At 42.8% G+C, this 57,671-nt stretch carries 51 protein-coding genes and 1 pseudogene (2 of these 52 cut by a window edge); 44 read left to right on the top strand and 8 right to left on the bottom strand.

Annotated features, from left to right (window positions below; all coding sequences use genetic code 11):
• From NST12_RS15625 to NST12_RS15470, 32 genes are all read left to right on the top strand, one after another.
• Window positions 1-860 carry the 3' portion of an L-threonylcarbamoyladenylate synthase gene (locus NST12_RS15625; protein ID WP_341101965.1) on the top strand. 181 nt of this gene lie to the left of the window's left edge, so only the last 860 of its 1,041 coding nucleotides appear in the window; the start codon falls outside the window, past its left edge; its stop codon occupies window positions 858-860.
• A gap of 225 nt (window positions 861-1,085) precedes the next feature.
• A complete protein-coding gene (locus NST12_RS15620; protein WP_048624242.1) occupies window positions 1,086-1,637 on the top strand; it encodes a manganese efflux pump MntP in 552 nt (183 codons plus the stop codon).
• A gap of 193 nt (window positions 1,638-1,830) precedes the next feature.
• Window positions 1,831-2,256: a low molecular weight protein arginine phosphatase gene (locus tag NST12_RS15615; protein WP_341101962.1), complete on the top strand. Its 426-nt coding sequence runs from the start codon at window positions 1,831-1,833 to the stop codon at window positions 2,254-2,256.
• Between the two features lie 18 nt (window positions 2,257-2,274).
• Entirely contained in the window at window positions 2,275-3,573 is a 1,299-nt protein-coding gene (locus tag NST12_RS15610) for a methyl-accepting chemotaxis protein (RefSeq protein ID WP_327796700.1), read from the top strand.
• 282 nt (window positions 3,574-3,855) lie between these two features.
• Window positions 3,856-4,329, top strand: coding sequence for a ribose 5-phosphate isomerase B (gene rpiB / locus NST12_RS15605; RefSeq protein ID WP_003353348.1), 474 nt, complete (start codon window positions 3,856-3,858; stop codon window positions 4,327-4,329).
• Window positions 4,330-4,358: 29 nt separating this feature from the next.
• On the top strand, window positions 4,359-4,961 hold the full coding sequence (locus tag NST12_RS15600; protein WP_429739068.1) for a TIGR01440 family protein: 603 nt from the start codon (window positions 4,359-4,361) through the stop codon (window positions 4,959-4,961).
• A 546-nt stretch (window positions 4,962-5,507) separates the two neighbouring features.
• On the top strand, window positions 5,508-6,758 hold the full coding sequence (gene glyA / locus NST12_RS15595; protein ID WP_341030355.1) for a serine hydroxymethyltransferase: 1,251 nt from the start codon (window positions 5,508-5,510) through the stop codon (window positions 6,756-6,758).
• Between the two features lie 200 nt (window positions 6,759-6,958).
• The gene (locus NST12_RS15590) at window positions 6,959-8,320 is read left to right on the top strand and encodes an FAD-binding oxidoreductase (protein ID WP_048624239.1); all 1,362 of its coding nucleotides are present in this window, start codon (window positions 6,959-6,961) and stop codon (window positions 8,318-8,320) included.
• A 259-nt stretch (window positions 8,321-8,579) separates the two neighbouring features.
• Window positions 8,580-9,209, top strand: coding sequence for a uracil phosphoribosyltransferase (upp, locus tag NST12_RS15585; protein WP_048624238.1), 630 nt, complete (start codon window positions 8,580-8,582; stop codon window positions 9,207-9,209).
• An 18-nt stretch (window positions 9,210-9,227) separates the two neighbouring features.
• Window positions 9,228-10,370: a non-hydrolyzing UDP-N-acetylglucosamine 2-epimerase gene (wecB, locus tag NST12_RS15580; protein ID WP_341030348.1), complete on the top strand. Its 1,143-nt coding sequence runs from the start codon at window positions 9,228-9,230 to the stop codon at window positions 10,368-10,370.
• A 365-nt stretch (window positions 10,371-10,735) separates the two neighbouring features.
• The gene (locus NST12_RS15575) at window positions 10,736-10,957 is read left to right on the top strand and encodes an AtpZ/AtpI family protein (RefSeq protein ID WP_270583863.1); all 222 of its coding nucleotides are present in this window, start codon (window positions 10,736-10,738) and stop codon (window positions 10,955-10,957) included.
• A 347-nt stretch (window positions 10,958-11,304) separates the two neighbouring features.
• Window positions 11,305-12,015 carry a F0F1 ATP synthase subunit A gene (gene atpB / locus NST12_RS15570; RefSeq protein WP_327796697.1) on the top strand — a complete coding sequence of 237 codons (711 nt, stop codon included), beginning with the start codon at window positions 11,305-11,307 and terminating at the stop codon, window positions 12,013-12,015.
• A gap of 67 nt (window positions 12,016-12,082) precedes the next feature.
• Window positions 12,083-12,301 (top strand): F0F1 ATP synthase subunit C, encoded by a 219-nt coding sequence (gene atpE / locus NST12_RS15565; protein ID WP_003353338.1) that lies wholly within the window; start codon window positions 12,083-12,085, stop codon window positions 12,299-12,301.
• 125 nt (window positions 12,302-12,426) lie between these two features.
• Window positions 12,427-12,942, top strand: coding sequence for a F0F1 ATP synthase subunit B (locus tag NST12_RS15560; protein WP_048624235.1), 516 nt, complete (start codon window positions 12,427-12,429; stop codon window positions 12,940-12,942).
• A complete protein-coding gene (locus NST12_RS15555; RefSeq protein ID WP_003353336.1) occupies window positions 12,939-13,472 on the top strand; it encodes a F0F1 ATP synthase subunit delta in 534 nt (177 codons plus the stop codon). The genes NST12_RS15560 and NST12_RS15555 overlap by 4 nt, the downstream gene beginning before the upstream one ends.
• A gap of 156 nt (window positions 13,473-13,628) precedes the next feature.
• Window positions 13,629-15,137 carry a F0F1 ATP synthase subunit alpha gene (gene atpA / locus NST12_RS15550; protein WP_003353335.1) on the top strand — a complete coding sequence of 503 codons (1,509 nt, stop codon included), beginning with the start codon at window positions 13,629-13,631 and terminating at the stop codon, window positions 15,135-15,137.
• A 39-nt stretch (window positions 15,138-15,176) separates the two neighbouring features.
• The gene (gene atpG, locus NST12_RS15545; protein WP_341030344.1) at window positions 15,177-16,034 is read left to right on the top strand and encodes an ATP synthase F1 subunit gamma; all 858 of its coding nucleotides are present in this window, start codon (window positions 15,177-15,179) and stop codon (window positions 16,032-16,034) included.
• An 84-nt stretch (window positions 16,035-16,118) separates the two neighbouring features.
• Complete coding sequence (gene atpD, locus NST12_RS15540) at window positions 16,119-17,540, top strand: F0F1 ATP synthase subunit beta (protein ID WP_003353333.1); 1,422 nt, start codon at window positions 16,119-16,121, stop codon at window positions 17,538-17,540.
• A 24-nt stretch (window positions 17,541-17,564) separates the two neighbouring features.
• Complete coding sequence (locus NST12_RS15535) at window positions 17,565-17,960, top strand: F0F1 ATP synthase subunit epsilon (RefSeq protein ID WP_270583867.1); 396 nt, start codon at window positions 17,565-17,567, stop codon at window positions 17,958-17,960.
• A 506-nt stretch (window positions 17,961-18,466) separates the two neighbouring features.
• The gene (locus tag NST12_RS15530) at window positions 18,467-18,703 is read left to right on the top strand and encodes a DUF1146 family protein (protein WP_003353330.1); all 237 of its coding nucleotides are present in this window, start codon (window positions 18,467-18,469) and stop codon (window positions 18,701-18,703) included.
• A 296-nt stretch (window positions 18,704-18,999) separates the two neighbouring features.
• Entirely contained in the window at window positions 19,000-19,725 is a 726-nt protein-coding gene (locus NST12_RS15525; RefSeq protein ID WP_340396436.1) for a YwmB family TATA-box binding protein, read from the top strand.
• Between the two features lie 32 nt (window positions 19,726-19,757).
• Complete coding sequence (gene murA, locus NST12_RS15520) at window positions 19,758-21,068, top strand: UDP-N-acetylglucosamine 1-carboxyvinyltransferase (protein WP_327796695.1); 1,311 nt, start codon at window positions 19,758-19,760, stop codon at window positions 21,066-21,068.
• Window positions 21,069-21,292: 224 nt separating this feature from the next.
• Window positions 21,293-22,348 carry a stage II sporulation protein D gene (spoIID, locus tag NST12_RS15515; protein WP_327796694.1) on the top strand — a complete coding sequence of 352 codons (1,056 nt, stop codon included), beginning with the start codon at window positions 21,293-21,295 and terminating at the stop codon, window positions 22,346-22,348.
• A 258-nt stretch (window positions 22,349-22,606) separates the two neighbouring features.
• Entirely contained in the window at window positions 22,607-23,278 is a 672-nt protein-coding gene (locus tag NST12_RS15510) for a M23 family metallopeptidase (RefSeq protein ID WP_048624227.1), read from the top strand.
• Between the two features lie 441 nt (window positions 23,279-23,719).
• Window positions 23,720-23,989, top strand: a complete 270-nt coding sequence (spoIIID, locus tag NST12_RS15505) for a sporulation transcriptional regulator SpoIIID (RefSeq protein WP_003353321.1) — start codon at window positions 23,720-23,722, stop codon at window positions 23,987-23,989.
• 812 nt (window positions 23,990-24,801) lie between these two features.
• Window positions 24,802-25,803: a rod shape-determining protein gene (locus tag NST12_RS15500; RefSeq protein ID WP_048624226.1), complete on the top strand. Its 1,002-nt coding sequence runs from the start codon at window positions 24,802-24,804 to the stop codon at window positions 25,801-25,803.
• Window positions 25,804-25,937: 134 nt separating this feature from the next.
• Window positions 25,938-26,759, top strand: a complete 822-nt coding sequence (locus NST12_RS15495; RefSeq protein ID WP_048624225.1) for a flagellar hook-basal body protein — start codon at window positions 25,938-25,940, stop codon at window positions 26,757-26,759.
• 23 nt (window positions 26,760-26,782) lie between these two features.
• Window positions 26,783-27,607, top strand: a complete 825-nt coding sequence (locus tag NST12_RS15490) for a flagellar hook-basal body protein (RefSeq protein ID WP_341101952.1) — start codon at window positions 26,783-26,785, stop codon at window positions 27,605-27,607.
• Between the two features lie 10 nt (window positions 27,608-27,617).
• Window positions 27,618-27,836 (top strand): DNA-directed RNA polymerase subunit beta, encoded by a 219-nt coding sequence (locus NST12_RS15485; RefSeq protein ID WP_003353317.1) that lies wholly within the window; start codon window positions 27,618-27,620, stop codon window positions 27,834-27,836.
• A gap of 5 nt (window positions 27,837-27,841) precedes the next feature.
• Window positions 27,842-28,282: a 3-hydroxyacyl-ACP dehydratase FabZ gene (gene fabZ, locus NST12_RS15480; RefSeq protein ID WP_003353316.1), complete on the top strand. Its 441-nt coding sequence runs from the start codon at window positions 27,842-27,844 to the stop codon at window positions 28,280-28,282.
• A 354-nt stretch (window positions 28,283-28,636) separates the two neighbouring features.
• Window positions 28,637-29,020, top strand: coding sequence for a hypothetical protein (locus NST12_RS15475; RefSeq protein ID WP_048624222.1), 384 nt, complete (start codon window positions 28,637-28,639; stop codon window positions 29,018-29,020).
• Between the two features lie 295 nt (window positions 29,021-29,315).
• A complete protein-coding gene (locus NST12_RS15470; RefSeq protein ID WP_048624221.1) occupies window positions 29,316-29,717 on the top strand; it encodes a hypothetical protein in 402 nt (133 codons plus the stop codon).
• Window positions 29,718-30,544: 827 nt separating this feature from the next.
• On the opposite strand, the gene NST12_RS15465 is transcribed toward NST12_RS15470, so the two are convergent.
• Window positions 30,545-30,979, bottom strand: coding sequence for a YwpF family protein (locus NST12_RS15465; protein WP_048624220.1), 435 nt, complete (start codon window positions 30,977-30,979; stop codon window positions 30,545-30,547).
• A gap of 272 nt (window positions 30,980-31,251) precedes the next feature.
• Here NST12_RS15465 and NST12_RS15460 point away from each other — a divergent pair, with 272 nt between their 5' ends.
• Window positions 31,252-31,608: a single-stranded DNA-binding protein gene (locus NST12_RS15460; protein WP_048624218.1), complete on the top strand. Its 357-nt coding sequence runs from the start codon at window positions 31,252-31,254 to the stop codon at window positions 31,606-31,608.
• The gene (locus tag NST12_RS15455) at window positions 31,605-31,829 is read left to right on the top strand and encodes a hypothetical protein (protein ID WP_048624217.1); all 225 of its coding nucleotides are present in this window, start codon (window positions 31,605-31,607) and stop codon (window positions 31,827-31,829) included. The genes NST12_RS15460 and NST12_RS15455 overlap by 4 nt, the downstream gene beginning before the upstream one ends.
• 206 nt (window positions 31,830-32,035) lie before the next feature.
• Here the strand turns inward: NST12_RS15455 and NST12_RS15450 are convergent, their stop codons facing one another.
• The 3 genes from NST12_RS15450 to NST12_RS15440 all read right to left on the bottom strand — a co-directional run bounded on the left by NST12_RS15450 (window position 32,036) and on the right by NST12_RS15440 (window position 38,129).
• On the bottom strand, window positions 32,036-34,846 hold the full coding sequence (locus NST12_RS15450) for a DEAD/DEAH box helicase (protein WP_341101949.1): 2,811 nt from the start codon (window positions 34,844-34,846) through the stop codon (window positions 32,036-32,038).
• Window positions 34,839-36,455, bottom strand: coding sequence for a hypothetical protein (locus NST12_RS15445; protein WP_341101946.1), 1,617 nt, complete (start codon window positions 36,453-36,455; stop codon window positions 34,839-34,841). Before NST12_RS15445 ends, NST12_RS15450 begins: the two co-directional genes overlap by 8 nt.
• 93 nt (window positions 36,456-36,548) lie before the next feature.
• On the bottom strand, window positions 36,549-38,129 hold the full coding sequence (locus NST12_RS15440; RefSeq protein ID WP_341101944.1) for an alkaline phosphatase: 1,581 nt from the start codon (window positions 38,127-38,129) through the stop codon (window positions 36,549-36,551).
• Between the two features lie 180 nt (window positions 38,130-38,309).
• Here NST12_RS15440 and NST12_RS15435 point away from each other — a divergent pair, with 180 nt between their 5' ends.
• The gene (locus NST12_RS15435; protein ID WP_341030333.1) at window positions 38,310-39,749 is read left to right on the top strand and encodes an N-acetylmuramoyl-L-alanine amidase; all 1,440 of its coding nucleotides are present in this window, start codon (window positions 38,310-38,312) and stop codon (window positions 39,747-39,749) included.
• 95 nt (window positions 39,750-39,844) lie between these two features.
• Here NST12_RS15435 and NST12_RS15430 read toward each other — a convergent pair whose 3' ends face one another.
• Window positions 39,845-41,539: a DUF4855 domain-containing protein gene (locus tag NST12_RS15430; RefSeq protein WP_341101941.1), complete on the bottom strand. Its 1,695-nt coding sequence runs from the start codon at window positions 41,537-41,539 to the stop codon at window positions 39,845-39,847.
• Window positions 41,540-41,867: 328 nt separating this feature from the next.
• Here NST12_RS15430 and NST12_RS15425 point away from each other — a divergent pair, with 328 nt between their 5' ends.
• The 4 genes from NST12_RS15425 to NST12_RS15410 all read left to right on the top strand — a co-directional run bounded on the left by NST12_RS15425 (window position 41,868) and on the right by NST12_RS15410 (window position 47,664).
• Entirely contained in the window at window positions 41,868-43,790 is a 1,923-nt protein-coding gene (locus NST12_RS15425) for a S8 family peptidase (RefSeq protein ID WP_048624212.1), read from the top strand.
• A gap of 235 nt (window positions 43,791-44,025) precedes the next feature.
• The gene (locus tag NST12_RS15420; protein WP_048624211.1) at window positions 44,026-45,018 is read left to right on the top strand and encodes a C40 family peptidase; all 993 of its coding nucleotides are present in this window, start codon (window positions 44,026-44,028) and stop codon (window positions 45,016-45,018) included.
• Between the two features lie 275 nt (window positions 45,019-45,293).
• On the top strand, window positions 45,294-47,324 hold the full coding sequence (locus tag NST12_RS15415; RefSeq protein WP_048624210.1) for an S-layer homology domain-containing protein: 2,031 nt from the start codon (window positions 45,294-45,296) through the stop codon (window positions 47,322-47,324).
• Between the two features lie 211 nt (window positions 47,325-47,535).
• Window positions 47,536-47,664, top strand: a complete 129-nt coding sequence (locus tag NST12_RS15410) for a hypothetical protein (protein WP_255287973.1) — start codon at window positions 47,536-47,538, stop codon at window positions 47,662-47,664.
• 59 nt (window positions 47,665-47,723) lie between these two features.
• On the opposite strand, the gene NST12_RS15405 is transcribed toward NST12_RS15410, so the two are convergent.
• Window positions 47,724-47,864 (bottom strand): ribbon-helix-helix protein, CopG family, encoded by a 141-nt coding sequence (locus tag NST12_RS15405; protein WP_003352379.1) that lies wholly within the window; start codon window positions 47,862-47,864, stop codon window positions 47,724-47,726.
• 87 nt (window positions 47,865-47,951) lie between these two features.
• On the opposite strand from NST12_RS15405, the gene NST12_RS15400 reads away from it, so the two are divergent.
• Complete coding sequence (locus NST12_RS15400) at window positions 47,952-49,064, top strand: RNA-guided endonuclease InsQ/TnpB family protein (protein ID WP_341030168.1); 1,113 nt, start codon at window positions 47,952-47,954, stop codon at window positions 49,062-49,064.
• 119 nt (window positions 49,065-49,183) lie between these two features.
• Window positions 49,184-49,408: pseudogene (locus tag NST12_RS15395) on the top strand (carboxymuconolactone decarboxylase family protein); the annotation flags it as partial.
• Window positions 49,409-49,522: 114 nt separating this feature from the next.
• Here the strand turns inward: NST12_RS15395 and murJ are convergent.
• Together murJ and csaB are read right to left on the bottom strand one after the other, a co-directional pair.
• Complete coding sequence (murJ, locus tag NST12_RS15390) at window positions 49,523-51,037, bottom strand: murein biosynthesis integral membrane protein MurJ (RefSeq protein ID WP_341101932.1); 1,515 nt, start codon at window positions 51,035-51,037, stop codon at window positions 49,523-49,525.
• Between the two features lie 195 nt (window positions 51,038-51,232).
• The gene (csaB, locus tag NST12_RS15385; protein ID WP_341101930.1) at window positions 51,233-52,342 is read right to left on the bottom strand and encodes a polysaccharide pyruvyl transferase CsaB; all 1,110 of its coding nucleotides are present in this window, start codon (window positions 52,340-52,342) and stop codon (window positions 51,233-51,235) included.
• Window positions 52,343-53,029: 687 nt separating this feature from the next.
• Here csaB and NST12_RS15380 point away from each other — a divergent pair.
• The 3 genes from NST12_RS15380 to NST12_RS15370 form a co-directional block, all read left to right on the top strand.
• The gene (locus NST12_RS15380; protein WP_341101927.1) at window positions 53,030-56,602 is read left to right on the top strand and encodes an S-layer homology domain-containing protein; all 3,573 of its coding nucleotides are present in this window, start codon (window positions 53,030-53,032) and stop codon (window positions 56,600-56,602) included.
• Window positions 56,603-57,090: 488 nt separating this feature from the next.
• On the top strand, window positions 57,091-57,276 hold the full coding sequence (locus NST12_RS15375) for a hypothetical protein (RefSeq protein WP_341101925.1): 186 nt from the start codon (window positions 57,091-57,093) through the stop codon (window positions 57,274-57,276).
• Window positions 57,277-57,631: 355 nt separating this feature from the next.
• Window positions 57,632-57,671: the beginning of a hypothetical protein gene (locus tag NST12_RS15370; protein WP_341101922.1), read on the top strand. Its footprint extends 197 nt past the window's final position; the window shows 40 of its 237 coding nt (coding positions 1-40); it begins with the start codon at window positions 57,632-57,634; its stop codon lies off the right edge, out of view.

Here is a 57,671-nt window from a genome sequence, read left to right as displayed (position 1 = left end):
AAGGGCGGCCAAGCGATAATCCGCTTATTGTTCATATCGCCGATACATCCCAATTGGAACCACTTATTGTGGACATTCCTAAAAAAGCGAAACGGCTGATGGAAGCTTTTTGGCCTGGTCCGTTAACCATTATTTTTAAGAAAATGCCAGGGCGCCTATCCGAGAAGGCTACAGCCGGTATGGATACGGTGGGCATTCGCATGCCTGACCATCCGGTTGCGCTTAAATTGATTTCGGCGTGCGGCCTCCCCATTGCTGCGCCAAGCGCCAATCGGTCCGGAAAGCCGAGTCCGACTTCTGCTAAACATGTTTGGGACGATTTAGCAGGGAAAATTGCCGGTGTCGTGGACGGTGGAGAAACGGGGGTTGGGGTAGAATCCACTGTGCTTGATTGCACTGTAGAGCCGCCCGTCATTTTACGTCCCGGCGGCCTTTCAAAGGAAGAAATCGAAGATGTCATTGGACATGTAGAATTTGACCCGGCTCTAAAAAATAAAGACAGCAAGCCGAAAGCTCCGGGCATGAAATATACTCATTATGCTCCGAACGCACCTTTGTATTTAGTGGAAGGACCGATCGAAAAAATTCAGCAGCTGACGGATGCTCAAAGAAGTGCGGGAAAAAAGGTCGGAATCTTAACGACAGAGGAGAACTCTTCCAGCTATGATGCCGATATTGTTCTCTCCTGTGGAAAAAGATCCGAATTGTCCACGGTCGCTCATGAACTTTATGGCGTGTTGCGCCAATTTAACGAGACGGAAGTGGACATTATCTATTCAGAAGTTTTTCCAAACACGGGTATTGGTGCAGCGGTGATGAACCGTCTGGAAAAAGCGGCGGGTCATAAATGGATTCGATGACGGATGAATGTTGTCAACGTTTTGACGATCCTCCTTTGGTAAACGATTGGGCAAACATTCGGAATCTCAAAAAAGAAGGACGTAATGACGACCTGGCCATTCAATTAAATAAGAGATAAGGGGATTGGTCTATTTTCAGCCTCTTTTCTTACCAGTGGCTTATCATTCTAAAACCTTTCGGACATGCATAATCATGAATAGGGGATGTCCGAAGGGGGATGCAGAATGACAAGCTATATGGGGGAAATCATAACATTAGTATTAATGGCGTTTGCGCTCAGTATGGATGCGTTTTCTGTTGGTTTGGGAATGGGAATGTTTGCGCTCCGCTCTAAACAAATTTTTTACATAGGAATGATGGTTGGGATCTTCCATGTTTGGATGCCGCTGATGGGAATGATAGCGGGCCATTTTTTATCGCACACATTCGGAACGGTTGCCGGATATGCCGGAGGGATTCTATTGATTCTGTTAGGAATTTCCATGTTCCTATCTTGCTTTAAAAAAGAGGAATCGTTTGTGACGCCTGTTGGTTTTGGGTTGATTTTATTTGCTTTAAGCGTCAGCCTCGACAGCTTTTCTGTCGGTTTGACGCTAGGGATATTAGGCGCAAAAACGGTCGTTTCTCTTGTTTGTTTTGGGGTTACAGCGGCATTATTAACTTGGTTTGGTCTTTTGATTGGTAGTAAAGCGAAGAGTGTAATCGGCGTTTACAGTGAAGCGATCGGCGGGAGCATACTATTGGCGATAGGGCTTAAACTGATTCTCCCTTTTTAGGCAGGGAGCAGATAGGGTAAGCTTACGTGGAGAGATGGCAGAAGATGATCAGGATAAAGGGAGTAGGACTTTTGTTTGGTTCCGCTTCCTTTTTCTTTTAAAAAAGGAGAAAAATTAGGAAAATTTATGAATTCAATCTGTATGAAAAAAGTAGGATTCGATATAATAAGAGTAAGAGAGGGAGGCATAAAAAGTGAAGGTTCTCTTTGTTTGCACAGGTAATACTTGCAGAAGTCCGATGGCCGAGGCCATTTTAAAAAAGATAAACGAACAGATTGAGGTGAAATCTGCGGGTATCTTTGCAGCAGATGGCGCCGGCGTGTCCGTGAATGCCCAAACGGTTTTAAAAGAAAAGAATATTCCTTGCAGCCACCAAAGCCGGACGCTGACAAAAGAGGATATTGAATGGGCTGACTATATTTTCACGATGACAACCAGCCATAAAAATTATATTATGCAAATGTTTCCAAAAGCAGCGGATAAAACGTTTTCTATTAAAGAGTTTGTATTGGGCCGACATGAAGATGTTATCGATCCTTATGGAGGTCCCGTTGAATTATATAGGAAGACGTACAACGAATTGGAAAGCTTAATTCGTCAATTGGCTGCTAAACTATAAGGGTAGGGAGAGAAAACAATGAAAAAACGGTTTAAATTCGGGCTGAGAAAAAAGTTGGTTTTGTTTACCTATTTAGTAGCACTTATCACATATTCCTGCTCCGCCTTTTTCATTTACATAATACGGCCCATATTTTTCTCAAGTGCCGACGACAGGGTCTTCACGATTGTCACGCTTCTGTTGGGAATTATTTGGTCAGGCATCCTGGCGTTTTTTGCCGCTCGGATCATTGTGAAGCCTTTGCAGCTGTTGGAACAAGCGGCTCTTGAGGCGGCTGAGGGAAATATTGTCCATGATGTAAAAGTGCCAAAGAGTGATGATGAAATCCGTTCACTGGCTTTGGCGTTTAACGGTATGCTGCAAAATTTACGGGAAATGGTACGGCAAATCGAGACTACCTTTACTTTAACGAACACGAAAGTGCTTGAAATTTTAACAGAAGTCGAAAGAGCGTCCAAACATGCGGAAGACATTGCCCAAACGATTGACGAAATTTCTGCGGGCGCAGAAAGTTCCGCTGGAGCGATCCAAGCCACGGCCGAATCGATGGAGGATGTCACCAAAATTGCCCATGAAGTTCAAACTCAGGCAAAATCTTCGGAACAAAAAGCAGAGGAAATGGTCAAAGAACTGCAAAACAGCAAGGAAGCGATGCAATCTCTTATCGACGGAATTCAACAGCTTGCATTGGATAATAGGCAGTCTTTGCAAGCGGTAAAGCGCTTGGAAGAAAATGCGGTAAAAGTGGGTCAAATCATACAGTTGGTCGGGGACATCGCCGCACAGACCAATCTGTTGGCTCTCAATGCTTCTATTGAAGCTGCACGGGCAGGGGAACACGGAAAAGGATTTGCGGTCGTTGCCGAAGAGGTTCGGAAGCTCGCGGATGGAAGCGCTAAAGCTGTTCAAGGAATTTCTGAATTGATAAAAGACATTCAAAAAGAAGTGGAGCATGTGGTCGGCCAAATTACAAGACAGGTGGAATCGGCTAATGAAGAAGCGGAAAAGGGCAGCCTCACCAACTCCGCGATAGAAGAAATGACATTGGTCATTAACGAAGTGGCGAATGCTGTTCATACGATTTCAACATTAGTGGATGGACAAATGGAAGGAATTCAAAAAACTTCCCAACAATCTCAGGAAGTAGCAGCGATAGCGGAAGAGACGTCGGCAGGAGCTCAGCAAGTGACAGAGTCGACAAAAGAGCAGGCGGCAGATATGGAAAAGGTTGAACAAGTTGCCAGGGAGTTGAAAGAACAGGCAAAACAGCTTCAATCTACGATTACAAGATTCCGTATTGAAGAGGAGCAGGTCTGATTTCAACAAAGCCGGCTGCTTTTCTCTTCTTTTTATTTTGTCAAACGGCGTCACCTGCCATCTAAAGTGCGACATTCGGCAGATTTTGTGGAAAGAAAGGACACATCTGTGCGTATACTGCCACTGTCGGTTTTCTGTCGTTTGAAAACAGCCGGCATCTGGGACGGAAGAGATCTCAGAGCGAATATACTTTATATTTTTTGCAGGGTGTGCCAAAATAAAGTTACAAGAAGAAATTTCTGCGAAAGTGGCTTCGGCTTTGGCCGAGAAGGAGGAACAAACATGAAAGTAGCGATTGCGTCCGATCACGGCGGAATTCATATAAGAGCAGAAATAAAAAAATTACTGGAAGAACTAGGAATAGATTATGAGGATTTTGGTTGCAATTGTGAAACGGAAACTTCTGTCGATTATCCGGATTATGCTTTGCCTGTTGCTGAAAAAGTGGCGAACGGAGAGTTTGACCGCGCCATTCTCATTTGCGGAACTGGAGTTGGGATGAGTATTTCGGCCAATAAAGTAAAGGGAATCCGCTGTGCTCTTGTACATGATGTTTATACGGCAAAATTAACCCGCAAACACAACGACAGCAATATTCTCGCCATGGGCGAACGCGTCATCGGACCGGGTCTTGCCAGGGAAATTGCCGAAGTGTGGCTGACCACGGAGTTTGAAGGCGGTCGCCATGAACGTCGAATTGGAAAAATTAAAGAATATGAAGAAAAACATTTGACAGATAAAAATGACCGCTCATAACAGCTTAGGAACAGGTTTTGGAAAAACGAATAGAAGGACGGTGGAAGGCTACGGAAGAGGAAAGATTTGAATGGGAAAAACAACTTTCGCTCATTTTGCGGGAGTTTCAAGAACAAGCGCAGTTGAAAAAAGGCCAAATTTTTGTAGTAGGCTGTTCCACTTCCGAAGTAGCGGGAAAGAAAATTGGCACATCAGGTACAATCTCCATAGCGGAAGCCATTTTTAACAAGCTTCAATCCTTTGCGAAACAGAACGGAATCTTTTTGGCATTTCAGTGCTGCGAACATTTAAATCGTGCGCTCGTCGTTGAAAAAGAGCTGGCCATTCGGGAGCGTTTGGAGGAAGTATCCGTTGTTCCCGTGCCGCAAGCGGGTGGTGCTATGGCAGCTTTTGCATACCGACATTTACAAGACCCTACGGTTGTAGAATTTATAAAGGCGGATGCAGGGATAGATATCGGCGATACGTTCATTGGAATGCATTTGAAACATGTGGCTGTTCCGGTTCGGGTATCCGTCAAAACGTTGGGCGAAGCACATGTTACGCTTGCCAAGACACGTCCGAAGCTGATCGGCGGTCCGCGGGCCGTGTATGATACCGTTGAAACAAGCGAAAACGACGCCTGCCGTTGAAAATTTCGCCGTATCGTGCCGTATCGTATCGGTTCAGAAGGGCACTTCACTTTGTTTTATACACGATGGATGGCAGTCCATCCATTGTTAAGAAGAAATTTTATTGGAAAAGGCTGTTCCAAAGGGCTCTTATTGGACTTTTGGAACAGCCTTTTCTTTAAAGAATTTGTTCTCTTTAGAGTTTGATAAAATGAGTAGGGCAAATGCGGAAACGTATGAAGACATTGTGCGCTGGATGATAAAATAAAGCGGAACGGAGATTTGGATTTTCAGGCACGATGCTGCGATTGGGTCTCTTCTTTGATACAGGCACGATTTTATCAAAAAGTCCATTTTGCTTAACACTTTCAAACGGTGAGGTGAAATGGAAGGACTAGGATGTCCCGTTTTATTTAAGAGAAAAATAACATCCGGTAAACCAGGATTTGGATAAAGCAAAAAATCAAAAACCGCCTTTAATAACCCGAAAAAATCATGTTAAAATAAAAAAGAATTTGAAAAATGAGAAAAGGCTTTGTGTTGCTATAACTTAAAGGAGGAACAAGAATGGGTAAACTTGCTGAACAAGATCAAGCTGTATATGAAGCTATCCAAAAAGAATTGAACAGGCAAAGAACGAAAATTGAATTAATCGCTTCAGAAAACTTTGTCAGCCAAGCTGTGATGGAAGCGCAAGGCTCTGTCTTAACGAATAAATATGCAGAAGGTTATCCGGGGAAACGTTATTATGGCGGCTGCGAATATGTCGATATTGTAGAAAACATCGCACGCGAACGGGCAAAGGAAATCTTTGGAGCAGAGCACGTTAATGTTCAACCGCATTCCGGGGCTCAAGCAAATATGGCGGTTTATTTCAGTGTTTTGGAACATGGCGATACGGTTCTAGGGATGAATTTATCCCACGGCGGCCATTTAACACATGGAAGTCCGGTAAACTTTAGCGGTGTGCAATATCAATTCGTGGAATATGGCGTGGACAAAGAAACGCATCGAATTGACTACGAAGATGTTCGGAACAAAGCATTGAAACACAAACCAAAGCTTATTGTGGCCGGTGCCAGCGCCTACCCGCGTATCATTGATTTTGCAAAATTCCGGGAAATTGCTGATGAAGTTGGCGCATATTTAATGGTGGACATGGCTCATATCGCTGGTCTTGTAGCAGCTGGTTTACACCCAAATCCGGTTCCGTATGCTCATTTTGTGACCACCACTACGCATAAAACGTTGCGGGGGCCGCGTGGTGGAATGATTTTGTGCAAAGAAGAGTTTGCCAAAAAGATCGATAAAGCCATTTTCCCTGGCATTCAAGGCGGTCCGCTCATGCATGTGATTGCAGCGAAAGCGGTGGCTCTTGGGGAAGTCATGCAAGATTCTTTCAAAGTGTATGCACAAAATATCATTGATAATGCAAAACGGCTGGCGGAAAGGCTGCAAAAAGAAGGATTGAAATTAGTTTCAGACGGTACGGATAATCATTTGCTTCTTGTTGATGTCCGTTCATTAGGGCTGACGGGAAAAGAAGCAGAAAAAGTGTTAGATGATATCGGCATTACTGTCAATAAAAATACGATTCCGTATGATCCGGAAAGCCCGTTTGTGACAAGCGGCATTCGAATTGGAACGGCTGCGGTCACTACTCGTGGATTTGGTTTGGCGGAAATGGATGAAGTGGCGTCCATTATTGGCTTCGCTCTAAAAAATCGCGAAAACGAAGCGAAATTGAACGAGGCAAAAGCAAGAGTGGCTGCGTTGACAGAAAAATTCCCGCTTTACGAAGGGGCTTCTGTACGCTAAAAAGTTTGGGCATTTTCTAATGCCCATAACGGACGATGACCTCCGCCTCAATCGAAGAACAGCATCCGGTAGCGGTATGGCGGCTAAAAGCCAGATAGGTCAACTTGCCATCAGTGGGGGATAAGATGAACTCCCACTGATGATTTTTACTCTATTCGGCTATCGCCGAGATCCATAAGGGGCTGCGAAAGGAGAGCTGGTTGGTGTTAAAGGATGAGTTGCTTGGCATCATTCCTGATGAAGCGCGGGTAAGCGCAAATGAAACCGTTTTAGATCACCATAGCAAAGGGTTTTCTTACCATACACCCGTTTTGCCGGATGCGGTGGTATTTCCGAAAACGGAAGAAGAAGTCGTCAAAATCGTCCATTTTGCTAAAGAACGCAGCATACCGATTGTACCGTTTGGAGTGGGCACTAGTTTGGAAGGGCACGTCATTCCGGTGAAGGGCGGAATCAGCATCGATTTTTCCTTGATGAACCGGATTGTGGAGCTGCGCCCGGAAGATTTTATCGTCAAAGTGGAACCGGGTGTCACGAGAATCCAATTAAACAAGCACTTAAAAAAATACGGCCTTTTTTTTCCAGTGGATCCAGGGGCAGACGCAACGATCGGCGGGATGACGGCAACGAATGCGAGCGGAACAAACGCAGTCCGCTACGGAGCAATGAAGCAAAATGTGCTTGGACTGCGTTGTGTCCTTGCTGACGGCCGAGTGATTCCTATGGGAGGAGAAACGGTCAAATCATCAGCAGGTCTGCATTTGGCGGACTTGATGATTGGTTCGGAAGGGACGCTCGGAATTTTTACCGAAATTACACTAAAACTTTATGGTATTCCTGAAGCAATTGTGGCTGCCAAAGTCGTGTTTCCAAATTTGAAAGCGGCAGGGGGAGCTGCTACCGCTGTTTTGCAAGGAGGCATACCGATCGGAAGAATAGAGCTTGTGGATTCTCGGACGATAGAAGCGATTAATCTTTATAAAGGAACCGATTTTATGGTGCATCCGACATTATTTTTAGAGTTTGCCGGAAGCCGGGAAATGGTTCAGCATGATATCCAAATGACGAGAGAGATCATGGAAGACAACGGATGCCTTTCCTTCGAATTTGAAGAAGATTCCATCAAACGAGCTCAATTGTGGGAAGCAAGGCATCAAGCGGCTGTTGCGATTACAAGCAAATACCCCGGGAAGCTTCACGTTTCTACGGATGTTTGCGTTCCTATTTCCAAGCTGACAGGTGCATTGGAAAAGGCTAGGCAATTGGCGGAAGCCTATCATTTGGACGCCGCCATCCTTGGTCATGTAGGGGATGGCAATTTTCATACGTCGCTTGCGATCGATCCGAATGACCAAGATGAAGTGGGCCGTTTCCAAAAGATGAATGAGGCGCTTGTGGATTATGCCCTTCAACAAGGGGGCACATGTACAGGAGAACATGGAATTGGGATCGGGAAAAAGAAATATTTGCTGAAAGAGCATCCGGAAGGACTCGATGTGATGCGCACCATTAAAAAAGCGCTTGATCCAGAAGGAATTTTGAATCCAGGAAAAATCTATTAAAAGAGTTTAAAATAAATGGAAAAGGAGGGGGCTTAAGTCTCCTCCTTTTCCGATTCGGCCGGCCTTTGTATATTAAAAGGGAAAAAGTGTGTTTTCCTCATTTAGAAAGAAAATGGTTTTCTCTCCCGTCAGTGATCACGTTTTCGTGATCCTTTCTTGATGATCCATATGTTTTTTTGTAAAATAAGTTGAAGTATGTAGAACTTTGTCAAGGTTATATTACAGTTACATAGTGAAAATCATCAAAGGAGCGAGATTCGTGGCGAAAGTATATGTATTTGATCACCCGCTGATCCAGCATAAGCTAACTTTTATACGAGATAAAAATACCGGAACAAAGGAGTTTCGGGAACTAGTGGATGAAGTGGCTACTTTAATGGCGTTTGAAATTACCCGTGACATGCCTTTGGAAGAAATTGAAGTCGAAACGCCTGTTGGAAAAGCAAATGCAAAGATTTTATCAGGAAAGAAAATAGGTGTTGTTCCGATATTGCGTGCCGGTATTGGAATGATTGACGGCATTTTAAAGCTCATTCCTGCCGCTAAAGTAGGTCATATCGGACTATACAGGGATCCCGAAACGTTAAAGCCAGTTGAGTATTATGTGAAGCTTCCATCCGATGTGGAGGAAAGAGATTTTATTTTGGTGGACCCGATGCTGGCAACGGGCGGATCTGCCGTTGAAGCGGTGAATTCCCTGAAGAAACGCGGCGCCAAAAACATTAAATTTATGTGCCTGATTGCTGCTCCAGAAGGGGTTGAAGCACTAAAAAAAGCCCATCCAGATGTTGACATTTATATCGCTGCTTTAGATGAAAAACTAAACGAAAAAGGATATATTGTTCCAGGTCTCGGAGATGCAGGAGACCGATTATTCGGTACAAAATAAGGTAGAGTAGGTGCGAATATGAGTGCTCCAATTAAAGTAATGACCATTTTCGGAACCCGGCCGGAAGCCATCAAAATGGCTCCGCTTGTGCTTGAATTAAAAAAGTATCCGGAAGATTTTGAAACGATTGTGGCAGTGACGGCCCAGCATCGCCAAATGTTGGATCAAGTGCTGGATATTTTCGGGATTCAACCTGATTATGATCTCAATATCATGAAAGATCGACAAACGTTGACAGATGTGACGACAAAAGGCTTGGAAGGCCTGGATAAAGTGATGAAAGAAGTCAAGCCTGACATCGTTTTAGTTCATGGAGATACGACAACGACGTTTATTGCAAGCCTGGCGGCGTTTTACAACCAAATTGCGGTTGGTCATGTCGAAGCGGGGCTTAGGACGTGGAATAAGTACTCGCCGTTTCCAGAAGAAATGAACCGGCAGCTAACTGGTATTCTTGCTGATATTCATTTTGCGCCGACAGCCAAAGCGGAAGCCAATTTGATTCAGGAGAACAAAAAGAAAGACACCATCTTTGTAACGGGAAACACAGCCATTGATGCATTAAAAACAACTGTCAAAAGCGATTATCAGCATGAGATCTTAACGAAGGTTGGCACGGACCGCCTGATCTTATTAACAGCCCACAGGAGAGAAAACTTGGGCGAACCAATGCGCAATATGTTTCGGGCCATTAAGAGGATTGTAGAGGAAATGAAAGATGTTCAAGTGGTTTATCCGGTTCATTTGAATCCAGCAGTACGGGAAATCGCAATGGAAATTCTCGGAGATAACGAAAGAATTCATTTAATTGAACCGCTAGATGTGATTGATTTTCATAATTTCGCAGCCAGGGCCCATCTAATCTTAACGGATTCAGGAGGGGTGCAGGAAGAAGCGCCTTCCCTTGGCGTGCCGGTCTTGGTGCTTCGTGATACAACAGAACGGCCCGAGGGGATTGAAGCGGGTACACTGAAACTTGCCGGGGTGGAAGAAGAGCGTATTTATCGATTGACTAAAGAACTTTTAACGGACCCGCATGAATATGAGAAAATGGCAAAAGCCGTCAACCCTTATGGGGATGGAGAAGCATCCCGCCGAATTGCGGAAGCGGTGCGCTATTATTTCAAAAGAACGAGCCAAAAACCGGATCGTTTTTCATAGAGTCTCCAAGCAGGAGACTCTTTATGAATGCCGCTTTCATCGCAGTCGGAAGGAACAAAAAGCGGACGAGACTTCTTAATGTCGAAAGTTAAGGGATTTTTTGCAAATCGGCCATTTGTAACCTAACTCTTTAGTTGAATAAAATGAAAAAAATTCACAGAATTTGCGAAAACTTTGTGAAAACTTTGTGAAAATTTGTGAATGCTTTGTGATCTTTTTCACTGTAAACACATTGACATTGCAAGGTCTCTATTGTATCCTTACAAAGGAAATAATAGAAGTTATTTGAATAAACTGAGCGTGGTGAAAACGCTTGTATTTTTTTGAAGTTCGGGTCAGCTCCCGCTTGAATGTGAGGGTGATGAATGGCTCAAAAACATAAAAGTCCATTTCGGGCAATGGCTCTCTACAGCACCATCTTATCTCAGCTGGCAGGATCTGTTTTGATCGGGATATTTCTCGGTAGATGGATCGATGGCAAATGCCAAACAGAACCTCTGTTTTTAGTGATTGGGCTTTTATCGGGATTAGCGGCCGGAATACTGGCGATGCTGCGTACAATACGCCGTTTCGATTCAGGGGATTAGTGCGTTAAAATATTTGAAAGCTATGAATGGCATTATTACTGTGAATTCTGCCAGTTCTCCATTTATCTGCTCCGCAAGGCATTTTCTATAGCTTGTATACAAGCATAGCCTGCCAATGGACAAGCTTGGAATTTATCGGGGGTTCGGTGAGCCTGTCCGATATTGTCAAAAAGCTGAGGCCTTGACGTTTTACCTAACAGGCAAAACAGCCTCATTGCTGCCCTTCGCTTTCCGGGTTGAATTCTTCTCCTTATATTTCAATATAGAAATAATGGCAGTAAATGTCATTATGATAGATTTAATGAATCCATTCTAATTTAGGTAACGTGGAAGAGAGGTGATAAGAATTGGAACATGAAGCTCCAATAGTGGAATTTATGGGTCTTACTTTTAACCTGTCCAATGTTTTAATGATCACAGTGGCAAGTGTGATTGTATTCTTAATTGCGATCATCTCCACACGGAAGCTTGCTTTGAAACCGACAGGAATGCAAAATTTCATGGAATGGATCATGGATTTTGTAAAGAATATCATTCAAAGCAACATGGATTGGAAAACGGGCGGGCGTTTTCATATTCTCGGCCTTACTTTGATTATGTATATTTTTGTATCCAATATGCTAGGTCTTCCATTTTCCGTTGTGGTAGATCACAAGTTATGGTGGAAGTCGCCGACATCCGACCCTGCCATTACACTTACGCTTGCAGTTATGATTGTAGTATTAACTCATTATTACGGCGTAAAGATGAAAGGGTTTGGCGGATATGTACGGGGATACTTTGAACCGATGAAATTTTTATTCCCTTTAAAAATAATCGAAGAATTCGCCAATACATTGACTCTGGGGCTCCGGCTTTACGGAAACATCTACGCGGGGGAAATCTTGCTTTCGCTGTTGGCCGGTGGTTTGGCGTCAAGTGTCGGTGGCACTATTGCGGCCATTATTCCGACAATTGCATGGCAAGCTTTCAGTATTTTTGTCGGTTCAATCCAAGCATTTATTTTCACGATGTTAACAATGGTTTACATGGCTCATAAAATCAGCCAAGACCATTAAACATAAATTCATTATATCATTATTTGAAAGAAGAACTTTTTATATATTTTAAAGGAGGAACTTAATCATGAGTTTAGGTGTAATAGCAGCAGCAATTGCAATAGGGTTGGCAGCAATTGGGGCAGGTGTCGGTAACGGTTTAATCGTATCTCGTACGGTACAAGGTATTTCTCGTCAACCAGAACTACGCGGGATGCTTCAAACGGTTATGTTCATTGGGGTAGCGTTAGTTGAAGCGATTCCGATTATTGCCGTAGTTATCGCATTCATGGTTTTGAATCGATAATCACTGGAATTAAGTTGCAAATGGCGAAGATCATTCCATGCGAACCTTCGCCATTCCTTTATGTACCGTATTCCTGCTGGATTGTTATGGTTAGGGAGCTGACTCTTGAAGGGAGTGAATAATACGTGTTGACAAACGCGCTTGTATTGGGAGAAGCACACATCAACAGTGGAGATATCATCTTCCAATTATTGATGTTTATTATTTTATTGGCGTTGTTAAAGAAATATGCATGGGGCCCGCTCGTGGGAATCATGAAACAGCGCGAAGATCATATTGCGAATGAAATTGAAGCGGCGGAAAAGAGCCGTGTTGAAGCGAATAAATTTTTAGAAGAAACTCGTCAAGAACTGAAAAAAGCTAGAGAAGATGCCCAAGCTCTAATCGAAAATGCCAAAAAACAAGGTGAACGGCAAAAAGATGAGATTATTGCCGCAGCTAGACAAGAAGCAGAACGCTTGAAAGAGTCCGCAAAAGCTGAAATCAATCGTCAAAAAGAACAAGCAGTGGCAGAATTGCGTGATCAAGTGGCCTCTTTATCTGTATTGATTGCTTCGAAAGTCATTGAAAAAGAATTGAGCGAGCAAGATCAAGAAAAATTAATCCAAGATTTTATTAAAGAGGCAGGAGAAGGGCGATGAGTAATTCTATAGTAGCCAATCGCTATGCGGCAGCTCTTTTCCAAGTTGCAAAAGAGAACGATCAAGTAGCTCTGATTGGGGAACAGATGAGTGTAGTAAAAGAGGTTTTACAGCAAACTCCGGAATTGCTGTTCTTCTTGAAACTGCCGAAAGTGGACATGTCCAAAAAGAAAGAATTAGTTAAACAGGCGTTTTCAACTGCTTCTCCGTTTATTGTCAATACATTGCTTCTTATGATGGAAAACCACCGCGAAGATCACCTGTTGGAAATGGCTGAAGAATACATAGCCTTGGCCAATAACGAGCGTGGAATTGCAGAAGCGACGGTGACGAGTGTACGCCCATTAAATGAAGAAGAAAAATCTTCACTGTCAGCTGTATTGGCTGAAAAAGTCGGGAAGCAAACTTTGAAAATTGAAAATGTTGTGGATCCGAAGCTTTTAGGAGGCTTGAAAGTCAGAATCGGGAATCGCATTATTGACGGCAGCCTTCGCGGAAAGCTTGATCGGTTAAAACAATTGATTAGCTAGACTATACAACGTATACGTATAAATCATTAAACGGCGAGCAGCACTCGTTGCAGAGTCTCTCGCTTATTCGTTGAATGAATGGCGTGAAATAGCGGGACGACAACTATAACGCTATTTCCTTTCATTCTGCTCTATAAATAAGAAGGGGTGAAACGCATGAGCATCAAAGCTGAAGAAATCAGCGCGCTGATAAGAAAGCAAATCGAAAATTATCAGGCGGATATGGAAGTAAATGATGTAGGCACTGTCATCCAGGTCGGTGACGGTATTGCTCGTGCCCACGGCCTTGATCATGTCATGGCTGGCGAGCTTTTGGAGTTTTCAAATGGCGTTATGGGATTGGCGCAGAACTTGGAAGAAAATAACGTAGGGATCGTCATTTTAGGACCATATACGGATATTCGTGAAGGAGACGAAGTTCGTCGTACAGGACGTATTATGGAAGTTCCGGTTGGAGAAGAACTCATTGGTCGTGTTGTAAATCCTCTCGGACAACCGGTTGATGGTCTTGGACCGATTAATACGAAAAAAACTCGTCCAATTGAAAGTCCTGCTCCAGGGGTAATGGATCGTAAATCTGTTCATGAACCTCTTCAAACAGGTATTAAAGTCATTGACGCTCTTGTACCGATCGGAAGAGGACAACGGGAGTTAATTATCGGGGACCGTCAAACAGGTAAAACATCCATCGCGATTGACACGATTATCAACCAAAAAGACCAAAACATGATTTGTATTTATGTGGCAATCGGTCAAAAAGAATCGACGGTTCGGACAACGGTTGAAACGCTGCGCAAAAATGGCGCATTAGATTACACGATCGTGGTGACAGCTTCTGCATCACAACCAGCACCGTTATTGTATTTGGCACCTTATGCCGGCGTTGCGATGGGCGAAGAATTCATGTACAACGGCAAGCATGTGTTGGTCGTTTATGACGATTTATCCAAACAAGCTGCTGCGTACCGTGAACTTTCCTTGCTGCTCCGTCGTCCACCTGGTCGTGAAGCATATCCGGGGGATGTATTCTATCTTCACTCTCGTTTACTTGAACGTGCTGCAAAACTTAGCGATGCGAAAGGCGCTGGTTCGTTGACAGCATTGCCGTTTGTTGAAACACAAGCAGGGGATATTTCGGCCTATATCCCAACAAACGTTATTTCCATCACAGATGGACAAATTTTCTTGCAATCGGATTTATTCTTCTCCGGTGTACGCCCGGCTATTAACGCTGGTTTGTCTGTATCCCGTGTAGGGGGAGCCGCTCAAATTAAAGCCATGAAAAAAGTGGCCGGTACTTTGCGTTTGGACTTGGCATCCTATCGTGAATTGGAATCATTTGCTCAATTCGGTTCTGATCTTGATAAAGCGACTCAAGCAAAATTGGCTCGTGGTGCCCGTACCGTAGAAGTATTAAAGCAAGATTTAAATAAACCAATCAAAGTAGAAAAACAAGTCATGATTCTCTATGCGTTGACTCGCGGATTTTTAGATGACATCCCGGTAGAAGATATCCGCCGCTTTGAAGAAGAATTTTACGCTTGGTTGGATGAAAACGGACAAGCGGTGCTTGATCAAATCCGTTCCACAGGTAACTTGCCGAGCGACGAAGAGATGGCAGGAGCCATTAACGGCTTTAAGAAAACCTTTGCGAAATCCGAGTAACAAAATGGAATTCATTAAGTATAAGGGTGGTGAGAACGGATGGCATCGTTACGCGATATAAAAACTCGTATTAATACTACAAAGAAAACAAGCCAAATCACCAAGGCTATGCAATTGGTTTCCGCATCGAAATTCAGCCGCGCGGAACTAAATGCCAAAGCATTTGTTCCGTATATGGAAAAAATGCAGGACGTCGTTGCCAGCATTGCGGCCGGAAGCAAAGATATCAAACATCCGATGCTGGTCTCCCGCCCCGTTAAAAAGACCGGGTATTTGGTGATCACCGCAGACCGGGGTTTGGCGGGAGCATATAACAGCAACGTTCTTCGCCTCGTTTACAACACCATTAAAAAACGCCACAAATCAGAAGATGAGTACGCGATTATTGTACTTGGACGAGTGGGCAGAGACTTCTTTGTAAATAGAGGAATGAATGTCGTCTATGATATGGTGGGAGTGCCCGATCATCCGAGTTTTACGGATATTCGGAGCATCGCGAATAAAACGGTGAACTTATATATAGACGGAACGTTCGATGAGCTTCATATGTACTACACTCATTATGTCAGCGCCATCGAACATGAAGTGACAGAGAAGCAGCTTTTGCCTTTGACGGATGTTGCACCGGCGAATAAGCTTACTTCTTATGAATACGAACCTTCGGCGGAAGAAATATTGGATGTGCTGCTTCCGCAATACGCAGAAAGCCTGATATTTGGCGCCATTTTAGATTCTAAAGCGAGCGAACATTCATCACGGATGACAGCCATGAAAAATGCAACAGATAATGCTTTGGAACTGATCGACACTTTAACGCTGTCATACAACCGTGCACGCCAAGCTTCTATTACCCAAGAGATCACGGAAATTGTCAGCGGAGCGTCTGCATTGGAGTAACTCTAGTTCGTTGCGGAAACAAGCGATAGAATTTTTGAATGTGGCAGTCTTTGATCTGCTAAAAGCTAGTTAGGAGGGAACATAATGAGCAAAGGACACGTTCTTCAAGTAATGGGTCCGGTAGTTGACGTGAAGTTCGAGAGCGGCCAGCTTCCCGATATATACAACGCGTTAAAAGTACAATACGAAGCAAAAACGGAATCAGAAGTAAGCATTGATCTCGTATTGGAAGTAGCGCTTCACTTAGGCGATGATACGGTTCGTACGATTGCCATGGCTTCCACAGACGGTCTGCAACGCGGAATGGAAGTAATCGATACAGGAAAACCGATCTCCGTTCCTGTCGGAGACGTAACATTAGGACGGGTATTTAACGTATTAGGGGAAACCATCGATTTAGATGAACCAATTCCTGAAGATGCACGCCGCGATCCTATTCATCGTCCAGCGCCAAAATTTGAACAACTTTCTACCGAAGTGGAAATATTGGAAACCGGAATTAAAGTAGTCGACTTGTTGGCGCCTTATATTAAAGGTGGTAAAATCGGTTTGTTCGGCGGTGCAGGAGTAGGAAAAACGGTTTTAATTCAAGAATTGATTAACAACATCGCACAAGAACACGGCGGTATTTCCGTATTTTCCGGTGTAGGAGAACGGACTCGTGAAGGTAATGACCTTTATCATGAAATGAAAGATTCCGGGGTTATCAGCAAAACGGCGATGGTGTTCGGGCAAATGAATGAGCCGCCTGGTGCCCGTATGCGTGTAGCCCTTACCGGTCTTACCATGGCTGAATATTTCCGTGATGAACAAGGACAAGACGTACTTCTCTTTATTGACAATATTTTCCGGTTTACGCAAGCAGGTTCTGAGGTTTCCGCATTGTTGGGACGTATGCCTTCTGCGGTAGGTTATCAACCTACGTTGGCAACGGAAATGGGACAACTTCAAGAACGGATTACATCTACAAATGTTGGTTCGGTTACATCAATTCAAGCGATTTATGTGCCTGCCGATGACTACACTGACCCGGCTCCAGCGACTACTTTCGCTCACTTGGATGCAACCACCAACCTTGAACGGAAACTTTCTGAAATGGGGATCTATCCGGCAGTAGACCCGCTTGCTTCTACGTCTCGGGCGTTGACACCTGAAATCGTCGGCGAAGAGCATTATAAAGTGGCTCGCCAAGTTCAGCAAACGCTGCAACGCTACAGAGAATTGCAAGATATCATCGCCATTTTAGGGATGGATGAATTAAGCGACGAAGATAAACTTGTTGTACATCGCGCTCGCCGCATTCAATTCTTCTTATCTCAAAACTTCCACGTGGCGGAACAATTTACGGGACAACCTGGTTCCTATGTGCCTGTAAAAGAAACGGTAAGAGGGTTCAAAGAAATTCTGGAAGGAAAATATGACCATCTTCCGGAAGATGCATTCCGTCTTGTAGGTCCGATCGAAGATGTAATCGAAAAAGCGAAAGAAATGGGAGTAGAAGTATAATAAAAGGGTTCAGGAGGTATTCATATGAAAACAATGAAAGTCACTGTCGTCACTCCTGATGGCCCGGTTCATGAATCAGAAGCGGAAATGGTAAGTACCAGAGCGACCAGTGGGGAGCTCGGTATCTTACCCGGACATATTCCGTTGGTTGCTCCTTTAGAAATCGGTGCTGTTCGTTTGAAAAATGGCAATAATACACAATGGATTGCTGTCAGCGGAGGCTTTTTGGAAGTTCGTCCTGATCGAGTGACGATTTTGGCGCAAGCTGCTGAAAGGGCGGAAGATATTGATATTGAACGTGCTCAAGCAGCAAAAGAACGAGCAGAGCGCCGTCTGCGGCAAGAAAACATGGATAATAAGAGGGCAGAATTGGCATTAAAGCGGGCTGTGAACCGCATCAATATATACAAACATAAATAATTGGAATGACCAACCTAGGCTGATCTGAACAGGAAATTTCCGCTTTCTTGTTTGGATCAGCTTTTTTATCGGACTAATGAAATGATCATTCTGCTTTTCGTTTATCTATTGCTCACCGTAAAAAAGAATGGTTGCTGACTTTTTTCGTTTATTTTAGGTAAGACGTTAAACGGAATAAAGGCTGATTTTATGGAAAAAATGGTCATATCAGCGGGAGTTTGGAACGAAAAATATGGAAGCAGGAAAGAGAAGGCATGGTCTTTAGAGTGAGAGGAAGGTTGACCTGTTGATTTTTGATTGAATCGAAAGAATAGGAATGATTCATGGGGGAATCAAATCTCTTTTTTCAAAAGAATGAAACCATCATTCTCAAGAAGAGACTATGTTGTTCGGCCAATCATCGGTAAGGATGGATCATCGATTAGAAAGTGGAATGACAGTCGTTCTCTATGTAAGATTTATGCTACAATAGCTGGCAGGTGGAAAACCTGGAAGGAGAGGTCAGGATGGTTGCACAATTTGGACAACAAGCGCTCCTCAGCATTCTTTCCCATTTGGTGTTTATAGCGATTACATTTTGGGCTTTGCAAGCGCTAAGGTTTGAGAAGCTGATTAAACCCAATAGAGTCTTTCAAGCCAGGCTGTTATACGTCTTGTTGACAATTGCTATTGGTTCAGTGGTCAGCCAATTTTTCTTGGATTATTTGCTATGGTCGCAGCAGCTGCCAATGATGTTTCAATAATTTTTGTTTTTTTGGATCGGAAAAGCGGCCGGAAAGATGACGATTCCTCTTGATCATAGGGAAAATGAATCGATTTTCAATTTTGGATGGTCCTGAGAATTTAGTTCGTTCTTCACACTTGAATTTTTAAAAATTTTATTTATTATTTTCTTTGGATGCAGTTTTTTTAAACTGCTTTTTGTTTGCTTGATTAGCAAGTGAAAATGTACACAAGACTCATTGTTGAAAGATGACGATTATTCCCACGTATTTCTCCCAGGTAACCGGAAACACTGTTACCAAAGGGGAGAAGATGTATGAAAGGAAATTATATCATTTTCGTCATTATTATTGGCATAATGGGTTTTTCAATCGTACTTTTGGGGAAAAACACGATAGCGGTGAATCCGAAACCGGAAATCGAAACACTTGCTAATCTGGCGGAAAGTATGAATGGAACGATTTCTTCATGGTCTTTACACACGAGGGAACCGATTCAAAGTGAAAAAATTGGACAAACTGTACGGAAGCTTCAGGCGGAGTTTTCACACTGGGCTTGGTCCAAAAATACAAATAGTAATGAGAGTTCATACTCTGCTGTATCAACCAAAGGAAATATCCGCCAAACCATTCAAATTGTTTCCAATGAAAACGAACAATCGTATGTCCTTTATACAGTTGAAGGAAGTGACCTGAAAAAAGAAAATCTTTCTTTTATTCATGGAGGGTTTGAAGAAAATTACTCGAAAATTTTTATTCACCACCCTCTGGTTTTCTCTTGTATAAAGGGGAAGTTCAATGGTAAACTTAAGGAAGTTTTGTCAAATCAAGTTTCCTCTATGATGACGGCATTAAATGCAAAAGAAACGGAAGCACTGAAAGAAGACGATCTCTATTCCATTTCAGCTTATTCAAAACAATTCAGTCAGAGCTTACCTCTGAAAGAAAAACGGATGAATTTGCAAATTGGATTGAGAGAAGAACAATTGGACGCCAATACATCCTTTGTCATTGGCACACCAATCATTACAGTTGAATATTAATATAGAGAATTAGGACGCGGAGGGGAATACTCTTGGAAAAAATCATCGTCCGCGGCGGAAAAAGGCTGAACGGCACAGTGAAAGTGGAAGGCGCAAAAAACGCCGTTCTCCCTGTTATCGCTGCAACAATATTAGCAAGTAAAGGAAAAAGTATCATTCGTGATGTACCTGCTCTCTCCGATGTGTATACCATTAACGAAGTGCTGCGTCATTTAAACTGTGACGTGAACTTTGAAGACAATACAATCATAGTAGACGCATCTAGAGAGGTTTTTGTAGAGGCCCCGTTTGAATATGTACGAAAAATGAGGGCGTCTGTATTAGTCATGGGCTCGTTGCTTGCCCGTACCGGTAAAGCGCGGGTAGCCCTTCCCGGTGGCTGTGCAATTGGATCCAGACCGATCGATCAGCATTTAAAAGGCTTTGAAGCAATGGGGGCTGTTGTCAAAGTTGGCAACGGTTTTATAGAAGCGGAAGTTCCCGGCCGATTAAAAGGTGCGAAAATTTACCTTGATTTTCCTAGTGTAGGAGCGACCGAAAATATATTGATGGCTGCTGTATTGGCAGAAGGAACAACGATCATTGAAAACTGCGCCAAAGAACCGGAAATTGTCGATCTAGCGAATTTTCTCAATAAAATGGGAGCAAATGTTAGAGGAGCAGGTACAGGTACGATTCGTGTAGAAGGCGTTGATTATTTGACCGGGGCGGAACATGCCATTATTCCAGACCGAATCGAAGCCGGCACTTTTATGACAGCTGCGGCTATTACGGGAGGAAATGTACTGGTTCAGGGAGCCGTTCCTGAGCATCTTACCTCTCTTATTGCCAAATTGGAAGAAATGGGCGTGACTGTCATTGAAGAAGCGAACGGCATCCGAGTCATCGGTCCGGAAAAGTTAAAAGCTGTGGACATTAAAACGATGCCGCATCCCGGTTTCCCGACAGACATGCAATCACAAATGATGGCTCTTTTGCTGAAAGCAGAAGGTACCAGTGTGATTACGGAAACTGTATTTGAAAACCGGTTTATGCATGTGGAAGAATTCCGACGCATGAATGCGAACATTAAAATTGAAGGACGTTCCGTTATTATTAACGGACCGTGTAAGCTTCAGGGAGCTGAAGTGACGGCTACCGATTTGCGTGCAGCAGCTGCGTTGATACTTGCAGGCTTAGTCGCTGACGGATATACCCGTGTAACGGAATTAAAGCATTTGGACCGGGGATATGTGAATTTCCATGGTAAGCTGGCCTCGCTGGGAGCCGATATTATCCGCGTTAACGAAGAAGACCAAGAAACCCTGACGGAAAAAGTTGCCATCACAGATGTGAAAGCGTGATGGCCGGCCCGCTTGATAAAAGCGGGATTTTTTCATGTTTTCCACCAACGGGCGGCCTCTTTTATTTCCACGTTCGAAAAAGAATCCATCCACCATTATGCCCCGATCATCCGGACTCTATTCAACAAATTTCTGACATAAAAGCTTGTCCTCCGCCATATGTTGGAGATGAGAAAAGCTATTGCCCTTTCTGTCTCAAAAAACGTTACTGGAGGACGTAATACATGATGAAGAACTGGAATCCACTTTTTATTTTATTAGCTATTCTGACTACATCAGCGATGATTATACCGGCCTTGCTTGTCATTCCGTTTTCCGATCAAGGGACGAGCGGAAAAATGACTGAAAAGATTTCAGCGAATAAGAGCCAGTCTCAGTTGGAAAAACAATCAAGCGTAGAAGTGGCGGTATATAGATCTCAACTTCATAAAACGGAAAAAGAGCCGTTGGAAAAATATGTGGCTGGTGTGGTGGCCTCGGAAATGCCGGCGGATTTTGAAATGGAGGCATTAAAAGCGCAAGCCTTAACGGCTAGAACGTTTATTGTCAAAAAATTAATGAAAGGTTCTGATGCGCCGGACGGAGCGGATGTCACCGATACGGTGAAAGACCAAGTGTATAAAAGCCCTGAGGAATTAAAACAAATATGGGGAAAAGATTATCAGTGGAAGATGAAAAAAATAGAAGAAGCGGTGGGCCAAACGGCCGGAAAAATTTTAACTTATAATGGGGAACCTATCTTAGCTTCGTTTTTTTCGACAAGCAACGGTTATACGGAAAACTCGGAGGATTATTGGAAACAGCCGATACCGTATTTAAAAAGCGTCAAAAGCCCATGGGATAAAAAATCTCCGCAATATTACTCCAAGACGGTCATCCCCGTAAAAGAGTTTGAAAAAAAATTAGGGGTTCATTTAAAAAATAAAAAAGATGCCGGTACTGTCATCCAACGGACAGCTGGCAATCGAGTCGGGAAAGTCTTGATTGCTGGGAAAGAATTTACGGGAAGGGAGATAAGGGAAAAGCTTGGGCTGAAGTCTGCAGATTTTTCCTGGGTGATAAAAGGCGATCATATGACGATTACGACAAAAGGATACGGCCACGGGGTTGGTATGAGCCAATATGGTGCTAATGGAATGGCAAAAGAAGGGAAAAATTACATACAGATTTTAAAATATTATTATCAACATGTGCAAATTGCCTCTTCAGACGATTATTTGAAAAACCGGATCACCGCGCAAAAATCAAGTGAAAACGGAAAGAAAACGGCGATTCCTTAAAAGGTGAGGGATCTTCGCCTTTTTCATAATGAGACTCACTTCTTTGGAAGACAAGACAGGCAGCATTTTCTGGATGGGACCATTATTCGGGAAATGCTGCCTTTTTTTAACCTTATAATATAAAACCCCAGAATATGGTGTCGCGATTACGTGAATAATTTTAAATGGATTATCGAAAAATAAAAAGTAAAAAAATTTTTTGAAAAAAGGTATAGAATTCACCCGGCCTGTTCAAAATGGTAGCTGAGGTGATGAAAAGTGAGAGAGGAAGAAAAGAAACGAATTTCTCTAAGGATGAAAACTTTCTTTAAAAAACGTTGGGTATTTCCGAGCTTATATCTTGTCATTGCTGCCCTTTTAATAGCCGGTATTGTATGGTATCAAACAACTGAAGATAACAATGCGACGAAAGATCAGGGCCAACAACAATCCGCTGACAACAGCAGCCGTGAGCCTTCGGTGGAAGTCAATACGGCGATGGAAACCGTGAAGCTTCCATTGGAAAATCCGGATGAAGCCGTTATTAAGCAAAAATTTTATGACAAAAACGCTTCCCAAAAGGAACAAGAAGCCGCACTAGTAGTTTATAACAATACGTATTATCCCAATACAGGAATTGATATTGGTGTGAAAGATGGAAAAAGCTTCGATGTAACGGCGGCGTTGAGCGGAAAAGTAACGAACATTCAAGAAGATGCTTTGCTTGGCAATGTCATTGAAATTGAACATGAAAAAGGAATTGTCACACAATATCAATCTGTGAAAGACATACAAGTCAAAGAAGGCGAAAATGTAAAACAGGGGCAAGTGATCGGAAAAGCAGGAAACAGTGTGTTTAACGAAAAAGCGGGTGTTCATGTCCATTTTGAAATTCGCAAAAACAACACTCCTTTAAATCCTGAACAATATCTCAACAAAACCATCCAGTAATTTATAGATGTACAGAGAGTGAACGGAATAACTCTCTGTTTTTTTATTTTCATTTGAACCTAGAAGAAGGAATCCATCCGTTTTTTGAACTGCCACGCTGATTTTCACGACTGATTCTGTATCCGCCCGTAAAAAAGTCCCTTCATGCCTTGTCCTTAATACTGATTTCGTGCATATATTTTTAACCAAGCTAATAAAATGATTACAAACCTGCACAAAAATTAGAGAGAGTGTTTGAGGTGAGGAATCGTTAAAAAAGCAAATATCCAAAGGCAAAAAGACTTGATCAGTCGTGGTAAAGATAGAAAGCGATCTCGCTTTCTGCCGCATGCGCGGGGGAGGACCACCAATTTATTTTCATGCGGGAATACAGTACTTAAATGAAGTGAAAGCGAGTCTCATTTCACACTTCTCACATCCAATTTAGGGAGGGCGAGTGGTGTGCACGATTACATCAAAGAGAGAACGATCAAGATTGGAAAGTATATCGTGGAGACGAGAAAAACGGTTCGCGTGATCGCGAAGGAGTTTGGCGTATCCAAAAGTACTGTCCACAAAGATTTAACGGAACGATTGCCTGAAATAAATCCTGAACTAGCTAATGAAGTGAAAGCCATATTAGATTACCATAAATCGATCCGCCACCTGCGGGGTGGAGAAGCGACAAAGAAAAAGTACCGCGGGCATAATCCTGCCGCTTTGAAGCGGTAAGGGGAAAGAGGTGACCTGTTGCTGCAAAGGTCACCTCTTTTTCAGTGTGCGCCCGGCATGGGTGTAATCTATAGGGTGAAAGTCCCGAGCTGCGAAGGCAGAAGTAGCAGTTAGCTTAACGCAAGGGTGTCCGTGGTGACGCGGAATCTGAAGGAAGCGGGCGGCAAACTTCCGATCTGAGGAACACGAACTTCATAGGAGGCTAGGTATCACTGGGTGAGTTTGCACAACAAAACAAAGCCCTTTCTGCCGAAGGTGATACAGAGTAAATGAAGCAGATGGATGGAAGGAAAGATTACACTCTTACCCGGGGAGGTCTGATGGATACGTGAAGTACCCTTCATAACCTACTTAGTGATAAGTAGCTGAGCCATCAGAAGTCATCAGAGGTCATAGTATTAGTTGGTCTAGAACAACTAAGAAGGACCGAACAATTAAGAGAGAATAGCCCTTGGTATTCAGTGAGTCATGATGAACACAGAAAACGTAGTACCTCACTTGAGGGAGGAAGCGGTGAATCCCGTGGGAGACCTCTTGGAGGGTGGAGTGACCACTGGCATAAAGAGAACAGCTATTCACGGAAGTTATAAAGACTTGCGTCAATTATCTTAATTGAACCGCCGTATACGGAACCGTACGTACGGTGGTGTGAGAGGACGGGGGTTAATCACCCCCTCCTACTCGATTTCATGTCTTTTTCGCTCTCCTTTTGGAAAAACATTTATGATAAAATAGATAATTGGGGATATAGAACTTCATTTCAAAAAATTGTACATAAATGGAAGAAAAGAGGAAAGGAGCCCTTATACAACATGTTTTCAAAGGATATCGGGATTGACCTGGGGACGGCCAATGTGCTTATTCATGTAAAAGGACAAGGAATTGTGTTAAATGAACCATCAGTCGTTGCGATTGACCGAAATTCAGGAAAAGTGCTGGCAGTCGGAGAAGAAGCGAGGCGTATGGTCGGAAGAACTCCGGGCAATATTGTCGCTATTCGGCCGTTAAAAGACGGAGTGATTGCTGATTTTGACATTACAGAATCCATGTTGAAACATTTCTTAAATAAGTTAAACGTAAGCGGACTTATATCCAAACCGCGAATTTTAATCTGCTGCCCGACGAATATCACGAGCGTGGAACAGAAAGCGATCCGGGAAGCAGCTGAAAAGAGCGGCGGGAAAAAAGTCTATTTAGAAGAAGAACCGAAAGTAGCCGCAATCGGGGCGGGAATGGATATCTTTCAGCCGAGCGGCAACATGGTGGTGGATATCGGCGGAGGAACGACCGACATTGCGGTGCTTTCGATGGGGGACATTGTTACTTCCGAGTCCATTAAAATAGCAGGCGACAACTTTGATATGGAAATTTTAAATTACATAAAAAAAGAGTATAAGCTGCTGATTGGAGAGCGTACGGCAGAACAAATTAAAATGACCATCGGAACGGTATATCCGGATGGTCATAATGAAGAAATGGATATCCGCGGCCGCGATATGGTCACTGGCCTTCCACGAACTTTAACGATTAACTCGAAAGAAATTGAAGGGGTTTTAAGAGAGTCCGTTGTATCCATTGTCCAAGCAGCCAAAAACGTGTTAGAAAAAACGCCGCCGGAGCTTTCTGCTGATATCATTGACCGCGGAGTGATGCTGACAGGAGGAGGAGCGCTGCTTCACGGCATTGACCAGCTGCTTTCGGATGAATTAAAAGTGCCGGTGCTCATTGCTGAAAATCCGATGAGTTGTGTAGCGGTAGGTACGGGAGTCATTTTGGATCATATTGATAAAATATCCAATCGGAAATTCATTTAAGGATGCAAGCCATATGGCGGGCATGGACTTCTACTACAGTTGGCAGGGATGAATTTTTTTCTAAAAAAGAGAAAGCATTGCCAAATGGTTTCCTGTATAATAAAACCAGCAATCCATTGCAGAGGTGAATCAATATGTTCAGAGGGTTTTATACAGCGGCTTCGGGCATGATCGCTCAACAAAGAAGAACAGAGCTGCTGACGAATAATATGGCTAATGCTAATACGCCAGGATATAAAACGGATAAATCCTCGCTTCGGGCTTTTCCGGAAATGCTGTTAAGCCGCTTGGACGAATATGGCAAGCTGGCGAAAATCCCTTCTTATACAACGGTTGGGAGCTTAAATACGGGTGTCTATATGCAAGAAACCATTCCCAACTTTGTTCAAGGAGACTTGCAGGAAACAGGAAACAAAACCGATTTGGCGCTGTTGGATATATTCGTGCCGGGAAATCAAGGGGCTAATTCAAAGGGAACGGTCTTTTTTGCTGTCCAGGGGCCAAATGGCATACGGTATACACGCAATGGAAATTTTACTGTCAATGGACTTGGCTATTTGACAACGGCTGACGGTTTGAATGTTCTCGATACGAACGGAAATCCAATCAGGGTTCAAACAGATAATTTGAAAATTGACGAACAAGGGCGAATTTTTGATAATGGGGAGTATGTGGCGCAATTAGGCGTGTCTTATGCGGCCAATCCCGACTCTTTAGTCAAAGAAGGGGATGGGCTTTATCGTTTGGATAACGGGACGCTTCCAAACGCTTTTCAAGTGAATAATATCCGCTTTCGAATTCAGCAAGGATTTACGGAACGATCCAACGTGGATGCCGCTCAAACCATGACCGATATGTTAGCCGCTTATCGTGCGTATGAGTCGAATCAGAAGGTGTTGCAGGCTTATGACCGCAGCATGGACAAAGCCGTCAATGAAGTGGGGAGAATCAATTAGTCGCCTGAAGAGGAGGAGCAGCAGTGAACCGCATAATGATCAATGCTACTAATACATTGGGCCAATTGCAAAAACAGCTGGACGTCATTAGCAACAATTTAGCGAACGCTGACACGAATGGCTTTAAAAGCCGTGAAGCCACTTTTTCCGACCTGCTAGTCCAACAGTTTCAGAATCAGCTTCACCCAAACAGAGAGATGGGAAGAATGACACCGGAAGGGATTCGATTGGGAACGGGAGCCAAATTGGCCCAAACCAAAATGAATACGAAATTGGGACCTATTCAAACAACGGGACGTTCCTTGGACTTGGCATTGACAAATGAAAATCAATACTTTAAAGTTTTGGTTCAGGAAAATGGACGGGAAGAGATTCGTTTTACGCGAAATGGTGCTTTTTATCTTTCCCCTGTGAACGGCAATCAAGTCATGCTTGTCACAGCCGAAGGATATCCTGTGTTAGATGAACAAAATCGGCCTGTTCAATTGAACCGGCAAGCGGGTCAAAACATAACAGTGGATAAAACGGGAAGGCTTTCGGTCGGAGGAGGACAAGCAGTGAATTTGGGAATCGTGTCCATTGAAAGGCCTCAATATTTAGAACAAAAAGGAAATAACTTGCTTGGTCTTCCTGCTGACAGCACAGTAGCCATTGGGGAAGTCGCACGCGATTTAACGGGGGCTCTTCGCAGTGAAATCAGCGTTCAACAAGGAGCGCTTGAGAAGTCCAATGTCGATATTTCCAAAGAAATGACGGATATGATCAACGTCCAGCGTTCTTATCAATTTCAATCCCGGTCGGTTACTCTTGGCGATCAAATGATGGGGCTTGTGAATAGTCTTCGCTAAAGGTGATCTTATGACAGAACAGCAGAGAAAAGTTAGAAAGAAAAAGAAATTAACGCCCCTGGGACGATTTATAGTGAATCTTTTCTTAGTCGCATTCACAGCGTTTGTCGGGGCGGTCATCGGCTATAGCGTCATTGGACATGGGAAGCCGATGGATGTTTTAAAGCCATCGATGTGGATGAATTTATTTTCGACGATAAAGGACTTGTTATTGTCTAAGGAGGCATAAGGTGCATGTTGGATTTGCAACAGATCAAAGACATTATCCCGCACCGCTATCCGTTTTTGCTGATTGATCGGATCGAAGAATTGGAAGACGGCAAAAGAGCGGTGGGAATTAAAAACGTAACGGGCAATGAAGAATTTTTTAACGGCCATTTTCCCGATTACCCTGTCATGCCGGGAGTACTTATTGTAGAGGCGCTGGCTCAAGTAGGAGCAGTGGCGGTTTTGAATAAGGAAGAAAACCGGGGAAAGCTCGCTTTTTTTGCCGGAATCGACAAATGCCGTTTTAAAAAGCAAGTAAAACCTGGAGATCAGCTTCGCCTTGAAGTGGAACTTGTGCGGGTTAGAGGAAGCATCGGCAAAGGCCAAGCGACGGCTACAGTGAACGGGGAAATCGTTTGTGAAGCGGAAATTACGTTTGCACTAGGGGATCGTTCGCAATCGAAATAAAGCCATCCCGATCATGCTTAGCCGCTTGGATCAAGTTTTGGCTGAAACGGTTTAACAGGCTTCGTTTTTGGGAGTCTTTCATATAGTCGACTGAATGGGTCGCCATATGAAAGATTTTCAAATAACGGAGTCTTTTTTTATGAAATTTTTTCGGGCGAAAGGAAAAAATAAGCGGAAGCATTGTAAAAAAGATGGTTTTCGCGCTTGGTTTACACATTTTCTGATGCCGACAGGTCGGCTTTTGCAATCTTTTTTTCAAATCGGAATAGATTTCATGAAACTGGCGCATGATAACAACCGACCAGTAATATCCGGTCTACCAATGGATGGAATAATGAAAGGAGAAGGATAGAAATGAGTAAGTTTTTGCAATTAATGGGAGGCTCGCTGTTAGCTATTTTGCTTTTAGCCGGCTGTAACACCAATCAAAATCCTCCGCCGCCTGCCAACGACAACGACAACGGTGTAATAGACGATAACCGCCGCGATCTTAATGACAACAATCGCCGCAATAACAATAATGACCGTAATGATTTAAACAGAAATAACAACAATGATGGGCCTGATCTCAACCCTAATGACAATAACAACAACGGTATTTTAAACAACAATAACCGAAGAACCAATGATAAGAACACCAATAATGATTGGGACATGACGAAAGACAGAAATACTCCGGGAGAAGAGCCAATCGAAGATAAACGTGATGTAAGAGATAAAGACAATAAAGATGAATGATGGCGAAAAAGGGAACATCAACGGTTGAATTCTTTCGTTGAGCCCCTCTTTTACAGGAGGTGCTTGGTGCATCCGACGAAAAGATGGAGGAGTGCCGGCTGCTGAAAAGAGGCGCTAGGAATGAATCGGAAGCCTCCATTCCAATGGAGGTTGCCAACCGCAAGGATTCACAAACTCACCGTTCTAAACGGTGGGTTTGTTGCATTTTAATGAAAAAAAGAAAAACTTTGTCAACAACTTCCTAATTATGATAAAGTAGATACGATATATGTATTATGTAGGAGGTACTTATTCCATGTTGCAAAGTTTACCGCACGGCGTAAAAATAAGTATCACTCGCTCAATTGCGACTGCGTTTGAACAATATATGGCTAAGATTCAATGGGAGGATCATCGTTTTTCTTTTGAAGAGTTTATGCAAGAATGGAAAGAATATATTCAATCCAATTCGTCTTGGTATCATAAAGTGAGCAATGAAATTAAAAGCAGCCCTGAATTTCACGAAGAAATAGCGTCCAAAATGAATGAAATCATCGAAAAAATCATCTCGGAAGAACCGACTCCTGAGCAAATTGAAACGGTGGATGCCCTGCAAAAACAATTGGGAACCGACTACGATTATTCCTGTAAAATGGAGGCAAAGTTTTACATAGATTTTCTTTCGAAACAGTTGAAAGAAAACGCCGCCTATAAATAAAGCAGGAGAAAGAACCGGTTTTCAGCTGGTTCACTCCCGCTTTTGACAGTCAAGAAAAATCAAAAGTCAAAAAACGGAAAAAGCGAGCCGAAAAGCCATAAAAACGAAAACCCGATCATTTGAAGTCGTGACCGGGTTTTTTTATGTGCGCCCGGCATGTACATGAACTATAGGGTGTAAGTCCCGAACCCCGAAGACAGAAGTAGAGGTTAGCCAAGAGCAAGGGTGTCCGTGGTGACGCGGAATCTGAAGGAAGCTGGAGGCAAAACACCGGTCCGAGGAACACGAACCTCATATAAGGCTAGGTATGATTGAGTGAGTTTGCATAACAAAACAAAGCTCTTTCTGTCGAAGGTCATATCGAGTAAATGAGGCGGATAGATGGTGTGAAAGTGCATGTACTTACCCGGGGAGGTCTGGCGGATATGTGAAGTACTCTTCATAACCTACTTAGTGATAAGTAGCTGAACCGTCAGAAGTCAGCAGAGGTCATAGTATTAGTTGGTCTAGAACAACTAAGAAGGACCGAACAATTAAGAGAGAATAGCCCTTGGTATTCAGTGAGTCATGATGAACACAGAAAACGTAGTACCTCACTTGAGGGAGGAAGCGGTGAATCCCGTGGGAGACCTCTTGGAGGGTGGAGTGACCACTGGCATAAAGAGAACAGCTATTCACGGAAGTTATAAAGACTTGCGTCAATTATCTTAATTGAACCGCCGTATACGGAACCGTACGTACGGTGGTGTGAGAGGACGGGAGTTAATCGCTCCCTCCTACTCGATTTACGGATTGAAATATTTCAGACGGACAGCGATGGGGGGATATTAACGAATCTTGGCAACGGGATGGCCGGGTCTTTTTTTTAAGTTGACGGAAAATTCTCGAACAAGCTGTTCACCGCTCAATCCCATTTGGACCAAATCCGTAAGAAGACGTTCGGCAAATTCGTTTTGTCTGTTGGTTAAACGTCCTTGCAATAAGACGCTTACGTTGGATTCCATTTTTTTGATGCAATGGATATGTCCGAAAAAATAAGCCGGGCTGTTTTCAGGGCGGGATATGATGACTTGAATTTCCAAGTCTTTATCTCTTTGTTGAACGTCACGGAAATAATCGTAATAGGATAGATCCGTAAAAAGCTCAATCAGCCACGTCCGCTTTTCATCTTCTTTATTAATAATTAATCCATCAATGAAATCAATGTCTTTAGCGTCTTGATCCTCGATAAATTGAAGACTGACTAATTTAAAGGTTTTCATTTAGAAGACGGCCTCCATTGATTCGCTTTTCTTCCATTATAACATAGCCGAATTGACAGCACCTAGAAAGCGTGGGGAGATAAAAATGGAAAGAAAAGCAAAAAAGGTTGATTGCCTCCGAAGTTGTCGAAAATATTCGCTTTTTTCCTTGACAATAACAGCGAAAACAAAAGATCGTGTCGAAAAAGCGGAAAGTAGCGATTTTACGAATGCGTCTTTTCCCGATAAGATGAAAATGCCTCCCGAAAAAAGAAGAAGGAGTTGATAAATCATTGATCAATCAAGTGACGTTAGTCGGGAGACTGACAAAAGATCCGGAGCTGCGTTACACGACGGAAGGGAAAATGTTTCTTCCCGTCATATTGGCGGTTCAGCGTCCTTATCGCGGCCAAGAAGGAGGGGGAAAAGCAGATTTTGTTCTGTGTACATTTTGGAACAAGATTGCGGAAAATACGGCCAAATATTGTAGCAAAGGATCTTTGATCGGGGTGCTGGGCAGTATTCAGACAAGAAATTATGAAAATAAAGAAGGAAAGAAGGTGCATATCACGGAAGTCGTGGCCAAATCGGTGCAGTTTTTAAGTTCAAAGCCCCAAGAAGAAACGTTTCCATTAATGGAGCTTGAATGAAAAGAGGTGAATGTTTTCTGGATCCAAACGTTTATGCCAAAATGGAAAAAATGGAACGGTTGATGGAAAAAGTGGTTTACTTGCTTGGAAATTGTCATTCCTCCATACACCTTCTCGAACAGCGCATCCGCCGGCTGGAATCCAGTCAATCGCTTTCCGATCCAATCGTTTTTCTGTCTCGTAAGAATGAAAGCAAAATGGAAAGAAGTTTAAAAAAATAAACTACTTTCAGTTCTTCCTTTTTTAAAAACGGGTTTCATGCCCGCATTGCCCTCTTATTATCCTCAAAATGGCCTTTCTGACTTTCCTCTAGAGATAAAAGATATTGAAACCTTCCATCTTTCCCTCAAATAAAAAGAGCCGGCGGGAGTACCGGCTCTGATTTTGTTTGGTTCAAATAAAAAACAAGAAATAGTGAAAAAAGGGTTTATCCTTGCGGTTCCAATTTGAGCAGTTGTTCCAGCTCTTGGTTGGAGAGCTCCGTGATCCATTGGTCGCTTTGGATGATTTTCTCGTTCAGTTCTTGTTTTTCTTCAATCATTTTATCAATTTTTTCTTCCAACGTACCAGTGGCAATCAATTTATGAACATGGACAAAGCGGTGTTGGCCAATGCGATACGCACGATCGGTTGCCTGGTTTTCAACAGCCGGGTTCCACCAGCGGTCATAGTGGATGACGTGGTTGGCGGCCGTTAAATTCAATCCGGTTCCGCCGGCTTTCAAGGATAAGATAAATACCGGAAATTCTCCGTCCTGAAACTGGCTGACAAGGCGATCACGCTGCAGCTTCGGCATGCTCCCGTTCAGAAACGGTGCTTTGATTTGAAATCGGCTCTCGATTTCCTGCTGAATCATCTCTCCCATCGTGATATATTGGGTGAAAATCAAACAAGCTTCCTTTTGTTCCAAAATTTCTTGAACCAACTCCAGCAGTTTGGCCAACTTGTGCGAACGTTCAGCAGCGCGACTCGGACGGGTTTCTTTTAAATATAAGGCCGGATGGTCGCAAAGTTGTTTCAGCTTATTTAACATTTGCAAGACAACCCCTCGGCGTTCAAAAGCGGACAATTGTTCAATCCGGTTTAACGTTTCTTGCACGTATTCTTCATATAAAGCGGCTTGTTCCGCTGTCAAAGGACAATATTGCTTTTGTTCCAGCTTATCCGGCAAATTCAATTCCACTTCCGGGTCTTTCTTGGTCCGACGCAGCAAAAACGGGCGAATTCTTGCCTGCAGGAGGCGGATTTTTTTCTCTGAACGCTCTTTTTCAATCGGGATGATATAATTCTTTTGAAATTTTTGGTAGCTTCCTAAGTAGCCATGGTTCGTAAAATCAAAAATCGACCATAGTTCCGATAAGCGGTTTTCCATCGGTGTACCGGTTAAGGCGATATGATGATTTCCCGTTAATTTTCGGATGGCCCGAGACTGCTTTGTATGGGCGTTTTTAATGTTTTGGGCTTCATCGAGCGCGATGGTGCTCCAATGAACGGCTGAAAGGGTCTCAAAGTCCAAATGGGACAGACCGTAAGAAGTGAGTACGACATCTTTATTTTGAATACATTCGGCAAAGTCTTCGCCTTGTAGCCGGTTCTGGCCGTAATGGAGAAGAACCCGCAAGTCGGGAGAGAAGTGCTCAAGCTCTTTTTGCCAGTTTCCAAGTACAGATGTCGGACAAATGATCAAAGCCGGCATGTCCGGCTTTTCTTTTTCTTTCACATGCAATAAATAAGCGATCAGCTGAATCGTTTTTCCAAGCCCCATATCGTCGGCAAGAATGGCGCCAAAACGAAACGACCGCAAAAACAAGAGCCAGCTCATTCCTATTTGCTGGTAGGGACGCAGAGTTCCTTTCAAGGAAGCCGGAGCCTGCTGCAAAGGAATTTGTTCGATATGCTGAAGCTTGTCGATCATTTGCTGCAATGAACGGTTTAATTGAATTTGGACCGAAGCGAGTTCGTACAAGTTTGACGGTTCTTCTTGATTTTCTTCTGAATCACCGGTGAACTCTTGGGTCAAAACGTCCTGCATTCTGATCCCTTTTTTCTTCGCTTCTTCCATTAACTGTTGGATTTTTTGAATCATTTTCGGATCAAGCGGCACCCACTGGCCGTTCACCTTGACAAGCCGGCGTTTTTCCGACACTAATTTTTGAAATTCTTCTTCTGCCAGTTCTTCTCCATTCAGAGAAATCCGCCAGTCGAAATCAAGGATCGTATTTAATCCGACAAATGTCCGCTGATAATGTGATTGAGAGCGGACTCGGGCAGAAAGGGAAAAGGACGCTTGGCGTATCGATTCCCACCATGAAGGAAGAAGAATGGCAATACCCAGGGCAATCAGTTTTTCGCTCGTTTCGGTCAGAAAAGTCCAAGCTTCTTCTTCGGTCAACGCTGTTTTCATTTTTCCGTTTTCCTGCAGTTCAGGCAATAAACGCAGCCAGCGCGTTTGTTCTGCAAGCACAGCAGGAAGATGCACTTTCCAAGTAGGAGGAATTCTGCCATTTAAGCTGTAAATTTTTTCTGGATTTTTTTTGTTTTGCAGAACCGTTTCTAATAGCCATGAATCTTGATCGTTTTCAGGTTCTGACAGACGCAAGCCTATAGAGAACGGAACAGGATCTTCCACGAAACCAGCCCATTGGCGAAAGTGGCCGTCTGCCCAATAAGATTGGAGATCGTCGGCTGACAATTTCCCGTTTTGAAGATAATCGGCGATCTCATGAAGCTTTTGAAAAACAGGAGAATGGGACAAAAAATCGTGTACGCATCTTTGAAACAGGTCGATGGTCATTTTTCTGGCTGATATTCCTTTCCATACGTCCTGCTCCCAAAAATCAGGATTGAACTCCTCCCAGACGGCGGCCGGAGGTTCCCAGTAAATGTCTGTTTCATGAAAAACGGGCGAAAATTCGCCATTCACCACCGCTTCATAAAGAACGGGCGCCACGGACAATCCATATTGAGTGAGCGGGTCAAAATGCCATTGGATAAACGAATGAAAACGGTCGTTTTTTAACAGACTAATCCATTGCCAAGCGGAAAGCATAAACCCTTTCATACCATCCGCTTCCTTTACTTCCAGTTCCGTGCCGAAAAAGCTTTCTTGATGCCAAAGGAACAGCTGTTTTCCTAAGGAATAGTCAACTGCTTTTCCGCTGTCAGAAGTAAGAAAAACAAAGAAACGATCATCTTCAAATGGCATCGTATGAACAGTCAACGTTTTTAATTTAAGCATCGATCAGTTTACCCTTTCTGCATTCTTCGTGAAAAGCGCGAAGACGTTTCGTTTTTTCTTGCAAACCGGCCCAGTATCGTTCCCAGTCTTGCTCACGTTTCAATTTTTTATAGAGGCGTCGAAGCTTCTTTAAATATTTAACCGCTCGTTGGTAGCTGGAACGATTTTTGCGCTCGATCAGCTTGGAAATGCCCCAATGGTAAAGGGGGAGAGCACATTCGGGAGAAGCTTTTTCGAGTTTCTTTAATCCCATTTGCTCAAGCTCTTCCAATTCCGCTCCCATCAATAGCTGCAATTCCGTCCATTTTTGATAATGTTCGGTGATGATATAAAATTCATGAAGCACGGAATAACTGTAGGGAAAAAGCTGAAAAAGCACATCTTCCAATAGATGCGGCCGATTTTCCGCCAGCCAAGGGGCATCAATGAATCGCAAAAAATCTTCGACAAATGTGCGTTTATGATAAGGACTTGTGAGGCTGTCTAAATAGGCGGGCAGCTTCTCTTTCACAAGTTCGAGCAAAAAGCAAGCTTTTTGATAAGGCGGTTCGGAAAAAAAGTAACCCAACCATACTAACGAAGCATCGACAATCGATTCGTCAAGACGTTGAAAAAGAGCGGAAAACTCCTCCTTTTTATTCAAAAAGAGAAGTTGATGCAATAAGGCGGTGGCCTTCCCGTATGAAATGGGACTCTCGCTTTCCAGACGATTCCATTCTTGTTTTCGCCAGTCTTCTTTTTTCAAAAGAACGGTCCAAAGACGCATGTACAGAAACATACAAGTATTTGAAAACAACCGGCCATCGCGGTCGACGAGTCTTAAGAGATCGTCTTTTAAATAAAGAAGATAGCGGTCAAAAGCAAAGGGAATGGCATGAACAGAAAGCTCTCTGGCCGCATGTTCGCATTCTTTGGCAAAAAAGTAGACAGTGGAGGAACAGGCCCGGTCAATCAAATTCCAATCTTCCCCCAATGTTCTGCATAATTCCACCACTTTTTGAAAGAGAAAGTAGCTGCAAAATAATTGGTAGAGCGGCTTCCATTCTCTTTCAAACGGACCTTGTGTCATCAATTGTCGATAGAGGCTTTGGGCTTTCATATCCAATAAGTAGGGATTCTTTTTTACCGGAGACCAATCCGTTTGTAAAAAGGCGCGATCGACCATTTTTCCCCACTCTTCAGGGCCGTCATTGGCCGCCCGTTTTTTTAGCAGATCGCTGGCATAATATACTCCCGGAATATCAAGAGGCGGTTGTTTCTTTGACGGAACGCTTGTGAGCGTGCGCCATTGTTCCATCCAATCTTGGAGATTTCCCGTTTGGCTGTATAATGCAAAAAAAACGGCCATTTGATGAGAACAGGTTTTTTGGCGGCAAGAACAAAAGCTGAGTGACGGAAAGGTTAAATCGAGGTTGACCTCCCATCGGCCGTTATCATGGACAAAAGCATGAATGATCTGGTTTTCTATATGAAAGCTATCCACGTTTTCGTGGCGGAATAGCCGCAATCCTTCCTCGATAGCGGAAGAGTTTAGATCAGCGGGGTGCTGCAATAATTCTTCGGAATAATACAATATGGCGTCTCGCCATTCCAAAGCGTTTTGTGGCATTTTTTCATCTCCCCCATAAGATGTCTGGGAAATATCTTATCCTTTAATTATAACAGGGATCGATGAGAAAAAAAACGCTCCATCCAAGGAGCGTTAACGATTCGGAAGTCCAATATAAAAATGTGTTCCGTTAAAGAGGTTGACGGCGGAAAGCGTTTCTTCTTTGCCGTCGACAAAACGGATATTTTTATTGACAGGGTAGCGGATCGTTTGCCCGCCCTTTTGCACCACTAATTCCGGATTTCCCTCTTTTTTTCGATAAATGGTTGTCTTAAATCCCCGCTTTTTATAAAACTGAATCCCATCTTGATAGGACGATTGGAGTTTCAGACCGAGTGTTTGGCAAACGGATTTCGGCAAATCTGTATTTTCGACAAGTCCGGTCGGTTTGCCGGGGCCGTAAGCGAATAAAAAGACATCTTCGCCGGTATGACCGGTGGTTGTAAAACCGATTTTTGCGCGTTTAGAAAGCAAAGCGGCCATTTCTTTTTCCGGATGTTTCGATTTTTTGACGAGATTGTATTCTTTATGGCTTAAAGAATCTAATCCATACGATTTCAGCACTTCTTTCAAGTTGGAGCGGTCTTTTCGCAATCGGGAAACGGCTCCGGTTACCGTTAAATGGGCTTTTTTAAGCGGCTCAATAAAATGTTCTTTCGGTTCACTCGCATAGGAAAGATTGGTGGAGCGGTTTCCCATCGTTAACCCGCTGTTGCCGTGGTCCGCAACCGCAATGACCAATGTTTGCTGATCTTTTTTGGCAAATTGGAGCGCCTTTTGAACGGCCTCGTCAAAACTTAGCACTTCGCTGATCATTCCTACCGGATCGTTTTTATGGGCGGCCCAATCGACTTTGCTTCCCTCCACCAGCAAAAAAAAGCCTTTGTCGTTTTTGGACAGAGTTTGAATGGCTTTTTCGGTCATTTCGGCAAGAGAAGGCTGGTTCGGATTCAGCTTTTTTCGGTCGAGCTCATAAGCGATATCTTCCCGGGCAAAACTTCCCCAAATTTTTTCTCCGCTGCTTTGAAGAAGTTCTTTTCTTGTAGTCACGTATTCATAGCCTTTCTTTTGAATGACGGAAATCAAGTTTTCGCCGTCAGGACGGGATTTGATTTTGTCATCCCGTTTTAGCCACGCTTTTCCTCCTCCCAATACAACTTCCATCCCTTGATAAACTTGCTGTTCCGCAATGTCGTCGAATTGATTGCGATGGTTCACATGCGCAGAAAAAGCAGCCGGTGTGGCATGTTGTACAGGGGAAGTTGACACGATTCCGGTCGAAAGCCCTTTTTTTTCCGCGGCTTCCAAAATATTAGGAACGGGATAAGCGGTGTAAGGCTTTCCTTCTTCAGGAAAAATCGGAATCATTCCTATATGATCCACCAACGTTTTTCTGCCGGTGGCCAGAGCGGTTCCGGCGGCGGCCGAATCGGTAATGGCAGACCGCAGCGAATAGGTTCGTACTCCTCCGGTCATCATTTCATCAAGGGCAAGTGCTGAACCTTTATACCAACGCGACAAGGCGAGGACATCGGAATTGGTGCCGTCCATGATCATAAAAATGACGTTTTTGGCTTTTGGGCGAGAATCGTAAGCCGCAGTCGGCGAACTTCCATTGGCCAATAGCAGCAAGAGCACAAAAAACGCTGATAAGTGTCGAAAAATGTTTGTCATATTCCAAATCACCTCATAATTATGCTTTGAAAAAAAAATGAAAATATGCGGATAATCGCGAAATGTTCCATTAATTAGTTGAAAAATCATAAATTAGCAGAAAAATAGTCAGTGAGAATGGTTTAGACTTGTCAACGAATATGTTAAAATGTAGAAAACTGTGGAAAGGAGGGAATATTAGTGAAAAAGGCCCATTTTCTACTGGCAATTGCCTTTTTGCTTTTCATCCCTTTATTTGGCGTGAAGCAGGCAGCGGCCGCTACATATTTTACAGATGTGGGAACGACCCACAGAGCCGCTGAAGAAATTAATTATTTAGCCGAAAAAGGGATTGTGACAGGAACAGCCGACCATCGTTTTCTGCCTGAAAAGACAGTGACTCGCGCAGAGGCTGCCGCCATGATCGGACGGGCTTTAAAACTAAATGGTACACAGCGTTCGACTTCGTTCCGCGATGTACCGGCAAGCTCATTTGCATCGGGGTATATTCAATCGGCTGTGGAAAAAGGATATTTGTCCGGTTACAGCGATGGCACGTTCCATCCTGAGAAGACGTTGAAGCGCGGCGAAATGGCGCTTATGATCAATAAAGCGTTCCATTTCTCCAGCGAAACGACGACGGGAGGAGCAGCCGAAACATTAATAAAGCTCGGCATAGCCCAAGGAAAAGGAGACGGCACGTTCGGTCTCGATGACCCTATCATCCGTGCGGATTTCGCTGTTTTTTTAGCAAGAGCGATGAATCCTGATTTTCGGGTAGATCCGTCCAATACAAATACGGCCCGATTCACCCAACCGTTCTATGTCAATGTGGCGAGCAACGATAAGTTGAATGTCCGCAAAGGACCGTCGACAAATTATGCGGTCATCGGCACGTTGACCCGCGGTACGAAAGTGTATGCGGCAAATAAAGTGAACGGCTGGTATTACATAAAATCCGGCAGCTTGATCGGATATGTCAATGGTGCTTATCTTCAATCCACACCGCCGTCCTCTACCGGACAGTACGACCGCCGTCTGAGTAGCCAAGTGATTATTATCGATCCGGGACACGGCGGAACGGATCCGGGGGCAATCGGCTATGGATTGAAAGAAAAAGATGTTGTTTTGGATACGGGATTAAGGCTGAAAAATATTTTGGCCAAAAGTCCGTTCCAAGTAAAAATGACGAGAAGCACGGATACCTTTATTAGTTTGCAAGGCCGCGTTAATTTCGCGATCAGGAATAAAGGAAATGTATTTTTGAGCATCCACGCCAATGCCGGAGGCGGAACGGGTTCGGAAACCTATTATTGGAGAGGTTCCGGAAAAAACCCGTATAAGGCTGACAGCCAATTGTTAGCGACGAAAATAGAAAACCGTCTCCACAGCGCAATGGGTATACCGGACCGTGGCGTTAACAAAAGTAACCCCAATGGAGATTTGCATGTATTAAGAGAAAATAACATGCCTGCCATGCTGGCAGAGCTAGGGTTTATCGATAACCCGTCTGATAACGCGAAGCTGGCTTCAAGCGTTTGGCGTCAAAAGGCAGCCAATGCTATTTATCTAGGCTTGCTCGATTATTACAAAGCCAAAGGATACAATGTTTCGAGCTTGTATAGCCTTGTGAATCAATAGATAGCTAGAAAGAGGAGAGCGCGATCACCGCTCCTCTTAATCTATAAATAAAATAGGGTTCAGACATTTCGTCTGAACCCTGTTTTAGTATGTAGCTATTTATTTTTTAAAAAATGATAGAGCTCTGTGTACATTGCTTGATAACGCGGGTCGGTATAGGTGGCCAAACGGTTTACCATGGAGGCGCCTTGATAGATGATCAAGCTTTGAGATCTTGCCCCGTATAGATCGGCAAAGTGCAAATATTGGCGAAACTTTTCCAATCCAATGTCTACCGTCGCGTATCCGTGATTTTCAATTTCTAAATTCACACCGCTGTTTCTCGTTTGCGCTTCAATCAAACTGTTATGTAATTTGGCTTTTGTTTCTTCTTCGCTCAAATTCGTAAAATGAGCGTTGCTTTGCAAATAAGCCCCATCAAATCCGTATGATTGCCAGTATTCAAAATTAGTGGACTGCGCATGCGGCGAATAGATGAATTTTCCTTTCTGTTGGTGAATATAATCGCTGACCATGAGAAGAAGCTGTTCATCATCCGGGTTCGTGACCGTTTCGTTTAACCAATAAAAGCCTTTTAAGATTAACCCGTTGTGTTGGGTGTTTTCCCATTGGTCATACACTTGATCGATGTACCATTTAACGAGTTGGAACCGTTCGTCCAATGTGTTGGGGTGCGTTTGACCGTTTAGATCGACAATCGGATCTTTCCGCTGTGGATAAGGAATGGCGATAAAAATGTTCACATGATCAACGACCGGAATCTCTTTCATGCTTTGGTCGATGATGGAAATCGTTCCGTTTTCGCCGAACAATTTATTCAAATACCACAGCCATTCGTTATAACCCGCTTCATTTCGGCTGGACTCGGTAAATTCGCCTCCCGGATATTCTCTTCCTGCCAGAATAAGAGAATCGAACATGGAATCTACATATTGTCCATTTTCTTTGTAGGCCAAATACGGCTTGAAAAATTCTTTATTTTGAAGGCTATTGTATAAAGGATTTTTCTCAATCTCGTATCCGTTGTACAGTAAAACGCCGTTTTTCACGCCTGATTTCTCCGGTGACAAAAATTCATTGGAAAAGGTTTGATATTGGTTGCTGACAGGTCGGATGACGGCATTGTCGTAAGGCTCTGCAAATAGAATGGCTTCTTGCTTGGAACGAAAGGTCGTTTTTTTCTTTCCGTCAATCAACACTTCATATTCGCGGGGATTGAACAGCGTTCGAGCGATAAAAGCGGCAAATTGAGCACGATTGACTGCACCTTTCGGCTGAAAGGAATGGTCAGTATAACCGGTCGTGATGTCATTAGCGGCCAAAGCATCAATGTAGCGATAATAAGGGCTGGTTTGAGGAACATCGGTGAATGCGCTCATTTGGTCCCCTTTTAACCGAAAGCCAATGGCGAGAGCTTTAGCCATATCTTCTCTTGTCAGGGGTTCATCAGGTTGAAACAGACCGTCTTTCAGGCTAAATAAACCTGCTGATACCGCGGCCTCTATCTCCTGGTAGCCATAGGTGTTTTCGGTCACATCTTTGATCGCGATCGTTTGATCGGAGGATAAAGAAAGGGTGCGGACTAGCATAATGGCAGCCTGTTTTCTTGTAATAACGGCTCCTGGTTTAAATCTTCCATCGGAATATCCCGAAATGATCTGTTTTCCGCTCAACTGCTCAATCGAATGGTAGGCCCAATATGTAATAGGCACATCTGTATAAGCAGCGAAAGAATGGGACGGAAACAGGCAAGCAAGCGCCATAGCGACGGGGGCTATTTTTTTGTACACAAATAGGATTCTCCTTTCTTTTTGCGACTTTTGAAATGAGCCCTTTCTATCAGATTACCAAACTCGACTAGCAAATTTAAGGATTTTATTGAAATTTTTTAGCGAAAAGGGAATTTTTTCATATATACTTTTTTCATATGTTCTTCTTTTTCATGAACTGATAGACTAATGAACAAAGGACAAAACCGATGACAGGGCAAACCGTGGCTGTTGATTTTTGGCTGAAACAAGAACATATCGGCGAATGGGGGAAAAAAATATTCATTTAACAGCTGGAAACATTCCAGTATAATAAAGAAAAAGTTTAAGAGAAAGGGTAGGCTGCTGGATGAAAAACACGAAATGGCTATTTTTTTTCTTATTTTTGCTGGTCATTTTGCCTTTCAAAGCTTATGGTGCGGAATCGGATGAATATATGATTCTCTTTCGCCACCATATAGATGATGGAATTTTGAAAAAATACGATATTCATGCACAGAAAAAGTATGAGACCATTCCTACTGTTTTAGCCGAACTGGATAAGAGCCAAGTCGACAAATTGCGCAATGAACCGGAGATCGCCAAAGTTCAAGCCAATAAGACATATAAGGTTCAGAGCCAAATAGAAACGTGGGGCTATAAAAAAATTTACGAGGACAGCCAATATCGATCTCCTTTTACGGGAAAAGGGGTGAAAGTGGCTGTGATTGATACGGGTATAGCGACGAACCATCCTGATTTGAAGGTGAAAGGGGGAACATGCGTCATCCGCTCCGATTGCGGCAAAGGATATAACGACGACAACGGCCACGGAACCCATGTAGCGGGAATCATCGGTGCTTTAGACAACGGCGTCGGTATTGTTGGAGTCGCACCGGATGCGGATCTTTACGCGGTCAAAGCTTTTGACGAATTTGGAGAAGGGTCGACCAGTTCGATTACGGCAGGGGTGGATTGGGCCATTCAGCATCATATGGACATTATCAATTTAAGCGTGACGACCGTATCCGACGACCCGGTGTTAAAGAGTGCTTTGGATAAAGCGTATAACGCCGGTATTCTGATTACGGCGGCAGCCGGAAATGACGGGGATTCGGTCGGATCGAAAAATACCATTCTATATCCCGCCAAATACAGCAGTGTCATTGCAGTCGGCAGCGTCGATAGCCGCTTGCAGCGTTTGCCTTTCTCGGCGACGGGGCCGGAGCTTGAAATTGTCGCTCCCGGACAGTATGTGTTCAGCACCTTTCCGATCAATCTGGATACAACCGACGGCAAAAAGGACGGTTATACGGCCTTGTCAGGAACATCGATGGCTACCCCATTTGTCACAGGGGTGCTGGCGGAGCTGAAACAGCAGTATAAAGACAAATCGGCAGCGGAAATCCGCAAAATACTCGATCAAAACGCCAAAGATTTGGGGACAGCCGGAAAGGATTCGCTTTACGGCTACGGATTGGTGCAAATTAAAACGTTCCAACCTACGCTGTCATCCGATATGGCCGTCAAGGCAGTAAAGGCCGACAACGGCCTCGTGGAGTTCCAGATCGATAAGCCCGATTCCATTCAAAAAGTCTACGTGAAAAGAAGAGGAGGAATGGAGGGCGACATTACAAAACAAATAACCGGCAGCATTTGGGATGATTATGTGCCGGCCGGAACTTATTATTATTTCTTTACATTGACGGACTCCCAAGGCCGCGAGTACCAGACACAAGTGAAAGTGACGATGAGCAAACCGCAGATCGAAGATGTCTCTGCCTACGACTGGTTCAGTGAAAAAATGCTTTATCTCTATCATCGCTCCATTTTAAAGGGCGATCACAGCGGCCAATATCTATGGCCGACGAAGAACATTTCAAGAGGCGAGGCAGTGGCGCTTGTCGGCCGGGCGCTTGGATTGGACGGAACGAAAAGAAATACGGCTTTTAAAGACGTTCCGAAAGATTATTATGCTTCAGGATATATTCAGAGTGCTTTAGAGCAAGGAATCATTAAAGGCTACCGCAACGGCACTTTTCATCCAACGGAACCTGTAACAAGGGCCGAAATGGCGGTTTTGATCAGCCATGCCTATCGTCTGACGGATAACGGAACCAATCATTTTCAAGATGTTACAACAGGCATGACAGGTTACAAAGAGATCAATGCTCTGGCGGATGCCGGCATTACCAGCGGCTATTCTAACCATACTTTTGCACCGTATAAACCGATTTCCAGAGCTGAGTTTTCCGTCTTTTTGGCCAAAGCGGAAAACCCGCTTTTCCGATAATCCATACTTTTCATAAATAGAAGGCTGGAAAGCCCGCCTCTTTTCGAGTGTTTTCGAAGAGGGCGGGCTTTTTGTTTGCAAAAAAAGAGAGACTTTGATGATTTTTGCTAATTTAACAGAAATCATGCTGGAAAATGGCTAAATTTGTTACATAAATGTAATATTGCAGCAAAAAAACTGTTTTATTATTCTGATAGACTATTATTTGGAAAAATAAGAATAATGAGGAGTGACCATGAAAACAGGAGGGAAACTGATCAAAATAGTCTTTTTTGCTTTTGTTTTATTGCTTGCATTTCCGTTTAAGCAAGCATTTGCCGCTTCTTTTACAGGATATCAAGTAGTAGATTATGCAAAAAATTTTTTAGGAGTACGATATGTCTACGGGGGAACGACTCCTAACGGCTTCGATTGCTCAGGATATACATCGTATGTATATAAACATTTTGGCATTTCGCTTCCACGTACATCGGGAGGCCAATTTTCGACCGGAAAAAGCGTATCTAAATCTTCTTTGCTGCCGGGAGACTTAGTGTTTTTCAAAAATACATATCAATCAGGCATTTCCCATGTCGGAATCTATGTCGGCGATAACAAGTTCATTAACGCGGCATCATCCGGCGTGGAAATAGACTCTCTCAGCAATTCTTATTGGAGCAGCAAATATGCGGGGGCCAAGCGGGTGCTGTCTCAGCCGGTAGGAACCCTTTTCAAAGATCTTGGCGATACCCATCCGGCGTTGGTTGCCATTAAAGAATTGAACAGTGAAGGGATTATCAAAGGATATTCCAATGGACTTTACCATCCAGACGATGAAGTTACACGCGGACAAGCAGCTGCTATCATCAATCGAGCGTTTCATTTAGCGGCGCCGTCATCCGCAAGTTTTAAAGATGTATCTTCTTCTAATCCGTTTGCAAAAGATATTGCCGCCATTGAAAAGGCCGGCATTATTAACGGTTACAGCGACGGTACTTTCAGACCTTATGATCCGATGACAAGAGCGCAGATGGCTGTGATTGTGACAAAAGCCTTTAAAAAGAATGTGGCATCCGTGTCATCATCCAAACCTGCTTATCAGGATGTTCCATCCAGCTATTGGGCTTTTGCCGAAATTAACACCATCCACAATATTGACAAAACAACGGTCTATCAAACAAGCAAATACCGCGCCGGCGACGAAACGACCAGAGCAGATTTTGCAGCGGCGATTTACAATGCCAAATAAAGAAATAGACAACAATCGAGGCCATAAAGAATGGTTTCGATTTCTTTTTACCCATTTATCGGTGAGGGGTCGTCGGTCGGGAAGTTCGTCCTCTTTGATGAGAGGGAAACGTACGGACAGGATCGCTTTCGATCTTGACCTGCTTGCTGCGTGAAAGCAGATTTCGGGCGAATCTGAAATCATGGAAAAGCTTCTATATAAAGGCACCAGCTGTGATGAATTATATTTCGCACAGTTTTACATATAAAAAGATTACTAGTGTAGGAGGAAACTAGATGAAAATGCGAAGACGCATGCTGCTTATGATGATGTTTCTCCTTGTTTTTTCGGCTGCGGTCCCGCCTCAGCCGTCCAGAGCGGCGAGCGATGACATTTCGGGGATTACGCTGGAAAAGGAAATGAGAGATTTAATTGCCAGAGGGATCATTTCCGGTTATGGAAACGGCAGCTACAAGCCGGGTAAAAAGGTGACAAGAGGAGAATTTGCCAAGTTTATTTCGAGTGCGTTAAAGCTCGATATGACCAATACGTCCAATGTCTTTAAAGACGTATCTCCTAATTCGGCATTGGCGCCGGGCATTAACGCGGCTGCCAAAGTGAACATTATCAAAGGCAGAACAGACGGAACCTTTCATCCGGACGATACCATTACGCGGAAAGAAATGGCGGTCATGATTAAAAGAGCCATTCAATATTTGAATGTCCCTTTAGAAACGGGAAGCACGAAATTCACGGACATTTCCAATTTGCAGGATGAATTCAAAACAGCGATTGCCGAAATAGCTCAAGCCAATATAATCCACGGCTATCAAATAAATGGCAAATGGGTATTTCAACCTGATAAAGAAGCTACAAGAGCGGAAGCGGCAGCTTTTATCAGCCGGATGCTTTCCTATGTAGAAAATTATAATGAATCCGGTCCGGGAGGAAATGAGCCGGCTCCTGTCAAAAATCCTTATGAAACGGCTGTCGTCTCCAATCATGAAGTCAAGCCGACCGGAAAGTCGTACAAGACTTTTGACGAAGCGAAAGACGCCATGAATGCCGGTCAATTGGACGCTGTCACCTATAACGGCCGAGTCGTGTATATGAAAAGCGGGATTGTTGTACCTGACAGATCCACGTTGCAGAAATTAATTTATTTATACTCCGATGCATCTTTAAAAACTCAATATACTTATGTGACTACAGATCCTTTATATTCTACTGAAATGAAATATCTAACATCTACAGAGAACTATGTAAAAGTAGAAGTGGGCGGCAAGCAGTTATACGCCTCCCCGCAAGACGTTCTTTTGGAGCCGGACGGCGCTGCGCCGGGGCAAAACTACTATCAAGCCAAAAACGGAGAGCTGGTCCATTATTTGTACGTCGACACAGGGAATAGCAGCTACTACACATCTTATACAGTCGGAAAAGCGCCTAGCTTTTTAAAGGAAGGGCAGCCTTATTACAGCTGGGACGGCTATACGTTTTATGATGCCAATCATCGAAAAGTCGGAACAGCCTGCCAATATTTTCAATTTTTATCGGCGAGAACTCCGACAAGCTATACCGCTGCACAGCTGGATCAAGCGATTATGAACAAATTGGCGGATCTGGAAAAACTGTATCAACAAAATCCAACCCCTCAAAATGCCATCTATAAAGATGCAACGAAAAGAAGCAAGCTGATCGGCCTCGGCAGCCATTTGAAAAAAGTAGAATCCGAGAAACATATTAATGCGTTGTTAATTCTAGGATTGGCATTTAATGAAAGTCAGTATGGATTAAGCGACATAGCCCAACAAAAAAATAATTTATTCGGCTATGGTGCCGTCGACAGCAATCCGAATCAGGCCAATCCTTTTCCATCTCCGGCAGCCAGTGTGGATGCATTGGCGAAAAAATTCAATGACAGCTATCTTTCTTTCGGAGATTTTCGAGCAAACGGTGCTGTTCCGGGCAACAAGGGAACGGGCTTTAATGTCAAATATGCTTCCGATATGTTCTGGGGCGAAAAACTGGCCCGCCATATGTATAGCATCGATAAAATGCTCGGCGGCAAGGATTTCGGTAGATATTCAATCGGTTTGACGGATGGCTATGATCCAAATGATGGATTAAATGTCCGATCCCAACCGAAAGTTTCTTCCAGCACGCTGTTATTTGAATACAATAAACTGGGAATGCCGGTGACAATTATCGGAACATCCGGCTCTTGGTATAAAATCTATTCCGATGTATTAAAATTTGCCGATCAATATAAAGACGGCGTCTATGTTTCCGGCGCTTACGTCGATATTTTGCCGATTGCCGGTAAATAATGCCTCATCTTGAAGCTGACCCGACATTGAAGGGTCAGCTTTTTTGTGCGCTTTTAGTGAGTGCGGACGGAAAGCTTGGAGTCAGCGGCTCTGCAATAAATTTACGCTTCGGGTAGCGGAGAGAAATGAGATCTACAGGCATATTCATATTCTTTTTAGAATATGTCGACTATAATAAAGGCTAGTAATGGAAAACAAGGGGGGATTAAGGATGTCGCTTTATGAAAAAGGAACATTGCGTCATCTTGCCAAATTAAATGAATGGACGCCGGAACAGGCGCAAGCATTTGATCAATTTAACGTCTTTCCGAAAGAAGTCTCCCATCCTCTAGGAATGTGAAGGTGCGAATAGCACCAATGAGTAGGTGGGAGATGAATTTCGGTTGGCTTTAGCCAAAGTTATTTTTCCAATCCCTTTCTCAACAATTCTAAGATTGCGGCTGTTCTAGTTGGAATCCCATTTTCTTTTTGATATTGCTCCAATTTTTCTAATATCGTCTTAGGCATACGAATTTCTACACGTTCTTTCTCTTCTCTCATGATTATCACCTCATATTGATTGTACGGATTTTTTACGGTATAATCAATATATACGAAATTTTTCCGCACAAAGTGAGGTGAATTGATATGGCCAAGCAAAACAAAGCTTTCAAGTTTCGTTTGTTACCAAACAAAGAACAATCCGCATTATTAGCTAAGACATTTGGTTGTGTTCGCTTTGTCTACAATAAGATGTTAGCTGAACGCAAAGAAACGTATGAAAAGTTCAAGGATGATAAAGAATTGCTTAAAAAGCAAAAGTTTCCGACCCCTGCAAAATATAAAAGTGAATTTCCATTCCTAAAAGAAGTGGATTCTTTAGCTTTGGCAAATGCACAAATGAACTTACAGACTGCTTATAAGAATTTCTTTGAAGGAAATGCGGATTTTCCAAAGTTCAAAAATCGTAAAGCAAAACAATCCTATACAACTAATATGGTCAACGGAAATATTAAGCTAGAAAATGGTCATATCAAACTGCCAAAAATCAAAAAGCCAATAAAAATGAAACAGCATAGAGAGATACCTGCTGATTATAAAATCAAATCTTGCACTATTTCTAAAACAAAGACAGGCAAATACTACATTTCAATTTTGACAGAATATGAGAAAGATATTCGTCCAGTTAAAATACAGAAAGTTGTTGGTTTGGATTTTGCTATGGATGGTCTATATGTCGAGAGTGAACAGGGTAAGAAAGCCAATTACCCACGTTACTATCGGCAAGCCTTAGATAAATTAGCAAAAGCACAACGAATTCTTTCTCGAAGAAAGAAAGGTTCTGCAAGATGGGAAAAACAACACCTGAAAGTGGCTAAGCTACATGAAAAGACAGCGAATCAGCGCAGAAACTTTCTTCATCATAAGTCAAAAGAATTAGCAACAAACTATGACGCTGTGATTATTGAGGACTTAGACATGAAAGGCATGTCTCAAGCCCTCAACTTTGGAAAAAGCGTTCATGATAACGGCTGGGGGATGTTCACTACTTTCTTAGCGTATAAGCTAAAAGAACAGGGGAAACAACTTGTGAAAATTGATAAGTGGTTTCCCTCCACTAAGAAGTGTTCATGTTGCGGCAAGGAAAAAGAAATGCCATTATCTGAACGTGTATATAAATGTTCTTGCGGCTTTGTATTAGATTGCGATCACAATTCAGCAATCAATATCAAAAATGAGGGATTACGCTTATTAGCATAAAGAATAATAACTTTCGGAACGAGAGGGTTAGCTCGGTCAATTTTCTGTCATTAGACGGGATTACCCGAGAAGCCCCCACTTCAATCAAACCGTAAGGTTGATAAGTGGAGGGTAGTTCACAAGCGGGCAAACTGTCTGCCAAATTGAAAGAATTGATTGCTGTAGCGGTTGCTCATATTACGGAGTGCCCTTATTGCATCGATGTGCATTCCAAAAATGCTGAAAAAGCAGGCGCAACGAAAGAACAGCTTTCCGAAGCCATCCTTGTTGCGGCTGCTGTAGCGGCCGGCGGCGCTTATACTCATATCGCCAATATGATCGAAAGCTATGGTGCTGAAGAATAAAATCTTAAAAAGCAGAAAAAGGCTGTCCCCAAAGCCGATGAACGGATGGGGACAGCCTTCTTTCTTAGGGCGGAAGTTCTATGTGGCAAGCAGTTCGATGCTGATTTTCGCCAACTACGACCGCATTTTTCTTTTCACGATGCCCACGAGCTGGTGATAGCCTTCTCGGTAGAATACATACAGCCCGACTATGTAAAGAACGGCTCCAAGTATGCCAAGGATGGCCAGCTGCCAAAGCGAGTAGAGATGATCGATCGGTACATAGAGCTTGAACAAGTACAGCGGCACGATCATGACGACTGTTGGCAGCAATACTTTTCCGAACAGGACAAAGAGCCTCCGCTTTTCGCCGGGTTCAAAATCTTTGTACATGAAAGCGGCGGTAGCAACCAAGTAATAAACGGACACAATCGAATTGGTCAATGCTAAGCCCGGATAGCCGAATGGCTTGATAAACAGCCAGTTTAAAATCGCATTTAATGCGATAGTCGTCACGCTGATTCGGAATACGATCGCAGTTTTTCCCCGAGCGTACATTGACTTCGATACAATATATTGCAGACCTTGCGTCACGATGGTTGGCAAATAGTACACGAGCGCCAGATAGGTTTGATACGTGTCCGCGGCCGTAAATTTGCCGCGTTCAAAAATAAACGCAATCGTTTCCCGTCCTGCCACGATCAGCCATGCAGTGATGGGCATTAAAGTTAAAAGCGACAGCTGCATTCCTAAGAAAAACGTGTCTTGGAATTTTTTTTGATTATCCAGCTGTTCAGATAACAGCGTAAAAATAATCACCGCAATCGATGTCGCATAGACGGTTTGGGGGATGGAGGTAATGAGCGAAGCGTCGTTTAAATAGGTGACGGCTCCCTTAATGTCAGACGCAAACGCCTTATTGACGAACACGTTAATTTGCCCCACAACCGAGTTCAATAAAGAGGGGACGAGCAACACAAGAAAAGTCTTGCGAAATTCGCGTTCGACTTTCCAAACCGGCCTCCAGCGGTACCCTGTCCGAAACAAATAGGCCAGCTGAAGAATCGTTCCTAAAATCGTTCCGAAAATAAACCCGTAGGCAAGACTGTTAATTCCCCATTTTTCTGAAAACAAAAAGGCAAAGGCGACGCCCATGATCGTTTGCAGCAGTTTGGCGATTTGTGACGGAACGAACACCCTTCGGCCCTGCAAATAGGAATCCAATATTCCGCTCAGCGCAATAAAGCTCATAAACAGGAAGAAAAATTGGGTAACGGCAATCGCCGTTTCTTTCGTTTGCGGCTTCATGTCCCCGTAAATCCAAGGGACAAAGTCGGGAACGAAGAAATAGCCGGTCACGGTGACCACAAGGAAAATGAGCACCGTCCAGTTCATCACTCCGTTCGCGTTTCGTTCCGCCTGCTTTGGCTGTTCTTTCAGCTGCTGGACGTACATAGGAAGGAACACATTATTGAATCCGCCCGAAATCATGGCGAGCGCCAACGTAATAAACGAAAACGCAAGCAAATACCCGTCTGTATATTGGCTGACCCCAAACTGGTGGGCGATGATGCTCTCCCGGACAAAACCGGACAGCTTCACCACCACAGCCAAGATCGTCAGCCAAATGGCTGTTTTTTTCAATGACATGAATGACACCTCTTAAGTAAGGAAACGTGCAGAAGAGCTTGCATCTGCACGTTTCGGAGTGGACTGGTAAACTAAAACTTCAGTCAGTGGCGATTTTTCTCATCCACAATGATCGCTTGTTGGACCAACCGGACATCAGGAACGGTGATCCCGCAGGACTTTTTTCTGTCCTATACGGTCTTGAAAAAGAGACTGCTACTGGCCAAAACGTTCCTTCAGCAAATCGATATTTTTCATTGCTTCTCTGCGCATTTCTGCAGCATTCTCACGGATCATCTCTTTCAGTTCTTCCTGGCGCTGCAATACTTCCCGGGCATTATCCGCCAGTTTTTCCGGATCCAAGTTTTCAAGTGTGAAGGAATAGTCCCACATCCCGGAACGCTTCAGTAAACTTTCGACCTTTTTGTCATAGCTGATCCCGATATGGGGAACACCTGCCAAACAGGAAAAAATCAAGCAATGCAGACGCAGTCCGATCGTCATTTCGCAAGCTGAGATAAAATTCAAATACTGATTAGGGGTAAAGTCGGGTCCAAGCAGAAGGCTTTGATTACGATGTTTCATCTGCTGCCGGACTTTTTCAGAGGCCCGGACGTCATAATGCCCTTCCATCGGGACGAAGACAGGAGTGACGCCTTCGGATTCGATCAGGCTATCCAGCGCTTGGGCGATATGCCCGTAATAAGACGTATCTCCGAACCAAGGGCGGACACTGACCGCGACCAATCGCTCCCCGCCTTTTAACGGCAAGCTGTCCAAACAGGCGCTGTCCTCCTTTTGGTGAAAGGCAAAGACGATATCTGCCGTTACCACTGATTCCGGCCTATTAACACCGAGTTTGTGAAGAAGCTCCTTTGAAAATGGATCTCTTACTGTGATGAAATCGGCCATATTGGCAAAGACTTTCATGAGAATTTTTCCCCATGTCGTATTGACAGGACCAATGCCCTGGGAGAAAAACATGACTTTTGCTCCGCACAACTTGGCTAAAAACACGATCAATAAATAATAAGGAAGCGGTCCGAACAAAAATTTCGTCGGATATGTGTCCTGAAGGAGACCGCCGCCTCCGGAAATCAATAAATCCGCCTTCTTTAAAGCTTGTACTTTTTGTTTATTTTCACGGCGCCACCCGCGGTACACGGACCGGACATTGTGGCGTTTTGCCGTTTTCTCCGGGGAAAAGGAAAAAACGGTGATATCCACCTCGTCAATCTCGTTGCGCAAGTTATCGAGAATCGCTTCCAATATCGCTTCGTCCCCGGTATTGCCAAGGCCGTAAAAGCCGGAAATAACTACTTTCAATTGGTTTCCTCCTTCTCATTTCCTCCTTCATGCAAGGCTTGATTTTCTCGAACCTTTTTTGTTGTGGAGAATGAGACGTCCTGTCTATTATGCATCATCTGTAAAGAGGAATAAGTAGAAAAAAATAAAAGAGAGAATGACGAAAAACCGCCTTCTCCACCCTTCCCACACTGCCCTTCATTGTATCATTTGCCATAAACACATTCAATGGATACATAAGGACTAGTATAAAATGGAACGAAAATGAGGGAGTGAGATAGATAGAGAGATTGGTTCGTTTATAAAGAATACTTAGTAAGGGAACACACCAATAGTGCTATACATCTCCTCGGGTGACATCATTACCCAAAAAACTTTCTTTTTCAACCAAAAAAGACTATAATTTGGTAATGACATGACAATTCTATCTATCCAATAGTCTATACGATAGTGTTTAAGAGTGATATTAAGAACTATTTACAAATAAGTAAAAAATCACAAAAAAATCCTCAAGTTCATAAAAAACACTTGAAAAAAAGACTTGGTTTGATAGAATAAAAGAAGAGTTTAAATCTGCCAATTTGCCCATATTGTTCATTTTTATGGAACAATTGGCTTATGGAAGGTTTAGATGGATTTGGTAAAAACGATTGTGTTTTTTTCAGTCGTTTTCATATGTACTATTACAAAACGGGGAGGAAATAGTGAATGGCTTACCAACCAAAGTCTTATCGCAAATTTGTGGCTACGGCTGCAACAGCAACATTGGTAGCAACGGCTGTTACGCCGGCATTTGCTGCTGAAAATCTTCCATTTAACGATGTAAACAAAAATTATGAAAAAGCTGTCAGCGAATTGTACAGCAAAGGCATCGTTAAAGGAGTCAGCAAAACTGAATTCGGTACGTACAAATCTTTGAAACGCGGCGATGCAGCTGTCATCATCGCTAGAGCGTTAGAACTTGACACGAAAAATGCTCCGGATGCTGGTTTCAAAGATGTGAACAGCAAGATTAAAGGTGCTGTGAACGCACTTGTGGCTAAAGGAATCATCAGTGGGGTTTCTAAAGATAAATTCGATCCGAATTCTCCACTTACACGCGGTCAAATGGCAAAAATCTTAGTTAACGCTTATCCTACTTTGAAAGATGAAGCGAAAGAAACACCTTTCAAAGATTTAACAGCTGACTTCAAACCTTACATTGAAGCTCTTTACGGTGCTGGAATCACTGGTGGTACTTCCGATACTACATACGGAACAACTCAAAAGATCACTCGTGGTGACTTCGCAAAATTGCTTTATAAAGCAATGAACTATAAAAAATCGGTACCAGAAAGCATCAAATCTATTGATGACATTACCGTTGACGAAGGAACAAAATTAGAAGATGTTAAGCTTCCAGAAAAAGTAACGGTTGTTTACTCTGACAAATCCGAAAAAGAAGCATCCGTAAAATGGGATACTTCTAAAGTGGATACTTCTAAACCAGGTACTTACAAAGTTGAAGGAACAGTTGACGGTACTGATCTGAAAGCTTCTGTTAACGTTGTAGTTAAAGCAGTAGCTCCAAAAGTTGAAAGTGTAAGTGCGATTAACGTTAATAAAATTAAAGTAACTTTCAGCAAAGCTGTTGATGATAGTAAAGCGAAATTTGCTGTAACTCGCGGAACTGTTACTGAAGATGTAAAAGTAACTTGGAACGCTGACAAAACTGAAGCTACTTTAGAAAAAACTGCTGGAAACTTCACTCCTGCTGATTATACTGTGACAGTATCTGGAATCGATGGGCTTCAAAACGCTACTAATACTGTAAAAGTAGAAGCAGAAGAAGTAAAATCTATTTCTATTAACAATGAAGCACTTCAAAAATCTGATACTGCACCATTACAAATTGACTTTATTAATCAATATGGCGAAAAAGCAACAGTACCAGCTTCTGATGTGAAAATTGCTGCTTATGATAAGACAAAAGGTGTAACAATCAATCCTGTTGCTGGTAAATTCCAATTAGATGCAAGGGGTGCTGATCTTAAAGACGAGGTTCAAGTGACTGTAATTTACAATGGTGTTACAGCTACAAAAACATTAAACGTTGTGAACAAAGCAACTGTTGGAACTGTAACCCTTGGTAATGTAGTATTACCAAAAGATCAAACGATGTTAACTCCTAAAGATAGCACAAATGTGGAAGTAACATATACAGCTAAAAATACTTTAGGTGAAGATTATACTTTAACTCAAAATGATCTGGATTCTAAAGCTGTACAATTCATTTCAAGCGATGATTCAATCTTAAATCCAAATGATATCTCAGTTACTGATGAAGGTAAATTAAAGATCAGTAAATTTGGTAAAGCTGGTAATGTAACATTAACAGTATTAACACCGGCTACCGGCCAAACTTCTAAACTGGATATTACTGTAAATGAAGATAAAGGCGCTCCATATACTATTGCTTTGGATAAATCTTCTGCACAATTTGCAGCTGGTTCTGATGACACAATCTATGTACCATTTACTGTAAAAGACAAATATGGTAATAAAGTTGAACCGAAAGACTTAAATACTACAGACATCACATTATCTTCTGATAATAAAAAAGTAGTTGACGCTAGCGATTCTGCTAATCTGCATTTAGTTACAACTGCAGGCAATGATCATTATGGTCAACTAGCAATCAAACCGAGTGCATCTGCTAAAAAAGGTGACTCAGCTAACATCACGGTTACTTTAGCTAATGGTCAAAAAGCTACGTTAACAGTAACGGCTAGTGATGAAGCAGTTCCTACTGTAATTGATACTAAAAAGGATACTACTGTAGATACGAGTCTGCTTGTAGGTGCTACAGAAACATTATCATTTGATGTAAAAGACCAATATGGTACTACTTACGATAAACCTAAAGATGGTTACACTGTAGAATATACAACAAGTGATTCTGACGTACTTGCTATTACTTCTGATGAATCTACCAAAGACGCTGTTAATAATGCGAACGTTGACGTTCAAGCTAAAAAAGCAGGTACTGCTACTATTAAAGCTCAACTTAAAAAAGGTAGCACAGTTGTAGCAGAAAAATCATACACCATCAATGTGGTTGCTAATGATTCTACTAAAGTGTCGTATAGCATCCCAGCAATTGATCCGCTTTATAAAAGTGTAGAAATTACAGATCTTAGTACATCTACTGCTAAAAAAGCTGCTGTGGATAGTGGATATGCAGAAAAAGTTCAATTAAATGCAACTGATGCTAATGGTAATGTAACTAAGGTTCCAACTTCTGCGGTAGTAGGTAGTCCAAAAATCACATTGAAAAATGCTTCAGGAACAGATGTAGCTGATCATGTTGGTTTATTTGAATACAACGGTAGTTACTATCTATACACGACAACGGCATTCGACGATGATGATTTTACGAAAAAAGATGGAAGTACTACTGATTTGACTGGTAATATCAGCTTTACAATTAACGCTGATGATACTGTTAAAGTTGTGTCTCAAAACTTCACAGTATCTAAAGACGATGCAAAAGCACAATCCATTTCATTCAAAAATAAACCTGTAGGTACTTCGGATGCGTCAGACGTTTCTACTGCAACAATTGCCAACAAGAAAGCTTACACAGATAGCAATGGTTTAGATGGTGGTACACCTGCCTTCTATGTTTGGGTAAAAGACCAATTTGGCGGATATAAAGCTATAACTCAAGATGATGTTTCTTATAGCTTAGCCAATGTTGATGGTGTCACTGGTATTAACGACGATGAAGTAGCTCCTACTACATTAGCTGTTACTGATGTTAAAAATGATACAGTATTTACTAAAAATGATGCTAAATTCCGATTAATTGCTGAAAAAGATGGAGTAATTTCATATCTCACTATTACTGCTAATGATGCAGTTGCTCCAGCTGCAGCTTCGACTGGTGCTGTAACAGTATCCCAAGCTAATACTGGTACTTATGCTGATAATGATACAATTACACTTAAATTCAGTGAACCAGTTAAAGTTTCTAACTTAGTAGATACTGGAAATGTAATTAAAAACATCACAATAGCTGCTGGAAGTGCTACAAATACTCCGAATTTAGGTGCTTCTACAATTAATGCTGTAGACGCAAATGCTGATGGATATGCTACAACTTTCAAAATTACTTTGAAAGCTGGTACTTCTAATGCATTGAGTGTAGTTTCCGGCAATAAACTTGAAGTTGCAGCAGATAAAGCTGAAGATGCTAATGGTAATACTAACGCTGATGTAATCGATTTTGTATTACCGTAAATAAGGTAAGTGGTGCCTTTCACCGCTCTAAAAATATAGAAAAGCCCTGTAGAGAGATATCTACGGGCTTTTCTTTTTCTTCTTTTTTCTCATCTTAATGGTAAAAGATCCATCTTGTGCTGATACATACTCTCTAATGTAATGACTAACTATGTTTAGAGTATAATCACTCTCAAATCATAAATATAGTGGTTGAATATTCATAAATTTAAACAGAAACTGTCGGTACCTCCTGATGACTTCTACGATCTCTGTCATTATTTTCTTTTTGTATTGTTCTTGACTCAACTAAATTTTTAATTCATTTCATCACCAAAAAAAATTGCAAGCAGCATAATCATGTCAAGAGATACTCCCAACGATTTACGTTGCGACGTTCATTTTATTTTTGGTTATGCATAACTGAACAAATTGGATGTCCTTGGGATCTTTTTTCCTGTTTCTATTATACAATAAAGATAATCAAGAATTATGGAAGGAGCAAATCAATGATGAGGCGTATAAGCCGTGAATCTTTGCAAAAGTATATAAGTATGACTGGAGAAAGGGCAAGAATTGATGCAAAGATACACAATACCTACATCGTGTACAAAAATGAAAAAGGCATTGTTAAAGAGTATCCAAACGGGAAAATAGAAATAGTGAAAGAAGGTGATGGTGATAAAGAGAAATAAACTCCGGAATATCCGGGCAATTGATCCCCTTATTCATTGATTCACGTACTTGTCGCTTGAGCAACTTTTGAAGCAACAGCAATAACTTACGCATGGTAATCAATTAAGGTAAGAGTATTCTCTTCTTTTTTGTTACAGCAGGAGTTAAAACGTCGCAGGAAAGAATGTATAATGTTTAAAATCATCTAATTTCTTATCATTGAAAAGAGAAACACAAATAAAAGCGGCCTTTTGGTGTCAGGTGAACGCAGGTTAAAAATCATCGGGATAGGATGTGCAGCAAAAATGCGGTCATTCTGTTTCGATGTTTTTTTATTTTACACACATTAATCCATAGAAGGAGAGAGTTCTGAGCATGAAAAAGTTTTATCTCATTCGTTCAAAAAAAGAAATGG

Origin of the sequence: Bacillus sp. FSL W8-1127 (assembly GCF_038006725.1) — a bacterium.
Classification (GTDB): Bacteria; Bacillota; Bacilli; order Bacillales; family DSM-4216; genus Bacillus_O; species Bacillus_O smithii.
This window is presented reverse-complemented; position numbering and strand designations above follow the sequence as displayed.

Coding starts and splice junctions, on each gene's coding strand:
- NST12_RS15620 (WP_048624242.1), top strand. CDS start 1,086: ATGACAAGCTATATGGGGGAAATCATAACATTAGTATTAATGGCGTTT.
- NST12_RS15610 (WP_327796700.1), top strand. CDS start 2,275: ATGAAAAAACGGTTTAAATTCGGGCTGAGAAAAAAGTTGGTTTTGTTT.
- rpiB (WP_003353348.1), top strand. CDS start 3,856: ATGAAAGTAGCGATTGCGTCCGATCACGGCGGAATTCATATAAGAGCA.
- glyA (WP_341030355.1), top strand. CDS start 5,508: ATGGGTAAACTTGCTGAACAAGATCAAGCTGTATATGAAGCTATCCAA.
- wecB (WP_341030348.1), top strand. CDS start 9,228: ATGAGTGCTCCAATTAAAGTAATGACCATTTTCGGAACCCGGCCGGAA.
- NST12_RS15575 (WP_270583863.1), top strand. CDS start 10,736: ATGGCTCAAAAACATAAAAGTCCATTTCGGGCAATGGCTCTCTACAGC.
- atpE (WP_003353338.1), top strand. CDS start 12,083: ATGAGTTTAGGTGTAATAGCAGCAGCAATTGCAATAGGGTTGGCAGCA.
- NST12_RS15555 (WP_003353336.1), top strand. CDS start 12,939: ATGAGTAATTCTATAGTAGCCAATCGCTATGCGGCAGCTCTTTTCCAA.
- atpA (WP_003353335.1), top strand. CDS start 13,629: ATGAGCATCAAAGCTGAAGAAATCAGCGCGCTGATAAGAAAGCAAATC.
- atpG (WP_341030344.1), top strand. CDS start 15,177: ATGGCATCGTTACGCGATATAAAAACTCGTATTAATACTACAAAGAAA.
- atpD (WP_003353333.1), top strand. CDS start 16,119: ATGAGCAAAGGACACGTTCTTCAAGTAATGGGTCCGGTAGTTGACGTG.
- NST12_RS15535 (WP_270583867.1), top strand. CDS start 17,565: ATGAAAACAATGAAAGTCACTGTCGTCACTCCTGATGGCCCGGTTCAT.
- NST12_RS15530 (WP_003353330.1), top strand. CDS start 18,467: ATGGTTGCACAATTTGGACAACAAGCGCTCCTCAGCATTCTTTCCCAT.
- NST12_RS15525 (WP_340396436.1), top strand. CDS start 19,000: ATGAAAGGAAATTATATCATTTTCGTCATTATTATTGGCATAATGGGT.
- spoIID (WP_327796694.1), top strand. CDS start 21,293: ATGATGAAGAACTGGAATCCACTTTTTATTTTATTAGCTATTCTGACT.
- NST12_RS15500 (WP_048624226.1), top strand. CDS start 24,802: ATGTTTTCAAAGGATATCGGGATTGACCTGGGGACGGCCAATGTGCTT.
- NST12_RS15495 (WP_048624225.1), top strand. CDS start 25,938: ATGTTCAGAGGGTTTTATACAGCGGCTTCGGGCATGATCGCTCAACAA.
- NST12_RS15485 (WP_003353317.1), top strand. CDS start 27,618: ATGACAGAACAGCAGAGAAAAGTTAGAAAGAAAAAGAAATTAACGCCC.
- fabZ (WP_003353316.1), top strand. CDS start 27,842: ATGTTGGATTTGCAACAGATCAAAGACATTATCCCGCACCGCTATCCG.
- NST12_RS15475 (WP_048624222.1), top strand. CDS start 28,637: ATGAGTAAGTTTTTGCAATTAATGGGAGGCTCGCTGTTAGCTATTTTG.
- NST12_RS15470 (WP_048624221.1), top strand. CDS start 29,316: ATGTTGCAAAGTTTACCGCACGGCGTAAAAATAAGTATCACTCGCTCA.
- NST12_RS15465 (WP_048624220.1), bottom strand. CDS start 30,979: ATGAAAACCTTTAAATTAGTCAGTCTTCAATTTATCGAGGATCAAGAC.
- NST12_RS15455 (WP_048624217.1), top strand. CDS start 31,605: ATGAAAAGAGGTGAATGTTTTCTGGATCCAAACGTTTATGCCAAAATG.
- NST12_RS15450 (WP_341101949.1), bottom strand. CDS start 34,846: ATGCTTAAATTAAAAACGTTGACTGTTCATACGATGCCATTTGAAGAT.
- NST12_RS15445 (WP_341101946.1), bottom strand. CDS start 36,455: ATGCCACAAAACGCTTTGGAATGGCGAGACGCCATATTGTATTATTCC.
- NST12_RS15440 (WP_341101944.1), bottom strand. CDS start 38,129: ATGACAAACATTTTTCGACACTTATCAGCGTTTTTTGTGCTCTTGCTG.
- NST12_RS15425 (WP_048624212.1), top strand. CDS start 41,868: ATGAAAAACACGAAATGGCTATTTTTTTTCTTATTTTTGCTGGTCATT.
- NST12_RS15420 (WP_048624211.1), top strand. CDS start 44,026: ATGAAAACAGGAGGGAAACTGATCAAAATAGTCTTTTTTGCTTTTGTT.
- NST12_RS15415 (WP_048624210.1), top strand. CDS start 45,294: ATGAAAATGCGAAGACGCATGCTGCTTATGATGATGTTTCTCCTTGTT.
- NST12_RS15410 (WP_255287973.1), top strand. CDS start 47,536: ATGTCGCTTTATGAAAAAGGAACATTGCGTCATCTTGCCAAATTAAAT.
- NST12_RS15405 (WP_003352379.1), bottom strand. CDS start 47,864: ATGAGAGAAGAGAAAGAACGTGTAGAAATTCGTATGCCTAAGACGATA.
- NST12_RS15400 (WP_341030168.1), top strand. CDS start 47,952: ATGGCCAAGCAAAACAAAGCTTTCAAGTTTCGTTTGTTACCAAACAAA.
- murJ (WP_341101932.1), bottom strand. CDS start 51,037: ATGTCATTGAAAAAAACAGCCATTTGGCTGACGATCTTGGCTGTGGTG.
- NST12_RS15380 (WP_341101927.1), top strand. CDS start 53,030: ATGGCTTACCAACCAAAGTCTTATCGCAAATTTGTGGCTACGGCTGCA.
- NST12_RS15375 (WP_341101925.1), top strand. CDS start 57,091: ATGATGAGGCGTATAAGCCGTGAATCTTTGCAAAAGTATATAAGTATG.